General features: G+C 64.0%; 54 protein-coding genes and 1 pseudogene (2 of these 55 only partly in view). 33 read left to right on the forward strand and 22 right to left on the reverse strand.

The genetic code is table 11. From position 1 onward, the window contains the following. The 5 genes from AABE10_RS15015 to AABE10_RS15035 all read left to right on the forward strand — a co-directional run. Positions 1–75: the end of an alpha/beta hydrolase gene (locus AABE10_RS15015; protein ID WP_342934064.1), read on the forward strand. 705 nt of this gene lie to the left of the window's left edge; the window shows 75 of its 780 coding nt (coding positions 706–780); its start codon lies beyond the left edge, outside the window; the stop codon is at positions 73–75. A 313-nt stretch (positions 76–388) separates the two neighbouring features. After that, positions 389–1,387 carry a 2-keto-3-deoxygluconate permease gene (locus tag AABE10_RS15020; protein WP_342934065.1) on the forward strand — a complete coding sequence of 333 codons (999 nt, stop codon included), beginning with the start codon at positions 389–391 and terminating at the stop codon, positions 1,385–1,387. Then, the gene (locus tag AABE10_RS15025) at positions 1,384–2,652 is read left to right on the forward strand and encodes a four-carbon acid sugar kinase family protein (protein ID WP_342934066.1); all 1,269 of its coding nucleotides are present in this window, start codon (positions 1,384–1,386) and stop codon (positions 2,650–2,652) included. The genes AABE10_RS15020 and AABE10_RS15025 overlap by 4 nt, the downstream gene beginning before the upstream one ends. A gap of 50 nt (positions 2,653–2,702) precedes the next feature. Then, positions 2,703–3,701 carry a 4-hydroxythreonine-4-phosphate dehydrogenase PdxA gene (gene pdxA / locus AABE10_RS15030; protein ID WP_342934067.1) on the forward strand — a complete coding sequence of 333 codons (999 nt, stop codon included), beginning with the start codon at positions 2,703–2,705 and terminating at the stop codon, positions 3,699–3,701. A 99-nt stretch (positions 3,702–3,800) separates the two neighbouring features. Continuing rightward, positions 3,801–4,568, forward strand: coding sequence for a DeoR/GlpR family DNA-binding transcription regulator (locus AABE10_RS15035; RefSeq protein WP_342934068.1), 768 nt, complete (start codon positions 3,801–3,803; stop codon positions 4,566–4,568). Between the two features lie 54 nt (positions 4,569–4,622). Here the strand turns inward: AABE10_RS15035 and AABE10_RS15040 are convergent, their stop codons facing one another. After that, positions 4,623–5,408: an aldolase gene (locus tag AABE10_RS15040; RefSeq protein WP_342934069.1), complete on the reverse strand. Its 786-nt coding sequence runs from the start codon at positions 5,406–5,408 to the stop codon at positions 4,623–4,625. 41 nt (positions 5,409–5,449) lie between these two features. Next, complete coding sequence (locus AABE10_RS15045; protein ID WP_342934070.1) at positions 5,450–6,154, reverse strand: haloacid dehalogenase type II; 705 nt, start codon at positions 6,152–6,154, stop codon at positions 5,450–5,452. Between the two features lie 129 nt (positions 6,155–6,283). On the opposite strand from AABE10_RS15045, the gene AABE10_RS15050 reads away from it, so the two are divergent. The 3 genes from AABE10_RS15050 to AABE10_RS15060 all read left to right on the forward strand — a co-directional run bounded on the left by AABE10_RS15050 (position 6,284) and on the right by AABE10_RS15060 (position 8,881). Then, positions 6,284–7,132 (forward strand): LysR family transcriptional regulator, encoded by an 849-nt coding sequence (locus tag AABE10_RS15050; protein ID WP_342934071.1) that lies wholly within the window; start codon positions 6,284–6,286, stop codon positions 7,130–7,132. 88 nt (positions 7,133–7,220) lie between these two features. Beyond that, positions 7,221–8,195: a cysteine synthase A gene (locus AABE10_RS15055; protein WP_342934072.1), complete on the forward strand. Its 975-nt coding sequence runs from the start codon at positions 7,221–7,223 to the stop codon at positions 8,193–8,195. Positions 8,196–8,395: 200 nt separating this feature from the next. Beyond that, entirely contained in the window at positions 8,396–8,881 is a 486-nt protein-coding gene (locus tag AABE10_RS15060) for a YbaK/EbsC family protein (protein WP_342934073.1), read from the forward strand. A gap of 81 nt (positions 8,882–8,962) precedes the next feature. Here AABE10_RS15060 and AABE10_RS15065 read toward each other — a convergent pair whose 3' ends face one another. The 3 genes from AABE10_RS15065 to AABE10_RS15075 form a co-directional block, all read right to left on the reverse strand. Beyond that, positions 8,963–9,643 carry a hypothetical protein gene (locus tag AABE10_RS15065; RefSeq protein ID WP_342934074.1) on the reverse strand — a complete coding sequence of 227 codons (681 nt, stop codon included), beginning with the start codon at positions 9,641–9,643 and terminating at the stop codon, positions 8,963–8,965. A gap of 482 nt (positions 9,644–10,125) precedes the next feature. After that, a complete protein-coding gene (fnr, locus tag AABE10_RS15070) occupies positions 10,126–10,899 on the reverse strand; it encodes a fumarate/nitrate reduction transcriptional regulator Fnr (protein ID WP_428983320.1) in 774 nt (257 codons plus the stop codon). 17 nt (positions 10,900–10,916) lie between these two features. Continuing rightward, positions 10,917–11,321, reverse strand: coding sequence for a response regulator transcription factor (locus tag AABE10_RS15075; protein WP_342934075.1), 405 nt, complete (start codon positions 11,319–11,321; stop codon positions 10,917–10,919). Positions 11,322–11,596: 275 nt separating this feature from the next. On the opposite strand from AABE10_RS15075, the gene AABE10_RS15080 reads away from it, so the two are divergent. The 3 genes from AABE10_RS15080 (at position 11,597) to AABE10_RS15090 (ending at position 13,327) form a co-directional block, all read left to right on the forward strand. After that, positions 11,597–12,067: a universal stress protein gene (locus AABE10_RS15080; RefSeq protein WP_342934076.1), complete on the forward strand. Its 471-nt coding sequence runs from the start codon at positions 11,597–11,599 to the stop codon at positions 12,065–12,067. 174 nt (positions 12,068–12,241) lie between these two features. Then, positions 12,242–12,745, forward strand: a complete 504-nt coding sequence (locus AABE10_RS15085; RefSeq protein ID WP_342934077.1) for a flavodoxin family protein — start codon at positions 12,242–12,244, stop codon at positions 12,743–12,745. Positions 12,746–12,856: 111 nt separating this feature from the next. Continuing rightward, the gene (locus AABE10_RS15090; protein WP_342934078.1) at positions 12,857–13,327 is read left to right on the forward strand and encodes a universal stress protein; all 471 of its coding nucleotides are present in this window, start codon (positions 12,857–12,859) and stop codon (positions 13,325–13,327) included. A 109-nt stretch (positions 13,328–13,436) separates the two neighbouring features. Here the strand turns inward: AABE10_RS15090 and AABE10_RS15095 are convergent, their stop codons facing one another. After that, on the reverse strand, positions 13,437–14,396 hold the full coding sequence (locus AABE10_RS15095) for a universal stress protein (protein ID WP_342934079.1): 960 nt from the start codon (positions 14,394–14,396) through the stop codon (positions 13,437–13,439). Positions 14,397–14,480: 84 nt separating this feature from the next. Between AABE10_RS15095 and AABE10_RS15100 the strand changes: the two genes are divergently transcribed. From AABE10_RS15100 to AABE10_RS15115, 4 genes are all read left to right on the forward strand, one after another. After that, positions 14,481–14,801: a BON domain-containing protein gene (locus AABE10_RS15100; RefSeq protein WP_342934080.1), complete on the forward strand. Its 321-nt coding sequence runs from the start codon at positions 14,481–14,483 to the stop codon at positions 14,799–14,801. 189 nt (positions 14,802–14,990) lie between these two features. Continuing rightward, positions 14,991–15,737 (forward strand): glucose 1-dehydrogenase, encoded by a 747-nt coding sequence (locus AABE10_RS15105; protein ID WP_342934081.1) that lies wholly within the window; start codon positions 14,991–14,993, stop codon positions 15,735–15,737. 195 nt (positions 15,738–15,932) lie between these two features. Further along, positions 15,933–16,382: an ester cyclase gene (locus AABE10_RS15110; protein WP_342934082.1), complete on the forward strand. Its 450-nt coding sequence runs from the start codon at positions 15,933–15,935 to the stop codon at positions 16,380–16,382. Positions 16,383–16,556: 174 nt separating this feature from the next. Further along, entirely contained in the window at positions 16,557–16,745 is a 189-nt protein-coding gene (locus tag AABE10_RS15115; protein ID WP_342934083.1) for a hypothetical protein, read from the forward strand. Positions 16,746–16,811: 66 nt separating this feature from the next. On the opposite strand, the gene AABE10_RS15120 is transcribed toward AABE10_RS15115, so the two are convergent. Then, on the reverse strand, positions 16,812–16,964 hold the full coding sequence (locus AABE10_RS15120) for a hypothetical protein (protein WP_342934084.1): 153 nt from the start codon (positions 16,962–16,964) through the stop codon (positions 16,812–16,814). Between AABE10_RS15120 and AABE10_RS15125 the strand changes: the two genes are divergently transcribed. The 8 genes from AABE10_RS15125 to AABE10_RS15160 all read left to right on the forward strand — a co-directional run bounded on the left by AABE10_RS15125 (position 16,963) and on the right by AABE10_RS15160 (position 27,739). Continuing rightward, the gene (locus tag AABE10_RS15125) at positions 16,963–17,340 is read left to right on the forward strand and encodes a DUF2306 domain-containing protein (RefSeq protein ID WP_342934085.1); all 378 of its coding nucleotides are present in this window, start codon (positions 16,963–16,965) and stop codon (positions 17,338–17,340) included. The two genes, AABE10_RS15120 and AABE10_RS15125, sit on opposite strands and share 2 nt — an antisense overlap. Beyond that, positions 17,337–18,464, forward strand: a complete 1,128-nt coding sequence (locus tag AABE10_RS15130) for a sensor histidine kinase (protein WP_342934086.1) — start codon at positions 17,337–17,339, stop codon at positions 18,462–18,464. Before AABE10_RS15125 ends, AABE10_RS15130 begins: the two co-directional genes overlap by 4 nt. 4 nt (positions 18,465–18,468) lie before the next feature. Beyond that, on the forward strand, positions 18,469–19,377 hold the full coding sequence (locus AABE10_RS15135; protein WP_342934087.1) for a LytTR family DNA-binding domain-containing protein: 909 nt from the start codon (positions 18,469–18,471) through the stop codon (positions 19,375–19,377). A gap of 331 nt (positions 19,378–19,708) precedes the next feature. Further along, positions 19,709–21,808 carry a transketolase gene (gene tkt / locus AABE10_RS15140; RefSeq protein WP_342934088.1) on the forward strand — a complete coding sequence of 700 codons (2,100 nt, stop codon included), beginning with the start codon at positions 19,709–19,711 and terminating at the stop codon, positions 21,806–21,808. Positions 21,809–21,814: 6 nt separating this feature from the next. Next, entirely contained in the window at positions 21,815–22,795 is a 981-nt protein-coding gene (gene gnd / locus AABE10_RS15145; RefSeq protein ID WP_342934089.1) for a phosphogluconate dehydrogenase (NAD(+)-dependent, decarboxylating), read from the forward strand. A 241-nt stretch (positions 22,796–23,036) separates the two neighbouring features. Beyond that, positions 23,037–25,973 (forward strand): molybdopterin oxidoreductase family protein, encoded by a 2,937-nt coding sequence (locus tag AABE10_RS15150; RefSeq protein WP_342934090.1) that lies wholly within the window; start codon positions 23,037–23,039, stop codon positions 25,971–25,973. Between the two features lie 43 nt (positions 25,974–26,016). Next, a complete protein-coding gene (locus tag AABE10_RS15155; RefSeq protein WP_342934091.1) occupies positions 26,017–26,751 on the forward strand; it encodes a 4Fe-4S dicluster domain-containing protein in 735 nt (244 codons plus the stop codon). 28 nt (positions 26,752–26,779) lie between these two features. Next, positions 26,780–27,739 (forward strand): dimethyl sulfoxide reductase anchor subunit family protein, encoded by a 960-nt coding sequence (locus AABE10_RS15160; protein WP_342934092.1) that lies wholly within the window; start codon positions 26,780–26,782, stop codon positions 27,737–27,739. Between the two features lie 23 nt (positions 27,740–27,762). Here the strand turns inward: AABE10_RS15160 and AABE10_RS15165 are convergent, their stop codons facing one another. From AABE10_RS15165 to AABE10_RS15175, 3 genes are all read right to left on the reverse strand, one after another. Then, positions 27,763–28,818 (reverse strand): NAD(P)/FAD-dependent oxidoreductase, encoded by a 1,056-nt coding sequence (locus AABE10_RS15165; RefSeq protein WP_342934093.1) that lies wholly within the window; start codon positions 28,816–28,818, stop codon positions 27,763–27,765. A gap of 179 nt (positions 28,819–28,997) precedes the next feature. Further along, the gene (locus AABE10_RS15170; RefSeq protein WP_342934094.1) at positions 28,998–29,549 is read right to left on the reverse strand and encodes a thioredoxin family protein; all 552 of its coding nucleotides are present in this window, start codon (positions 29,547–29,549) and stop codon (positions 28,998–29,000) included. 88 nt (positions 29,550–29,637) lie between these two features. Next, the gene (locus AABE10_RS15175) at positions 29,638–32,379 is read right to left on the reverse strand and encodes an MGH1-like glycoside hydrolase domain-containing protein (protein WP_342934095.1); all 2,742 of its coding nucleotides are present in this window, start codon (positions 32,377–32,379) and stop codon (positions 29,638–29,640) included. A 220-nt stretch (positions 32,380–32,599) separates the two neighbouring features. On the opposite strand from AABE10_RS15175, the gene AABE10_RS15180 reads away from it, so the two are divergent. Further along, positions 32,600–33,544, forward strand: a complete 945-nt coding sequence (locus tag AABE10_RS15180; protein WP_342934096.1) for a pseudouridine-5'-phosphate glycosidase — start codon at positions 32,600–32,602, stop codon at positions 33,542–33,544. A 367-nt stretch (positions 33,545–33,911) separates the two neighbouring features. Beyond that, complete coding sequence (locus tag AABE10_RS15185; protein WP_342934097.1) at positions 33,912–35,645, forward strand: pyrrolo-quinoline quinone; 1,734 nt, start codon at positions 33,912–33,914, stop codon at positions 35,643–35,645. A 33-nt stretch (positions 35,646–35,678) separates the two neighbouring features. Here the strand turns inward: AABE10_RS15185 and AABE10_RS15190 are convergent, their stop codons facing one another. After that, positions 35,679–36,707, reverse strand: a complete 1,029-nt coding sequence (locus AABE10_RS15190; protein WP_342934098.1) for a LacI family DNA-binding transcriptional regulator — start codon at positions 36,705–36,707, stop codon at positions 35,679–35,681. A gap of 150 nt (positions 36,708–36,857) precedes the next feature. On the opposite strand from AABE10_RS15190, the gene AABE10_RS15195 reads away from it, so the two are divergent. From AABE10_RS15195 to AABE10_RS15205, 3 genes are all read left to right on the forward strand, one after another. Continuing rightward, complete coding sequence (locus tag AABE10_RS15195) at positions 36,858–37,400, forward strand: gluconokinase (RefSeq protein ID WP_342934099.1); 543 nt, start codon at positions 36,858–36,860, stop codon at positions 37,398–37,400. Between the two features lie 75 nt (positions 37,401–37,475). Then, positions 37,476–38,819, forward strand: a complete 1,344-nt coding sequence (locus AABE10_RS15200; protein WP_342934100.1) for an MFS transporter — start codon at positions 37,476–37,478, stop codon at positions 38,817–38,819. A gap of 111 nt (positions 38,820–38,930) precedes the next feature. Further along, entirely contained in the window at positions 38,931–40,160 is a 1,230-nt protein-coding gene (locus tag AABE10_RS15205; RefSeq protein WP_342934101.1) for a porin, read from the forward strand. 112 nt (positions 40,161–40,272) lie between these two features. Here the strand turns inward: AABE10_RS15205 and AABE10_RS15210 are convergent, their stop codons facing one another. Continuing rightward, entirely contained in the window at positions 40,273–43,005 is a 2,733-nt protein-coding gene (locus AABE10_RS15210; RefSeq protein WP_342934102.1) for a UPF0182 family protein, read from the reverse strand. A gap of 467 nt (positions 43,006–43,472) precedes the next feature. Between AABE10_RS15210 and AABE10_RS15215 the strand changes: the two genes are divergently transcribed. The 4 genes from AABE10_RS15215 to AABE10_RS15230 all read left to right on the forward strand — a co-directional run bounded on the left by AABE10_RS15215 (position 43,473) and on the right by AABE10_RS15230 (position 48,230). Further along, a complete protein-coding gene (locus AABE10_RS15215) occupies positions 43,473–44,738 on the forward strand; it encodes an ABC transporter substrate-binding protein (RefSeq protein ID WP_342934103.1) in 1,266 nt (421 codons plus the stop codon). A 143-nt stretch (positions 44,739–44,881) separates the two neighbouring features. Beyond that, on the forward strand, positions 44,882–45,757 hold the full coding sequence (locus tag AABE10_RS15220; RefSeq protein ID WP_342934104.1) for a branched-chain amino acid ABC transporter permease: 876 nt from the start codon (positions 44,882–44,884) through the stop codon (positions 45,755–45,757). A gap of 20 nt (positions 45,758–45,777) precedes the next feature. Next, a complete protein-coding gene (locus tag AABE10_RS15225) occupies positions 45,778–46,701 on the forward strand; it encodes a branched-chain amino acid ABC transporter permease (protein WP_090874049.1) in 924 nt (307 codons plus the stop codon). Further along, entirely contained in the window at positions 46,698–48,230 is a 1,533-nt protein-coding gene (locus AABE10_RS15230; protein WP_342934105.1) for an ATP-binding cassette domain-containing protein, read from the forward strand. The genes AABE10_RS15225 and AABE10_RS15230 overlap by 4 nt, the downstream gene beginning before the upstream one ends. A 34-nt stretch (positions 48,231–48,264) precedes the next feature. Here the strand turns inward: AABE10_RS15230 and AABE10_RS15235 are convergent, their stop codons facing one another. Then, positions 48,265–48,681 (reverse strand): sensor histidine kinase, encoded by a 417-nt coding sequence (locus AABE10_RS15235; protein ID WP_342934106.1) that lies wholly within the window; start codon positions 48,679–48,681, stop codon positions 48,265–48,267. Positions 48,682–48,967: 286 nt separating this feature from the next. On the opposite strand from AABE10_RS15235, the gene AABE10_RS15240 reads away from it, so the two are divergent. After that, positions 48,968–49,399: an Hsp20/alpha crystallin family protein gene (locus tag AABE10_RS15240; RefSeq protein ID WP_342934107.1), complete on the forward strand. Its 432-nt coding sequence runs from the start codon at positions 48,968–48,970 to the stop codon at positions 49,397–49,399. Positions 49,400–49,410: 11 nt separating this feature from the next. Here the strand turns inward: AABE10_RS15240 and AABE10_RS15245 are convergent, their stop codons facing one another. The 9 genes and pseudogenes from AABE10_RS15245 to AABE10_RS15285 form a co-directional block, all read right to left on the reverse strand. Beyond that, a complete protein-coding gene (locus tag AABE10_RS15245; protein WP_342934108.1) occupies positions 49,411–49,725 on the reverse strand; it encodes a hypothetical protein in 315 nt (104 codons plus the stop codon). 162 nt (positions 49,726–49,887) lie between these two features. Beyond that, on the reverse strand, positions 49,888–50,259 hold the full coding sequence (locus AABE10_RS15250; RefSeq protein WP_342934109.1) for a DUF3564 domain-containing protein: 372 nt from the start codon (positions 50,257–50,259) through the stop codon (positions 49,888–49,890). A gap of 47 nt (positions 50,260–50,306) precedes the next feature. Beyond that, on the reverse strand, positions 50,307–50,600 hold the full coding sequence (locus AABE10_RS15255) for a c-type cytochrome (protein ID WP_342934110.1): 294 nt from the start codon (positions 50,598–50,600) through the stop codon (positions 50,307–50,309). A 166-nt stretch (positions 50,601–50,766) separates the two neighbouring features. Further along, positions 50,767–51,798: an Acg family FMN-binding oxidoreductase gene (locus AABE10_RS15260; protein ID WP_342934111.1), complete on the reverse strand. Its 1,032-nt coding sequence runs from the start codon at positions 51,796–51,798 to the stop codon at positions 50,767–50,769. A 142-nt stretch (positions 51,799–51,940) separates the two neighbouring features. After that, on the reverse strand, positions 51,941–52,588 hold the full coding sequence (locus AABE10_RS15265; protein ID WP_342934112.1) for a response regulator transcription factor: 648 nt from the start codon (positions 52,586–52,588) through the stop codon (positions 51,941–51,943). Beyond that, positions 52,585–53,805 (reverse strand): annotated as a pseudogene (locus AABE10_RS15270) (PAS domain-containing sensor histidine kinase); the annotation flags it as partial. The gene AABE10_RS15265 and the pseudogene AABE10_RS15270, both read right to left, overlap by 4 nt. Before the next feature lie 470 nt (positions 53,806–54,275). Continuing rightward, positions 54,276–55,106, reverse strand: coding sequence for a universal stress protein (locus AABE10_RS15275; protein ID WP_342934113.1), 831 nt, complete (start codon positions 55,104–55,106; stop codon positions 54,276–54,278). Then, the gene (locus AABE10_RS15280) at positions 55,103–55,615 is read right to left on the reverse strand and encodes a universal stress protein (RefSeq protein WP_342934114.1); all 513 of its coding nucleotides are present in this window, start codon (positions 55,613–55,615) and stop codon (positions 55,103–55,105) included. Before AABE10_RS15280 ends, AABE10_RS15275 begins: the two co-directional genes overlap by 4 nt. A 30-nt stretch (positions 55,616–55,645) precedes the next feature. Beyond that, a protein-coding gene (locus AABE10_RS15285) for a universal stress protein (RefSeq protein WP_342934115.1) crosses the window boundary here: on the reverse strand, positions 55,646–56,119 show its 3' portion. Its footprint extends 366 nt past the window's final position; 474 of the gene's 840 nt are visible here — the last part of the coding sequence; the start codon falls outside the window, past its right edge; the stop codon is at positions 55,646–55,648.

A 56,119-nucleotide genomic window follows, 5' to 3' on the forward strand; every position in this document is an offset into this window, starting at 1 on the left:
AGCCATGTCGCGATGCTGAGCCAGCCGCAAGCGGTGGCGGACGCGATCATCGCCGCGGCGAGCAAGGCGCAGTGATGCGATTGCGTTAACGTCCGCGATTACGGAGCACGCGGTCGCTCCGACGACCCATACCGTTGAGTAGAGACAGGCGGCCCTGATGACGGGCCGCCTGTCTTTTCGCATTTTCGCCGCAATCCCGCTACTTCGAGCGCGCTCACACCTTCTTCCGCCACCACTCAAAATGATCGATTCGCTCAAATTGATTGACCGATTTGCGCAATCAGCCAGATCGGACTACACTGCAAACTGATCGTTTTGATCTAATGGTGAGTGTTTCAATCAAAATCGCGGCTTGGACGCGACAAATAAAGCCAGGAAGGAGACTCGCATGGTTCAGATTCCCATCAAGCGCTCGATCGAGCGCGTCCCCGGCGGCATGATGATCGTGCCGTTGCTCATCGGCTCGCTGGTGGCGACGTTCATGCCGGGCATGCCGAAATTCTTCGGTTCGTTCACCAGTGCGCTGTTTACGGGCGCGTTGCCGATTCTCGCCGTGTTCTACGTCTGCATGGGCGCGGGCATCGACGTCAAGGCCACGCCGTATCTGATGAAAAAGGGCGGCGCGCTGCTGGTCACGAAGGTGGGCGCGGCGGTGATCGTCGGCGTGATTCTGGGGCATATCATCGGCGAGCAGCCGGTTTCGGCGGGGCTCTTCGCGGGCATCTCGACGCTCGCGGTCGTCGCCGCGATGAACGACACGAACGGTGGCCTGTACATGGCGCTGATGGGTCAATACGGCCGCTCGGAAGACGTCGGCGCCTATACGCTGATGTCGCTCGAATCGGGCCCGTTCCTGACGATGGTGACGCTGGGCGTCGCGGGTCTGTCGGCGTTCCCGTGGCAGACGCTGGTCGGCAGCATTCTGCCGCTTGCGCTCGGCATGCTGCTCGGCAATCTGGATCGCGACATGCGCGACTTCCTCGCAAAGGCCGTGCCCGTGATGATCCCGTTCTTTGCGCTCGCGCTCGGCGCCGGTCTCGATCTGCACAAGGTGTGGCAAGCTGGACTGCTGGGTATCGGTCTCGGTATCGCCGTCGTGATCGTAACGGGCATTCCGCTGTATTTCGCCGACCGTCTGACGGGCGGCACGGGCGTCGCCGGAGTGGCGGCGGCCAATACGGCGGGCAATGCGGCTGCCGTGCCGGCGCTCGTCGCCGCGGCGAACCCCGTGTACAACGAAGCCGCGAAGAGCGCGACCTTGCTGGTTGCCGCGTGCGTCGTCGTGACGGCGATCCTGTCGCCGATCCTCACCTCGACGATTGCGAAGCGCTACCAGCAGCGCAACGAACGCGCACGCACGGAGAATCGCCAAGGGCTGGCACGATGAAGATCTTGATCATTGCGGACGACCTGTCGGGTGCCGCGGACTGCGCGATCGGATTCGCGAGCGCCGGCCATCGGACGGTCGTCACGCTCGACGCGCAGCGCACGCAGGCACATGATGGCGCGGACACGATCGCCGTCGATACCGACACGCGTCGTCTCGCGCCACGCGACGCGGCGGCGCGCACGTCGGCCGCCTATGCGGAAATGAGCGCGCGCGACCAGCGCCTCTACAAGAAAATCGACTCGACATTGCGCGGCAACTGGGCCGCCGAAGTCGCGGGTCTGCAAGCGCTCGCGGGCATGGCGATCGTCGCGCCCGCGTTTCCCGCGACGGGGCGCACGGTGCGCGACGGCTGCGTCTACGTGTACGGCGAACCGCTCGAAGAGACGGCCACGTGGAAGCTCGAACACGCGGGACTGCCCGCCGATATCGCCACGCAACTCGAAGCGGCCGGTCTGAGTACGGACCGGCTCGACGCCGAAGCGTTGCGCGACGAACCGGAGACGCTTGCCGTGCGCATCGGCGCGATGGCCGCGAACGGCGTGCAGGCGCTGATCGTCGATACGCAGAGCGAGCAGTCGCTGCGCGCGCTCGCCCAGTCGACACTGCACAGCGATGCGCCGTTCTTCTGGGTCGGCTCGGGCGGTCTCGCGCGCGAGATCGCCGCGCTGAATCCGCGTAACGGCGCAGCCGGCCGCAAGCCGGACGTTGCGCCGTTTCCCGGCGGGCCGATCCTGATTCTCGTCGGCAGCCTGTCGGCTGTCAGCGAGCGTCAGTGCGCGATGCTGCGCGAACGTGGCGGCGTCGAAGAACTGGTCGTGCCGCCCGCCGTGTTGCGAGAAGGCCAGAGCCATCGCGACTGGCGCGCGTTGCAGGAGCAGATTGGCGTGTCGTTGCAGGCGGGCGTCGATCTGCTGCTGCGAATCGGCCGCGACGATGCATTCGATCCCGCCGAAGGCGCGCGACTTTCGACGGCGCTCGCGGCGCTCGTCGAGCCGCACTTCACGAAGACGGGCGGCGTGATCGCGACGGGCGGCGAGACGGCGCGCGCGATGCTCACGGCCGCGCGTATCGGCAGTCTGCAATTGCTGGCCGAAGTCGAAGCGGGCGTCGCCGTCGGCCGGCCGCTTGGCGCCGCGCTTACGCATTGCCCCGGCGTCGTGACGAAGGCGGGTGCATTCGGCACCGATCACGCGTTGTACGCCGCATGGCTGACGCTGCGCAACGAAACCGAACCGACCGAACCGGACGTCGTCCCGCATTGACGTCCGTGCATGAACCAGAATCAAACCTTGAAGCCTGACGAGATCACATCATGAGCAACTATCTTCCTGTAATCGGCATCACGATGGGCGATGCAGCCGGCGTTGGCGCGGAAGTCGTCGTCAAGAGCCTCGCGCATTCGTCCGTCTACGCGCAATGCCGTCCGCTCGTGATCGGCGATGCGAAGCGCCTCGAACGCGCGAATCAGATCGTCGGCGGCGAGATGAAGATTCGCCGCATCGGCGATGCATCGGAAGCGCGCTACGAGCAGGGCACGATCGACTGCATCGACCTTGGCCTGATCCCCGACGACCTGCCGTTCGGTCAGTTGTCGGCGCTGGCCGGCGACGCTGCGTATCAGTACATCAAGCGCGCCGTCGAGCTCGCGGAAGCGGGCAAGATCGATGCGATCTGCACCGCGCCGCTCAACAAGGAAGCGCTGCATGCAGGCGGCCACAAATTTCCGGGTCACACGGAAATGCTCGCGCACCTGACGGGTGTCGAAGAGGTGTCGATGATGCTCGTCGCGCCGCAACTGCGCGTGATTCACGTGACGACGCATATCGGCATCATCGACGCGATCCGCAAGATCGAGCCGGGTCTCGTGCAGCGGACCATCGCGCGCGGCCACGCGACGCTCGTGAAGGCGGGCATCGAGAAGCCGCGCATCGGTGTGTGCGGGATCAATCCGCATGCGGGCGAAAACGGCCTGTTCGGCTACGGCGAAGAAGAAGAGAAGATCATTCCCGCGATCAAGGTGCTGCAGGAGCGCGGCCTCGATGTGACGGGCCCGCTGCCCGCCGACACGCTGTTCTTCCGCGCGGGCCGTGGCGACTTCGATCTGGTGGTGGCGATGTATCACGATCAGGGGCATGGTCCCGTGAAGGTGCTCGGCCTCGAAGCGGGCGTGAACGTGACGGTTGGGCTCGAAGTGATCCGCACGTCCGTCGATCACGGCACGGCATTCGACATCGCGGGCAAGGGCATCGTCGATGAAGGCAGCATGCTCGAAGCGCTGCGTCAGGGCGCGGAACTGGCGACCCGGCGTTAAGCGAATCGAAGCAAAGCGATGTGCGGTACGCATGGCCTCGATGCCGTGTGCGTGCATCGCTGGTGTAAGATCGAGACCCTTTCTCACGCTGCTGCCGATGTGAAAAAAACGACTGACCGTCATCAGGCAATTCTTGAGTTCGTTCGTACGCGCGATGCCAACGTCGAGGAGTTGTGCGCTGCGCTCGGTGTATCGGAAGCGACGATCCGGCGCGATCTGACTGCACTCGCGAAACAGCGGCGGCTCGTGCGCACGTATGGCGGCGCGACGGCGCTGGTCGGCGTGCATGAGCCGGAAGCGTCGCTCGAAGAACGCAAGGCCGCGCAGAGCGAGCAGAAGGAAGCGATTGCGCAAGCGGCGGCCGCGCATGTCCGCGAGGGCGACACGGTGCTGCTCGACGGTGGAACGACGTGTGCGGCGCTCGCGCGCCATCTGTGCGCGCGAGAAAACCTGCACGTGGTGACGAACAATCTGCTCGCGGTGACGTCGCTTGCGAATGCGCCGGGCGTGCGGCTCACGCTGATCGGCGGCGAGTTGCGCGGATCGAGCATGAGCACGCTCGGGCCGCTGGCCGAACTGATCCTGAGCCGCTTGACCGTCGATCGCGCGTTTCTCGGCGCGGACGGCGTCGTCGCGGGTTTCGGCCTGTGCGAGACGACGGCTCAGCAGGCTTACCTGAAAGAGTGCATCGTGGCGCGCGCAGCCGAGATCATCGTGCTCGCCGATTCGGCGAAGCTAGGGCGCGCGCGTCAGCAGCATTGGACGCCGATTCAGCGCGACTGGCGGCTCATTACTTCTGCGACGGCGACCGACGAACTGTTGGCGCCGTTTCGCGCGCTGCCCGAAGTGACCGTAGAAGTGGCGTGAACGCGATGCCCGCGACGGGCATACGAAAGCAGAACACGCCGCCATCGTAGGCCGTCACGACTCGAACGGGTTCCCCGCCTCGCGCAAGCGACGCATTCCGCTGTCGAGATGCGCACGCGCGCTTTCCTTGTCGCCCAGCCTCATCTGCTCGTACGTGCGTTGCGCCACGTCGTGCGGCACGGGCTTGAGCGGGCGGTTGCTGTGCATCGCCTTGAGCTGTACTTCGGCGGCTCGCTCCAGATAGTACAGATCGTCCCACGCTTCGGCGATGCTTGCGCCCGCCACCATCACGCCGTGGTTCTTCAGGAAGAGAATGTCCGCGTCGCCCATTGCTCGCGCGATGCGATCGCCTTCCGAATTGTCGAGCGCGAGGCCGTTGTACTGCTCGTCGACGGCCGTGCGGCCATAGAACTTCAGCGCCGTCTGTCCGAGCCATAACAGCGGCGGGCCTTCGATCAGGCACAGCGCGGTCGCGTTCGGCATATGCGTGTGAAACGCGGCCTTTACGCGCGGCAGCGCGCGATGCAAACGCGCGTGGATGAAGAAGGCAGTCGCTTCGGGCTGGCCATCGCCGTCGATCACGTTGCCGTCGAAATCGCAGATCAGAAGCCGCGACGCCGTGATCTCCGAAAACGCAAAGCCGTATGGGTTGACGAAGAAGAGGTCGTCGTGCCCCGGCACGACTGCCGAAAAGTGATTGCAGACTCCTTCTTCGAAGCCGTACTGCGCAGCCAGCTGAAAGCAGGCCGCGAGTTCGACGCGAGCGGCGCGCACGGCGTCCGAGTCGAGCGTCGCGCGGCGCGAGGCAGCCGTGACCTTGACGTTGAGCGTATGAGCCATGAAGAACGATCCCCTTGCCGTTGATGTTCACGAGCCGATATTCACCAGCCAAGCGATGCGAAGAGCGGCGGCACGCGGTTGAGCGTCGGCACGATTGCGTCGGGCGTGTAGTCGGGCAAGAGCTTGCGCCCTGTGCCTCGATCGATCCACACACAACGAAAGCCGATATCGCGCGCGGCCGCATGATCCAGATGCGGGCTTGCGCAGATATGCACCGCATCTTCGTGAGATACGCCGAGCTGTTCGTGAGCATAGTCGAAAAGCCGGCGGTCCGGTTTGTACGCGCCCGCTTGCTGCGCGGTGATCACGCGATCGATATGGCCGCCGAGTTGCGCGACGTTGCCGGCGATCACGTCATCGTCGGTATTCGAGACGATGCATAGACGATAGCCCTTTTCCTTCAACGCGCGCAACGACTCGACCACTTCGGGAAACGGCGGCATCGCGGAGATGTGGTCGGTTAGCGTGCCGATATCTTTGCTGTCCACACGCAGCGCGAATTCGCCAAGCGCGATACGCAGTGCTTCACCCGCGATTTCACGAAAGTTGCGATGAGGCGGCGTCTGTTCGAGCGCGTGTTCGTGCCGGTCATAGACGGCGATCAGTTCGCGCGGATCGATCGCCGTCGCGCTCTTGCTGGCAAGTATTTCCGCGACGGCCGCCTGCAAGCCTTCGTCCCATTGAATCAGTGTGCCGTAACAGTCGAAGGTCAGCCACGAAGGGCGACGCGTATTGTCGAGCGACATGATTCGTTCCTTTGCTGAAGCGTCGAAATGAATAAAAGTGGTGAACAACAGGCTAAGCCGCGCGACCGTTATTGGGAAATTAAATTAAAATGTCACTGTCAGTGGAAACATAAATATGAGGCGCCCGCCATGCTCGATCTCGATCTGTTGAACACGCTCGTTTGCGTCGTCGACGAGGGCAGCTTCACGCGAGCCGGCGAACGCGTGCATCGCACGCAATCGACTGTCAGCCAGCAGGTGCGGCGTCTCGAAGAGATGGTGGGCCGCACGCTGCTGCTGAGAGACCGCACGGGCAACCAGGTCACGGCAACGGAACACGGCGAACTGCTCGCGCAATACGCGCGGCGTCTGATCGCGCTGTCGCAGGAAGCACAGGACGCGCTCGCGAGCGACGCGTGGCGCACGCCGATCCGCATCGGCGTGCCGGAAGACTTCGACGCGAAGCGCATGGCGTCGATTCTTTCCGGCTTCGTCAGGGAAAGGCCGGAAGCGCGGCTCGAAACGGTCGCAGGCATGAGCGCCGATCTGCATCGCAAGCTGTCGGGCGGCGAGATCGAAATTGCGCTCGTGAAGCGCGAGCCGGGAAGCGGCCAGTGTCTTGCATCATGGCCCGAGTCGCTGGTGTGGGTGCGCGGCCGCGAGATCGAAGTGCCCGACGAGGGCGGCGAGCCGATTCCGCTCGCGCTCTTTCCGCAAGGCTGCGTCTACCGGCTGCGCGCGATCCGCTGCCTCGATCAGGCGCAGCGCAGCTGGCGCGTGGCGTTCGGCAGTCACAGCCTGACGGGCATTCAGGCGGCGGTGGCCTCCGGCCTGGGCATCACCGTGCTGCCGACGACAGCCGTTCTTTCCGAGCACAGCGTGTGTTTCGACTTGCCGCGTCTGCCGCCGACGGAGCTTGCGTTGATCGGCGCGGGCGGCACGATGAATGCTACGCAGTCCGCGTTGGTGGACTTCCTGCGCGAAGCGGTGACGATCTAGCCGCTAGCGGCGAAACGACCTCGCGAGCGCTTCGCCTATTCTTTCCGTATGGCAGGTCACGCTGCCGACGACTAGAAAGGGGACGCTCATGGCTGTACGGCAAGGTTTCGTCGGATGCATCGGCAATACGCCGCTCATCAGGCTCGCGGCGCTCAGCAAGGAGACCGGCTGCGAAATTCTCGGCAAGGCCGAATTTCTCAATCCGGGCGGTTCCGTGAAGGACCGCGCCGCGCTCTACATCATCCAGGACGCCGAGCGGCGCGGCGCGCTCAAGCCCGGCGGCACGGTCGTCGAAGGGACGGCGGGCAATACGGGCATCGGCCTCGCGCATATCTGCGCGGCGCGGGGCTATCGCTGCGTGATTGTGATTCCCGATACGCAATCGCCCGCGAAAATGGAGCTTTTGCGCGTGCTCGGCGCGGAAGTGCGGCCCGTGCCCGCAGCGCCGTATAAAGACCCGAACAACTATCAAAAGATCGCCGGACGTCTCGCGCAGGAAATGGACAACGCGATCTGGGCCAACCAGTTCGACAACGTCGTGAACCGGCAGGCGCACTACGAGACGACGGGCCCGGAAGTCTGGCGCGATACGGCAGGCAAAGTCGATGCGTTCGTCTGCTCGACGGGCACGGGCGGGACGCTCGCCGGCGTGAGCCGCTTCCTGAAGGAAAAGAGCCCAGGCGTGCGGATCGTGCTCGCCGATCCGCACGGCAGCGCGCTCTACAGCTTCGTGAAGACGGGGGACATCAAGGTGGAAGGCAACTCGATCACGGAGGGCATCGGCTCGTCGCGCGTCACGGCGAATCTCGAAGGCACGGCAATCGACGATGCCTGCCGCATCGACGATTCGTCGTGCGTGACGATGGTGTACCGGTTGCTGCGCGAGGAAGGGCTGTATGTCGGCGGATCGACGGGCATCAACGTTGCGGCGGCCGTATCGCTCGCGCGGCAGATGGGGCCGGGTCATACGATCGTGACGCTGCTGTGCGATCGCGGCGAGCTGTATCGAAGCCGGCTGTTCAATCTCGAATGGCTGAAGGAGAAAGGGCTGACGCCTGGCTGAGCGCGTCTGCGCTGCGAGATGACGCGATGCGCGGGCGATGCGATGCGACGCACTGCGCTGCGGGCATCGGATCGCGGCGGACGGGCATGCGGTTCTGCGTAACACCGACACCAATCTGCTTTTCACCCGCGAGCGAACTATCCTGAAGGGATGCAGCCGAACTATTTCCCTCTCTCCGTTTGTTCGAAAGGAGGTACGCCATGTCAATGTCTGCAACGCTCGAGGACTGCCTGCGCAACAAGGGCTCGCGGTACGAGATTCTGCGCCATCCGTACAGCCATTCCAGCATGGAAACGGCGGCGGCCGCCCACATTCCCGGCGATCGTCTCGCGAAGACCGTGCTGTTCGAAGACGAGCAAGGCTATATCGCCGCCGTGTTGCCGTCGACCTACGCGGTGAGGCTATCCGAGCTCTGGTCGAAAACGGGGCGCCGCCTTTCGCTCGCCAAGGAAGTTGATCTGCGCGAGCTGTTCAAGGACTGCGAATACGGCGCGCTGCCGCCCGTATGCGCCGCCTATGGCATGAAAACCTATCTCGACGACAGCCTGGCCCGTCAGCCGGACGTCTACTTCGAGGCGGGCAATCACGAGGAACTGGTGCACATGGACACCGAGCAGTTCCTCGCGCTGATGGACAGCGCGGAGCGCGCGCATTTCGGACGCCGGATGCACGGGATGACTGTGTGAGCGCGAGCCCCTCGGGGCCGATGCATGTCCATTCGCCGATCAGCGGCTGGCGATGCGCCCAGCCGCTGATCGCCTTGCTTTTCAACGCCAGCCATACCCGTAATAGCGCGGCCGATAAACGGGCCACGTCGCCGCGTACTGCGCGGGCATGACCTGCTGCACGACAGGCGGACTCACATAGACGGGCTGATAGACGGGTACGTACTGCACGGGCGGGGGCGGCTGATAAGGCTGAAAGACGACGGTGCCGGGCTCTTCGACAGGCTCGTCGTAGGCGGGCGCCTGAGCGTACATCGGCGCGGGCCGGTAGCGCGGCCGCGGTGCGGGCGCGTACTGCACGGGCGCTGCTTCGTCGTCGTACGCCGGCTGGGTTTGCAGCGGCTGCTGCGCCACGCGCGGCTGACTGACGCGCCTCACCTGGGCGGCGTCGTCGCCGGGCGCACCGGGCGGCAATGGCGGAGGTTGCTGCACCGATGCCTTCGGCGATTGCTTCAGCTGTTCCTTCAGCGACGCATACGTCTCGGCGTCTTCCTTGGCGCGGGCGTTGTAGCCGTTGTGATAGGCATCGCTCAGATCCTTCAGGCGCGCCTTGTTTTCGTCATCGGCGGTCATCTGCTCTTCGCCCGGATCGAGCGATGCAGTGCTGACGCCGCCATTGTCATAAGCCGACTTCGGTCCATCGGCCCATGCGGTAGCGCACAGCAGGGCCGGTACCAGGGCCGCGGTCAACGCCGTGGACCCGAGCAATGTCCTGATTCTCATGGTTGTTACCTCGCCTGTGGTCGTACACGGCAAACGCAAGTCAATGCCAATGTCCCGTTATGCTCCCCGATCGCATTCCGCTTCCCTGCGGAAACATCCCGAAACGCTTCATGCCGCGCCTTCGTAGTTGCAGTATCAGGGCTTCCACCAGGCGCCGCATCGGGCCTGGCTTCATCCAGACGGTCAGCATGATGTGACTTAACTTGCCAGCATTCGCGCGCCCGAGATGCGCTATAGCACACATAGCGCTTCAGATAACCGGCTATCGAAAGCGAGGCGGGCGTGAGCGCGAAATGCCGTACGGACGCGCCGCGTTGCGCGGTGCGGAGCGCGAAAGGAAGGATGAATGGATGGAGTTTGCCGCGCGTTCGGCATGGCCATGTCTTCGACAGTCGAGCCATGCCGGCGCGCTCGCGCAATCAGTCAATGCGGCGAGAGGACGTCGCCGCGAGCGTCAGCGATACACAGAACCGGGCAGGCGATCAAACGCGCGCGAGCGCCTCGGCATCGACGATGCGGATGGTCTTGCCGTTCGCGTTGACGAGCCGTTCGCGCTGGAACTTCGAGAACATGCGGCTCACGGTTTCGAGCTTCATCCCCAGATAGCAGCCGATTTCTTCGCGCGTCATGCGCAGATGAAATTCGGCAGCCGAGAATCCGCGCGCCTTGAAGCGCCGCGACAGATTGAGAAGAAACGTCGCGACGCGCTGTTCGGCCGTCATGGTGCCGAGCAGCATCATCTGGCTCGATTCGCGCACGATCTCGCCGCTCATCATCTGATAGATGTGATGCTGCATCGACTTCATCTCGTGGCAGAGCACTTCGAGTTGCGCGAACGGGATGATGCAGACGACGCTATCCTCGAGCGCGATCGCATCGCAGTTGTGATGACCCGCGCAGACACCGTCGAGACCCAGCGATTCGCCTGCGATCTGGAAGCCCGTCACATGCTCGCGGCCATCGCGATGCATGACGACCGTCTTGAACGAGCCGGCGCGCACCGCGTAGATGCTCTGGAACGCATCGCCGGAGCGGTAGAGCGTTTCGCCGCGCTTGACGGAACGGGTCGAGCAGATGATCGAATCGAGCCTGGCCAGATCGTCGACGGTCAACTCGGGCGGCATGCAGATGGTCCGCATCGAACAGGCGGAGCAACGGGGCGCGCGCACCGGCGCCGGCTGCACGGCCCGGATCGGCACGACTTTGGGGATGCGCGTCATCGGGTGGTCGGATACTTGAGCGGTTGCGGCATGCATGTTCGGCTCCTGTTCGTTCACGAGCGCGCGCGGCGCGACTGTGCAATGGCCTCAATGGCGCGGCAGGCTGCATCGAATTCGGCTGTCTTGTCGAAGAAGAGGTCAGCGCCTGCCGCCGCGCACGCATCGCGAAATGCGCGCGCAGTGTGGTTCGTCAAAACGATCTTGATGATGGAGGGTCGCGCGCGGGAGAGCGCTTCGATAAGCGCGAGGCTGCTTCCCCCAGCGAGGCGCACGTCCATCACGACGACATCCGCGTGCGACTCCAGGATGCCTTCCAGCGCTTCGTCCGCATCTTCCCCTTCGCCCGCGATCTCGACGCAGGCAATCGCGCCGAGCAGGCGCGCCAGGCGTCGCCTGACTTCGATCGCGTCGTCGACGAGATAGACCTTCGATACGGTGGTTGATGTGGCGGCATCCATGACGATCAGTATCGATGGTCTTATCTCGAAAAAGTATCGGCGGCGCTTTAACCGCACCTAGGAGGTCCGGCAGACGTTATAGGAATATTCCTACAAGCGGTATGACGTGCCCGCTGCGCTGAATCGCGAGTCCACGCCGTCGCGGTGAGCGTATGCTGGTCTGGATGGCGTTGACCTGTATCAATCGGGAATTCCGTCGCCGAAGGACACTGTCCTCGCACGTGGGCGACATTGCCTATGTCGGGCAAGGCGTGCGCATTTCGGGGAGATTCATCATGTATCAACGGATACTGGTTGCGATCGATGGCAGCCCGAGCGCACAACGCGCGCTGGGCGAAGCCGTCAAGCTCGCGAAACTGTCGAACGGCACGATCGAGGCGCTGTGCGTGCTGGATCGCGGCAAATGGCCCGCTGAAGCGAATCCGCTCAACGCCGAACCCGGTCCGTCCGGGCTCGCGAACGACGCGGCCGCCGCTGCGCTCGCCGTCGCGGAGCAGATGTTCGAGGAAGCGGGCGTGCGCGGCAGTGTGCGCGCCATCGATGCGTATGCGGAAAACGTGTCCGCCGTGCTCGCGCGCGTCGCGGACGAATGCGAAGCCGACCTCATCGTGATGGGCACGCATGGGCGGCGCGGCGTGCAGCGTTTTCTGCTGGGCAGCGTGGCGGAATCGCTGGTCCGCTCGACGGATATACCCGTGCTGATCGTGCGCCACGATTCCTCCGGGCATTCGCTGTCTGAAGCCTGAAGCGGGCGGGTCGGCGGGCAGTCAGGCACAGCGACACCGCAGCAACGCCACCGCGCGTGCGCGGTTGATCTGGATCACGAATGCATCGGGCGACGCGCTTAAGCTGAATGCAGATGGCGCCTCGGAATGCGCCTGAACGGAGAACCCGCCATGTCCGCGCAATGCAGAATTCTCGTGGCCTATTACTCTCGCAGCGGCACGACGCAGCGCATCGCAGAGTTGCTTGCCTCCGAGCTCGGCGCCGACCTCGAGGCGATACGCGAGCCGGGCGAGCTTGCGGCGCGTGCGGGGGCGCGCGGCTACGCGCGCTCGCTGATCGATGCGCTGTGCCGCCGGCAGGTCAAAGTGATGCCGCGCATACACGATCTGTCTGCATACGATGCCGTCATCGTCGGCTCCCCCGTGTGGGCGAGCCATGCTTCCGCGCCCGCGCTCGCGTGGCTCACGCAACATGGCGCGGCGATCCGGCATCTCGCGCTGTTCTGCTCGCTGGGCGGGAGCGGCAGCGAATCCGCGCTGGAGCAGATGGCGAAGGCGGCGGGCAAATCACCGCTAGCCACTTGCGCGATCACAGCGCGCGATTTGCAGCGGCGCATCGATGGCACGAAGCGGCAAGGGTTCGCGCAGAAGATCAGGCACAGGCTGGCGAAACTGCATGAGGCCGAATGGATGGCTTAGGCCGCGCATGTCGACGCGCGCTGAGTGAGCGATCGGCGCTGTGGGTCGCGTCATGTTTGATCAACAGGTAGTTTCGTTTCAACGTCCACGAGCACATCAAGGAGGTTCGCCATGTACAAGAAAATTCTGGTTGCCGTTGACGGCAGTCACACATCGAAACAGGCGCTGCAGGAAGCGGTGAAAATGGCGTCGCTGACGCATGGCACCGTGCATGCCGCCTATGTCGTCGATACGACGCCGCTCTTCAGTTACGCCGGCTATTACGATCCCGTCGCGTTGACGGAGGCGTTGCGCAAGGACGGCGCCGCCGCGCTCGACGGCGCGAGGACGGCGTGCAAGCAGTCGGATGTCGAATGCGCGGTCGAACTGATCGAGACGGAACGCCTGAGCGACGACGTCTCACAGACGCTGCAACGTTGCGCCGAGCGTATCGGCGCCGATCTCGTGGTGCTCGGGACGCATGGCCGCAGAGGCGTCAAGCGGATCGTGCTGGGCAGCGTCGCCGAACGCTTCGTGCGATTCTCGCAGTGTCCCGTGCTGCTGGTTCGCGGCAGCGAAGAGGAAGCCGAAGCCGACGCGTGAAAGCGCTCGCGACGGACGTGATCGCGCGAGCCTGATCGTCGAAGAGCGCCGAAGAGCGCCGAAGAGCGTTGACGAGCGCCGAAGATAGCCGCGCCCGCGCGTTTCCGGCTTAAGGCGCCTGTTCCACCTCGCGCGCGCGGGCGAGCAGAACGGGCGTATCGGCGAGCCGCAGCGTGCGAGCCGCGACGCTGCCCATAAACCAGCGCGCGAGGCCACGCCGACCATGCGTGCCGACGACGAGCAGATCCGCGTTCCAGCGCTGCGCATCGCGCACGATCGCATGCGGCACATCATCGTTGGCGCGGTTGGTCTCGATCAGCGCCGTCCTGGCCGACCATCGATGTTCGGCGAAGACGCGCGCGGCCAGTTCCAGCACCGTTTGCCCTTCTTCGAGAAAGGCGTTTTCGAGCATGTCGACGGGCGCGTAATCGAACAGGTGTACCGCGCGGTCGAGCACGTAGACTGCGCGCAGTTCCGTATCCGCCGCGGCAAGCTGAAGGCCCATGCGCAATGCGATAAGCGAATGCACGCTGCCGTCCAGCGCGAAGACGATTCGCCCGGGACGCCTGTTGGTCGGCACGCGGCTGTTCTCGGGGACGAGCAGCAGCGAGCAATCGGTGCGCTTCGTGACGGGCTCCGACACCGTTCCTTCGACCCAGCGCAACAACCCATGATGATGCCGCGCGCCCATCACGACGAGATCCGCTCGCCAGCGCAACGCGACGTCGAGCAGCGCTTGAACCGTATCGCCATTGCGCTTCGATAACTCGACGAGCTCGCTTTCCGGCTGCGCGTCTGAAAACATCGCTTCGATTTCATGCAGCGCAGTGCGCGCGTCCTGAAGCAGTTCGTCGCGTGCGGCGGCCAGAACATTACGCGCCGTCGCGCCGAGCGGAAACAAGGTATGCGGACTTTGGACGACCGACACGAGCGCGATTTGCGCTTCACCAGCGAACAGCGCATGCGCGTACCTGGCCGCGCGCACGGACGCTTCGGTGCCGTCGACGGCCACCAGCACGCGCTGAAACGCGCGGCCCGGCATGGGATTCGAAGCAACGGGATCGGTCATGACACTCTCCGCGATGGCAAACGCAATACACGCCGATTGTGCTACCGATCCGCGTCGCCGGGTTGATCCTCTAGGCGCGTGTACGTGCTTCGTGATGGCAAGCTCATCGGCATCGTGAGCCGCGCAAATCTGATCCGCGCGCTCGCGAGCGCACCGGTGCCGGCGCAGACGGGGTCCGCGAGCAGCGACTGCGAACTCGCCGACGCAGTCGTCGCCGCGTTGCGCGACAAGCGGTGGGCGCTGTCGAAGGAAAACGTGATCGTCAAGAATGGCGTCGCGCATCTGTGGGGCGTGATCCAGTCGGAAGACGAGGAGCGGGCGATCCGCATCGCCGCGCTCGAGGTCGAAGGCGTGAAGGAAGCGCGAGCGCATCTGAGCGATCCGACCGTCATGCCATTGAAGTGACGGGTACGGCGTCTCATGGCTTCGCCATGACGCGCTTTGCCGATTGTTCGGCGAATCCTGCCAGTCAATTCGTCTCGAGCCGCTTTATCGCGGGAGATGACGTGTTTAGATTTGCTCCATCGCCGGGACGGACGGTTATCGAAACCGTTTGTCCTGTCCCTAGGTATGCACAACTTGAAGGAAGACGATATGAGCAGGCTCGCAGGTAAGGTCGCGGTGGTCACGGGCGCATCGAAAGGTATCGGAGCGGGTATCGCCAAAGCGCTGGCAGCAGAGGGCGCTTCCGTGGTCGTGAATTACGCAAGCAGCAAGGCGGCCGCCGATGCCGTCGTCGCCAGCATCACGGCGGCAAACGGCAAGGCAGTCGCGGTTCGCGGCGATGTGTCGAAAGCGGCGGACGCGAAAGGCATCATCGATGCCGCCGTCGAAACGTATGGACGACTCGATATCCTCGTCAACAATTCAGGCATTTACGAGTTCGCTCCCGTCGAAGAAATCACGGAAGAGCATTTCCACAAGCAGTTCAATACGAACGTGCTCGGCCTGTTGCTCACGACTCAGGCGGCCGTGAAGCATCTCGGCGAAGGCGCGAGCGTCATCAACGTGAGCTCGGTGGCGAGCAGTATCACGCCTCCCGAAACGGCTGTGTACAGCGGCACGAAAGGCGCCGTCGACGCTATCACGGGCGTGCTTGCGCGCGAACTGGGTCCGAAGAAGATTCGCGTCAACGCGATCAATCCCGGCTTCGTCGTCACCGAGGGAACACATGAGGCCGGCATCGTCGGCTCGGATTTCGAAGCGATGGCGCTCAGCCAGACGCCGCTCGGCCGTGCGGGCCAGCCTGACGACATCGCATCGATCGCCGTGTTTCTTGCCTCCGACGACGCGCGCTGGCTGACGGGTGAACACGTGGTCGCAAGCGGCGGCATGCGTTAAGCGCGATTGTCACGCATGGCCCGGCCTCGATCGCGATTGCGATCCGGCCGGGCGGCTGCATCAGCGAGCACCACAAAAAACGCAGCCGAATGTTGCAGCAAGAATCGGATGGTGGAGGAGTAGAGCGCTCGATATGTTCGTATCCAGGCGAAGCAATCCTGCTTCGCCGTGATCAAGCTCAGCAAGGAGTCGAACATGTCGAAGGAAGATGACAACAAGGCGATCGTAGGCCGCTGGTTCACCCGCTTCTGGGGCGAAGAATGCGATCTCAGCGTCGTCGACGAGCTCGCCGCGCCGGACATGCTGCTCAAGTATTCGCTGCACGAGCCGCGTCGTGGCCGCGAAGACATCAAGGCGTTCATGACCGGTTTCCGCAACGCGTTCCCGGACCTCAATTTCTGGGGTGCCGCGGATCTCATCGCTGAAGGCGACTTCGTCGTCGGTCGTTGGGAAGGCGGCGGCACGCATACGGGCCCCGCTTTCGGCGACTTCGTCGCGGGAACGTTGCCACAGGCGTCGGGCCGCAAGATGCACTTCACGGGCACGACGGTGCTGCGTCTGAAGGACGGCAAGATCGTCGAAGAAGTCGGCCTCGATGACGGCGTGACTGCGCTCACGCAACTGGGGCTCATCAAGACGGTTTGAGACCATTTGGGACCGTTCGAACGCGTATGGCCGGGCGCCGTCGATGCGGACTGACGGCGCGCGCCAACATAAATTCCGCTCGCGTGAAATGCTTCGATGAGACGGCAAGAAACGGAGTGTGTCTGTCCGTCCGTCGCGAGAAAGTTGGCATGCGTTCCTGACAGGAGTCGAATCATGCTGCCATTTCTCGCGCTTCATGCTCTCGCGGCTCAACGTGGCGATGGACTGCGCCCGGAGCTTCTTGCGTTGCTCGAACGTCACGCCAGAAGCGAGGCGAGTCTTCGCGCCAGCATCGAACCCGATGATGCCTCCGTGCGCAGCGAAGAGCCCGGCGATTGCGCCGCGAACGCCTCCGATACCTGACGCTGGCCAACGCACGATTCCAGACTCACGTTGATCGCTGCATCCGCGAACAGCGAATGCGGCAATTCACTTTCCCGCCAGATGCGCATCCCTCGCGCCATCCATCGCGCCATTCGCGACGCGATCCGCACGGTTCGTCGCATGCCTGTCGATAGCCATCCGCTCTGCGCGCAGACTGCCGTCATCGAGTTCGCTCATCCTGCCGGGGAGAGCCAGCATGCCTGTCATCATCGCCGTGCACGTCGCCACTGCTATCGTTTCTGTCATACTCGGAACAACCGTGCTTTTCGCCGAAAAGGGGACCGCGCGCCACAGGTGGCTCGGCCGACTGTGGGCGGCGGCGATGTTCGCGACCGCGCTCAGTTCGTTCGACATCCGCGAACTGAACCCCGGGCATTTTTCCTGGGTACATGGGCTGTCGCTGCTGACGTTCGTCAGTGTCGGGCGAGCGATCTGGGCGATACGGCAAGGCAATGTCCGCGGCCATCGGCTCGCGATGCGCGGATCGTTCATCGGTCTCGTCGCGGCGGGACTCGCCGCAGTGGCAACCCCGCATCGTCTGCTGAATGTCATCGTGACGGGATGGATCGCATGATTCCAGGCAGTAACGTCAAATTCCCCGGTGCGTGCGCCGACGCGCCCGCACCCGCGCCCGCGAAACAGCTGCTGGCCGAATATGCGCGCGAATCCGTGATCGTCGTGATCGGCAACGCGATGATTGCGGCCGGCCTGACTGTCGTCGGCATGGGGAAAGGCCTGGCGGAAAACCTCGTGTTCAGCGAGGCGATCGGGCTGTCGATCATGCTGCTGCTCCATGCCGCGCGCTTTCGTCTTCAGCGCAGGAACGCGCTCACCGCGCCGAAGCTCGCTGTGGCGATGGCCGTCTCGATCGTGGCGGGCGCCGCCATCGGGCGGGTGATCGCGAGCGCGCTGCTGGGGCTCGATATCGGCAAGGCATTTGGAACGAAAGAGATCGCGACGACGGGCTGGATCGCGCTCGTCGCGACGCTGCTCGTCACCTGGTATGGCTGGTCGCGTGCGCGCATCGCGGGGCTGAGCGAACAGGTCGCGCGCACCGCGTGGCTCCAGGAGGCTGCCGAAAAGACCGCGCTGCGTGCCCGCTTACAGGCGTTGCAGGCGCAGATCGAGCCGCACTTCCTCTTCAACACGCTCGCGACGCTCGACAGCCTGATCGTGTCCAATCCGCCGCGCGCACGCGAACTGCTCGGCAGTCTCAACCGGTTTTTGCGGGCGACGCTCGAAGCATCGCGCACCGAAAGCGAAACGCTTGCCGATCAGTTCGCGGTGCTCGATTCGATGCTGGCCGTCCACGCGATGCGGCTCGCTCCGCGGCTTGCGTATTCGCTCGATCTGCCTGCCGATTGCGCGAGCCTTTCCGTGCCGCCGATGCTCTTGCAACCGCTCGTCGAAAACGCGTTGAAGCATGGTATTCAGGTTGCGGTCGAGGGCGGCCGGATCGAAGTGCGGGCGAGGCGCGTCGAACCCTGCGTCGAACTCGCCGTGACCGATACGGGACCGGGCTTCGGCGCGACACCTGCTACGCAGGGCACGGGTATCGGACTCGCGAACGTGCGCGACCGGCTTGCTGCGCTGTATGGCGAACGCGCTTCGCTGACGCTTATCGAAAACGTACCGCACGGCATCGTTGCGCGCGTGCTGCTTCCGCTCGACGATGCAGAACGACGCGCGAGGGTTTGAATCGATGAAGACGCGCCAGCCACGTACAGCCGCATCGAACGAAGACGACGAACGCCATTTGCCGCAGACGCGCCGCGCGCCGACTGCATTGATCGCCGAAGACGAGCCGCCCATTGCCGCTGCACTGCAACGGGAACTGGCGGCGGCGTGGCCTGCGTTGCGAATCGTCGCGACAGTCGATAACGGCCGCGATGCAATCGAGCGCATCGGCGCATTGCAACCGGACATCGCGTTTCTCGACATTTCGATGCCGGGCGCGACGGGACTCGACGTCGCGCGTTCATGTGCGAATCTCGCGTCGCCTCCGCAGATCGTGTTCGTGACGGCCTACGATCAATACGCGCTGGACGCCTTCGATGCCGCCGCCATCGACTATCTGCTGAAGCCCGTCGATGCGTCGCGGCTTGCGCGCACGGTCGAGCGTCTGCGTGCGCCGCTTGCTCGCTCGCCGATGGACGCGGCGCCCGCCTCCGACGTGCACGCGGACCTGCAACGCGTGCTCGGCCAGCTCGAGCAGATCACGCGCAGTGTCCGGCGCGACACCGGCTCGCAGGACGGCGCGCGGAGTGCGCGAACGCCGCAAAGCGCGCCGCTGCGCTATCTGCGCGCATCGAGTGGAAGCGACATCAGGATCGTGCCGGTGGAAGAGGTGTTGTACTTCGAAGCCGCCGACAAATACGTCGTGGTTACGACGCGCACGGGCGAACTGCTGATCCGCACGAGCCTCAAGGAACTGTGCGCGCAACTCGACCCGGCGCGTTTCTGGCAGGTACATCGGAGCACGGTAGTCAACGTCGATCAGGTGGAAAGCGCGAGCGTCAACACATTGGGGAAAATGTCGCTGAAGCTGCGCGGTTACGCTCGCGCAGTCGCGGTGAGCAAGCAATATGCGCATCTGTTCCGGCAGATGTGACAGCGCCTGACGCCACCCATTGAAGCGCCGGCCCGGTTCATGCTGGGAACGCGCGATTGCACCGTCAAATGAGGCGTCCTCACGCACATCGGACAGTCGTGCGGCATCCGGCGTAAGCTGGTTGCAAAGTCCCCCGCGCATCCGCTCGCGATTGCATCGGCGACGAAAGCGAATCGAAATCCTGCCCGCCGCGCCTCCCGTCATCGACCTCCGTCGCGCGCGGCGCTCACCTGCAGCGCCGCGCGCGAGGCACTACACTTGCTCAATTGACCTGGTTGCCCGCTGCGGCACCTGTCGTGCCACAGCACACTCTGCAAAGGAGTCGTCGCTCATGTCACAAGTCACACCGAAGTCCACGACCGATCTCGACCGCCTTGCGATCGACACGATCCGCACGCTATCGATGGACGCCGTGCAGAAGGCCAATTCCGGCCACCCCGGCACGCCGATGGCGCTCGCGCCCGTCGCATTCCATCTCTGGCAGAACCATCTTCGCTACGATCCCGACGCGCCGTTGTGGCCCAACCGCGACCGCTTCGTGCTGTCGGTGGGGCATGCGTCGATGCTGCTGTATTCGCTGCTGCATCTCGCGGGCGTGAAGGCCGTCGACGAAGACGGCAAGCCGATGGACAAGCCCGCCGTCTCGATCGACGACATCAAGCAGTTTCGCCAGCTCGACAGCGTGACGCCGGGCCACCCGGAGTACCGGATGACGACGGGCGTCGAGACGACGACGGGCCCGCTCGGCCAAGGGCTCGGCAACAGCGTCGGCATGGCGATGGCCGCGCGCTGGCACGAGGCGCACTTCAACAAGCCGGACGCGCCGCTCTTCGATTACCGCGTCTACGCGCTGTGCGGCGACGGCGACATGATGGAAGGCGTATCGCATGAAGCCGCTTCGCTCGCGGGGCATTTGCAGCTCTCGAACCTGATCTGGATTTACGACAGCAACCGCGTGACGATCGAAGGCCACACCGATCTCGCCTATAGCGACGACGTCGAATCGCGTTTTCGCGGCTATAACTGGCACACGCTGCATGTCGACGACGCCAATGATGCGAACGCGCTCGAAGCCGCGATCAACGAAGCGAAGGCCGTGACCGACCGGCCGACGCTGATCGTCGTGAAGAGCATCATCGGCTGGGGCGCGCCGAACAAGCAGGACACGGCGTCGGCGCACGGCGAGCCGCTCGGCGAAGAGGAAATCAAGCTGGCGAAGCGCGCATACGGCTGGCCCGAGGACGCTCAATTCCTCGTGCCCAACGGCGTGCGAGAGCACTTCGCGCAAGGCCTGGGTGCGCGCGGCAAGGCGGCGCACGACGTGTGGAAGCAGCGCTTCGACGAATACGCGAGAAAGTATCCGCAGCTTGCGAAGGAGTTCAATCAGATGCAGTCGTCCGCGCTGCCGGACGACTGGGACGCGGACATCCCCGTGTTCGATGCGGACGCAAAGGGCATGGCCACGCGCGAGTCGTCGGGCAAGGTGCTCAATGCGATTGCGCAGCGCGTTCCGTGGATCGTCGGCGGCGCGGCGGACCTCGCGCCGTCGACCAAGACCAACCTGAAGTTCGAAGGCGCGGGCAGCTTCGAGCACGACAACTACGGCGGGCGCAATCTGCACTTCGGCATCCGCGAGCACGGCATGGGTGCCGTGGCGAACGGTCTTGCGCTGTCGGGCTTGAGGCCGTTCGCGTCGACGTTCCTGATCTTCAGCGACTACATGAAGCCGCCGATCCGCCTGTCGGCGATCATGGAAGTGCCGGTGATCTATGTGTTCACGCACGATTCGATCGGCGTCGGCGAAGACGGCCCCACGCACCAGCCGATCGAACAGCTCGCGTCGCTGCGCGGCGTTCCCGGCTTGACGACGCTGCGTCCCGCCGACGCGAACGAAGTCGCCGAGGCCTGGCGCGTCGCGCTCTCGCATCCGCACGTGCCTGCGTGCATCGTCGTGACGCGCCAGCCGCTGCCGACTTTCGACCGCAAGAAGTATGCACCCGCCGAAGGCGTGCGCCGCGGCGCCTACGTGCTCGCCGACGTGCCGCCCGGCAAGAAGCCCGACGTGCTTCTGCTCGCGACGGGCAGCGAAGTGTCGCTATGCATCGACGCTTACGAGACGTTGAAAGGCGAGGGCATCAACGCGCGCGTGGTGTCGATGCCGTCGTGGGACGTGTTCGAGCAGCAGGACCACGCATACAAGGACTCAGTGCTGCCGCCCGACGTGCACGCACGCGTGGCCGTCGAGCAGGCCGCGACGCTCGGCTGGGACCGTTACGTCGGTCGTCTCGGCTCGCAGATCGTGATGCATACGTTCGGCGCGTCGGCGCCTCTCAAGGCGCTGAAGACGAAGTTCGGCTTCACGCCGGAGCGCGTCGTGGACGAAGCCAGGAAGCAGATCGCGCGCTGCAAGTCCGGCAACGTCAAGGAGTGACACATCATGCAGATCGGCATCGTGGGACTGGGCCGCATGGGCGGCAACATCGGCAGGCGGCTGATGCGCGGCGGCCATCAGTGCGTCGTCTATGACCACAATCCGCAAGCGACGGAAGCGCTCGCAAAGGAAGGCGCAACGGGCGCGCGCGATCTGGGCGATCTCGTCGCGAAGCTCGATGCGCCGCGCGTCGTGTGGCTGATGCTGCCCGCAGGCAAGATCACTGAGGACACGCTCGCGGACTTGCAGCGCATACTCACGGCCGACGATGTCGTGATCGACGGCGGCAACAGCTTCTACAAGGACGATATCCGCCGCGCCGCGCAGCTTCGCGAGAAGGGCGTGCATTACGTCGATGTGGGCACGTCGGGCGGCGTCTGGGGACTGGAGCGCGGCTATTGCATGATGATCGGCGGCGACGATGCGATCGTGCGGCGCATCGATCCGATCCTCTCCGTGCTGGCGCCGGGGCGCGGCGAGATTCCCGCCACGCCCCATCGCGACGGACGCGATTCGCGCGTCGAGAACGGCTACATGCATACGGGCCCCGTCGGCTCCGGGCACTTCGTGAAGATGGTGCACAACGGCATCGAGTACGGGCTGATGCAGGCGTATGCCGAAGGGTTTCACATCCTGAAGCACAAGGATCTGCCCGAGTTGCCTGAAGGCGAGCGCTACGCGCTCGATCTCGCCGATGTCGCCGAAGTGTGGCGGCGCGGCAGCGTGGTGTCGTCGTGGCTGCTCGATCTCACGGCGGGCGCGCTCGCGCAGGACGGCCGGCTAGAGGGCTTTTCGACGGAAGTCGCGGACAGCGGAGAAGGGCGCTGGACCATCCAGGCCGCGATCGAAGAAGCGGTGCCGGCGCAGGTGTTGTCGGCGGCACTCTATACGCGCTTCCGCTCGCGCGACGCCGAATCGTTCCCCGAACGCATGCTGTCCGCGATGCGATTCGGTTTTGGCGGGCACAAGGAATTCCCCGTCAAATGAGCAGCAGCGGCAGGTGAATGCGAAGCTGTGAAGAAAGATGTGAAGCGAAGCCCGCGACATCCGTCGCGGGCTTTTCTATCGGCTGCCGCGATGGTTTGGATTCGAAATCGCGATTTTTATTTCGCGCCACGCGCTCTTAGCATTGACAGTGTAGTGAATCCGGCAACGGGTACAGGGCTGTCATTGCGCGTGCGTCTGTGTGTTCGCGCCGTTGCCACCGGGCAATCACAGGGAGGCATCGATGGAGCACAAAGCTCGCACCCAGAACGAAAAGCTCGAAGTCAAGACGACGACCTGCTACATGTGCGCGTGCCGATGCGGTATCCGCGTGCATCTCCGCGATGGCGAGGTGCGCTACATCGACGGTAATCCGGAGCATCCGCTCAACCAGGGCGTGATCTGCGCGAAGGGCTCGTCGGGCATCATGAAGCAGTACTCGCCCGCGCGCCTCACGCAACCGCTGCTGCGCAAGCAGGACGCGCCACGCGGCAGCGCGCAGTTCGAGCCCGTCTCGTGGGACGTCGCGTTCGACATGCTCGAAAAGCGTCTCGCCCATCTGCGCGCGACGGACCCCAAAAAATTCGCGCTCTTCACCGGGCGCGATCAGATGCAGGCGCTGACGGGCCTGTTCGCGAAGCAGTTCGGCACGCCCAACTATGCGGCGCACGGCGGCTTCTGCTCGGCGAACATGGCGGCGGGCATGATCTACACGATGGGCGGCTCGTTCTGGGAGTTCGGCGGCCCCGATCTGGATCGCTCGAAGCTGTTCTTCATGATCGGCACGGCGGAAGACCATCACTCGAATCCGCTGAAGATCGCGATCTCGAAGTTCAAGCGCGCGGGCGGACGCTTCATTGCGATCAATCCGGTTCGCACCGGCTATGCGGCGATTGCCGACGAGTGGGTGCCCATCCGCCCCGGCACGGACGGCGCGCTCTTCATGGCGCTGATGCGTGAGCTGATCGAAAGCAATGCGTATGATCGCGAGTTCGTCGAGCGCTATACGAATGCAGGCGAACTGCTGGACATGCGCCCCGACAGCGACACGTATGGTCTTTTCGTGCGCGACGAAGCGGCTGACGTGAGCAATCCTCTTTTTCCGCAGAATCATATGTGGTGGGACGCCGCGAGCCAGCGCGCGGTGCTGCATCACGCGCCGGGCGTGCGGCCCGCGCTCGAAGGACGCTATACGCTCGCGGACGGCACGCCCGTCGCGCCGTCGTTCGAGCTGCTGCGCGAGCAGGTGGCCGATCGCACGCCGGAATGGGCGTCGGAGATCACGGGCATTCCCGCCGACACGATCCGCCGGCTTGCGCGAGAAATGGCCGATGTCGCGCGCGATCAAAAGATCACGCTGCCGATCCAATGGACCGATGCGTGGGGCGAAACGCACGACACCGTGACGGGCGCGCCGATCGCCTTTCACGCAATGCGCGGGCTTGCCGCGCACTCGAATGGCTTTCAGTCGATACGCGCATTGGCCGTGCTGATGTCGCTGCTCGGCACGATCGACCGGCCGGGCGGCTTCCGGCACAAGTCGCCGTATCCGCGCGCGGTGCCGCCATCGGCGAAATCGCCGAACAGTCCCGACGACGTGAAGCCGAATACGCCGCTCGCGAACGGTCCGCTCGGCTGGCCTGCCGCGCCCGAGGACCTGTTCATCGACGACAGCGGCGAACCCGTGCGCATCGACAAGGCGTTTTCCTGGGAATATCCGCTCGCCGTGCATGGGCTGATGCACAGCGTCATCACGAACGCGTGGCGCGGCGATCCGTATCCGATCGACACGCTGTTGATCTTCATGGCCAACATGGCGTGGAACTCGTCGATGAATACCGTCGAGGTCCGCAAGATGCTCGCGGACAAACACGATAACGGCGAGTACAAGATTCCGTTCATCGTCGTGTGCGATGCGTTCCAGTCGGAGATGACGGCATTCGCCGATCTGATCCTGCCCGATACGACGTACCTCGAACGCCACGACGCGATGTCGATGCTCGACCGGCCGATTTCCGAGTTCGACGGCCCGGTCGATTCCGTGCGCGTGCCCGTCGTGCCGCCGACGGGTGAATGCAAGCCGTTCCAGGAAGTGCTCGTGGAACTGGCGAGCCGCCTCAAGCTCCCCGCTTTCACGACGCCCGAAGGCAAGCGCAAGTATCGCGACTACCCGGAGTTCATCGTCAATCACCAGACGGCGCCCGGCTCGGGTGTGGGCTTTCTGATCGGCTGGCGCGGCAAGGACGGCGACAAGGCGCTCGTCGGCGAACCGAATCCGCGGCAGTGGGAAGAGTACGCGAAGCACAACTGCGTCTATCACTACACGCTGCCCGAGTCGATGCAGTACATGCGCAACTGCAACGGGCCATATCTGGACTTCGCGGTCGAGAAGGGTTTTCGCAAGTTCAATGAGCCGATCGTGATCGCGCTCTACTCGGATGTGATGCAGAAGTTCCGGCTCGCTGCGCAGGGCAAGACGAAGGGACGCCAGCCGCCCGATCATCTCCGCGCGCGCATCGAGCAGTATTTCGATCCGCTGCCGTTCTGGTATCCGCCGCTCGAACACGACACGACCGATCACGCGCAGTATCCGCTTGCGGCCGTCACGCAGCGGCCGATGGCGATGTATCACTCGTGGGACTCGCAGAATGCGTGGTTGCGTCAGATACATGGCGAGAACTATCTGTACATGAATCCGCGCACGGCAGCGGCGCAAGGCATCGACGACGGCGGCTGGATCTACGTCGAATCGCAATGGGGCAAGGTGCGCTGCCTTGCGCGCTACAGCGAAGCCGTCGAGCCGGGGACGGTGTGGACATGGAATGCGATCGGCAAGTCGGCGGGCGCGTGGAATCTCGGGCCCGACGCGAATGAATCGCAGCGCGGCTTTCTGCTGAACCATCTGATCGCCGATGAAATTCCCGTCAACAGCGCGAATCACCCACGCACGTCGAACTCCGATCCGATCACGGGTCAGGCCGCGTGGTACGACGTGCGCGTGCGCATCTATCCCGCCGAAGCGGACGCCGATCATACGCTGCCGCAGTTCGCGCCGATGCCTGCGCTGCCGGGCGTTGTCGGCGGGGCGGCGAGCGGCATGATTCATCGCATCGTGCAGACGTATTTCGCGGGACGCGGCGAGTTCGCCGCACGTCTGCGCAAGACGGCCGAACGTAATTGATGGAACTGAGCCGAACTGGGTGCAACTGCAACGGAGAGCATCGATGACACAGATGGCGCTCGTAATCGATCTGAACGTCTGCGTGGGCTGCCACGCATGCGTGACGAGCTGCAAGGAGTGGAACACGTCGGGCGAGGCGGGCAGTCTGTCCGATCATCGCCCTTACGACGCCGATCCGTCGGGCACGTTCTTCAACCGCGTGCAGACGTTCGAAGCCGGCGAGTTTCCGCTCGCCGACACCATTCATTTCCCGAAGTCGTGCCTGCACTGCGAGGATCCGCCGTGCGTACCCGTCTGTCCGACGGGGGCGAGCTACAAGCGCAAGGAAGACGGGCTCGTGCTGGTCGATTACGACCGCTGCATCGGCTGCAAGTACTGCGCGTGGGCGTGCCCTTACGGCGCGCGCGAAATCGACGAAGAGCGCAAGGAGATGACGAAGTGCACGCTCTGCGCAGACCGCATCTATAACGAAGCACTGCCCGAACGCGACCGCAAGCCCGCGTGCGTGCTCGCGTGCCCGACCTCGGCGCGGCTGTTCGGCGACATTCACGATCCGGAGTCCGTCGTATCGAAGGCGATTCGCGAGCGCGGCGGCTATCAGTTGATGCCCGAATGGGGCACGCGGCCGGCGAATCACTATCTGCCGCGCCAGACAGTGACGTCGTGCGGCAGCGGCGCGTGTTCGTGCAAGACATCCGACGGCGATGAAGCGGCGTCTGTCGAAACGCAGGTGGAACGCGGCGAGCTTCATCTCGCGTCGATTGCGACGCGCGTGTGAGTGAACGGATCGAAAACGGGAGAACGGGATGAATCCGGCATTTTCAGTGGTGTTCCTCACGACGCTGAGCGGCGCGGGCCAAGGGTTGCTGATCGCGCTCGTCGGCGTCGAGGCGGCGTCGCGGCTCGGTTTCGGTTTCGGCGATGCGGCTGCCGTGCCGCAGCTGTTCTATGTCGTCGGCGCCGCGCTTTCGTGCGTGCTCGGCGCGCTGGGGCTGCTCGCGTCGTTTTTCCATCTGGGCCATCCCGAGCGTGCGTGGCGCGCGATCGCGATGTGGCGCACGTCATGGCTGTCGAGAGAATGCCTTTGCTTGCCCGCGTTTCTCGCGTGTACATTTGCTTATGGTGTCGCGCATGCGTTCGCATCGCCTTATACGCTTTATGTCGGCGTAATCGCGGTGGTGGCTAGCGGGCTGCTGTTCGTCTGCACGGGGATGATCTATGCGTGCCTGCGCTTCCTGCAGGAATGGGCGACGCCACTGACGCTCGTCAATTTCGCGCTGCTGGGCTGCGCATCGGGCTTTACGCTTGCAACCGCGTGTGCCGCGTGGTTTGCTCCTGCGCTGATCGGGCCGCTCGCCGTGGGCGCGTGCGGGTTGACGGTTGCGGGATGCGCGTCGCGCGTCGCATCGTTGATGCGCAATGCGCGGCTCAGACCGAAATCGACGGTGCAAAGCGCAACGGGCATTCGCGGCGCGCGCGTCGAGCAGAAATCGCGCGGCTTCACGGCGGGCGCATTCAATCTGCGCGAGTTCTTCCATGGGAAGACACCGCAGACGTTGAAGCGCATCAAGTGGACGTTTTTGATCGCTGCGTTCGTCGTGCCGTTCTGTCTGATCGCGTCGGGTGGAAGCGTGCGCTCGATCGGGCTTTCGTTCGTGCTGCTCTGCGTGGCGTCGGTGATCCAGTACGCGGGGCTCGTGGCCGAGCGATGGTTCTTCTTCGCGGAAGCGCGGCATCCGCAGAATCTTTATTATCGGCAGGCGTGACCTACCTGGCCGCCTGTAAGCCTCTACACGTGGCTCGCCTGCACGCGTTCGGCGAGCTTGGCGTCGTAGCTCGAATGAACATGCACGCGCTTTTTGTCAGGGAACGCGTAGTTGTACGCCTTGCGAAGCGCGAGCGATGCCTCGTGGAATCCGGAGAGGATCAGCTTCTGTTTGTTCGGATAGCCCGCGATATCGCCCGCAGCGAAGATGCCGGGGCAGGAGCTTTCGTAGTTCGACGTATCGACGACGATGCGCCCCGCCTGTATGTCGATGCCCCACTTCGCGATCGGGCCGAGATCGGCGACGAGCCCATACAGCACGAGCAACTGGTCCGCATCGAGTTGCATCGAACTGCCGACCTGGCGAATCTCGATCGATTCGAGCGTGCCGCCGGGCGCATGCAACGCCGCAATCGATCCGACGATGAAATCCATTTCGCCCGCCTCGACCGACTGGCGCATTTTGGTCACGCTCGAATCCGTCGCGCTGAAGCCGTTGCGACGGTGCACGAGCGTCACGCGCTTCGCGACGGAACGCAGCGCCAGCGCCCAGTCGAGCGCCGAGTCGCCTCCGCCTGCAACCACCACGTTCTTGCCGGCGAAATCGCTTTGCTTGCGAACGCTGTAGTGCACGTGACGATTTTCGAGCGGTACCGCTTCATCGAGCGTCAATCGTTGCGGCACGAATGAGCCATTGCCGGCTGCGATCAGAATAGCGGCCGCGTCGAACGTCAGTCCCTTGTCCGTGCGTGCGCGCCAGCGTCCGTTGTCGAGGCGCTCGACTGATTCGATACACTGGCCGAGATGCATCGGCGGATCGAACGGACGGCATTGCTCGACAAGCCGATCGACGAGATCGCGCGCGGTGCAGATGGGTATCGCCGGGATGTCGTAGATCGGCTTGTCGGGATACAGTTCGATGCACTGTCCGCCTATACGTTCGATCGTATCCACGATGCGGCACGAGAGGCCGATCACGCCTGCCTCGAATGCAGCGAAGAGGCCCACAGGTCCCGCGCCGACGATCAGTACATCGGTGCTCAACGGTGCGTCGGCGGAGGCGTCTGCTTGCGATGTCATGCGTGCTCCTCATGCGTGTCGTCGGCCATTCATGCTTTCACGATACAGACGGGAGCACGCCTCGGCAATGAAGTCATCACGGCGGGAATGGATAAGCGCTTTTTGCCCTGCATGCTCTCGAAGAGCCGCTGACTGTGCGAGCGATCACCCATTCGATGCGCGACGCCGATGAAATCGCGCTACTCGATCTTCCACTTGATCGAGCAGCCGAACGCGGGATTCTGCGTGTCCGGGCCTGCGCCTGTCTGCGCGATCTGCTGCATCGCTTCGAACAGTTCGCGGCGCGCGCCCGCAACGGGCTCCTTGCGCGAAGCGTCGAGCCTGCCGCGATAGCGCAACATCAGATTGGCATCGAAGCCAAAGAACTCCGGCGTGCAGACGGCGTCATAGGCCCGCGCGACTTGCTGCGTCTCGTCGTACAGATATGGGAAAGGCAACTGCAACTGGGACGCGAGTTCGCCCATGCGCTCGAACGAATCTTCCGGATACGCGGCGCCGTCGTTCGAGTTGATACCCACGATGCCGATACCCAGTGCCGCCAGTTCGCGCGCTTCGCTTACGATGCGCGGCAAGACGGCCTTCACGTACGGACAATGGTTGCACATGAAGATCACGACGAGTCCCTTCGGGCCGCGCACGTCGTCGAGCGTGTATGTCTTGCCGTCCGTTGCGGGCAGCGAGAACGCGGGCGCGGCAACACCGAGTGCGCCTGCGGGAGATTCGGTAGCCATCGGTCACTCCTTGAATGATGAGGTCCAGTACATCTTCGTGCATTCTGCGCGAAGCCGCTTGCGGCAGTAGAGGCGCGCAGTCGAAAGGCTAACGCGCGATCACCGCCGCTATATCGTCGACGACGGTCGCAGCAACAGGTTCTTCATCGGGCGCCACGTGCGAGAGTTTCATCAGGCGCGGTTGCAGCAGCAGCGCGACGAGCCCGCTCCATCCCGTTTGGTGCGAAGCGCCGACGCCGCGTCCGTTGTCGCCGTGAAAGTACTCATGGAACAGGATGAGATCGCGCGATTGCGGATCGGCTTGCAGCATCGGATACGCCGCCATCACGGGCCGCGCGCCTTGTGCGTCTTTCAGAAACAGCGTCGCGATGCGGCGCGCGAGATCGTCGGCGATCTCGCTCAGAGAAAAGTTGCGGCCCGAGCCCGTCGGATATTCGATTCGAAACTCATCGCCGTAGTAGCGATGAAACTCGTACAGCGATTCGATCAGCAGATAGTTGACGGGCATCCACACCGGGCCGCGCCAGTTCGAATTGCCGCCGAATACGCGCGAGTCCGATTCGCCCGGCTGGTACTGGATGCAGACGCTCACGCCGTCGCGATCGAAGACGTACGGCTCGTCGAGATGAAAGCGCGACAGCGCCCGCACGCCGTGATCGGAAAGAAACTCGGCTTCGTCGAGCGCGCGGCGCAGCAGCGCTTTCATTCGATGTCCGCGCAACAACGACAGCAGCGTCGTGTTGCCCTTGCCGGGTTCTGTCCAGCGCGATACGAGCTTCGCGAGATTCGGCCGGTGATCGAGAAACCATGCGAGCCGTTCGCGCAGTCCGGGCAAATGACCATGCACGCGCTCTTCGAGCACGTGAACGGCGAAGAGCGGAATCAGCCCGACGATCGAACGGATGCGCATCGGCACGCGCGTTCCGTCGGGAAGGTGCAGCACGTCATAGAAGAACTCGTCCTCGTTGTCCCATAGGCCCGTGTTGCATCCTTCGTTGCAACTGACGGCTTCCGCGATATACAGAAAGTGCTCGAAGAACTTCACCGCGATCTCGACGTATGCATCGTTCGCCATCGCGAGTTCGAGCCCGATCTGCATCAGATCGAGCGCATACGAGGCCATCCATGCCGTGCCGTCGGCCTGATCGATGCGGCCGCCCGTCGGCAGCGGCGAAGAGCGGTCGAAGATACCGATGTTGTCGAGCCCCAGAAAACCGCCCTGAAAGATGTTGCGGTCGTCGGCGTCCTTTCGGTTGACCCACCACGAGAAATTCAGCAATAGCTTGTGGAACATCACTTCGAGAAACGCGTGATCGCCGACGCCCGTCAACTCGCGATCGAGTTCATACACGCGCCACGTCGCCCACGCGTGGACGGGCGGATTCGCATCGCCGAACGCCCACTCGTATGCGGGCAACTGCCCGTTCGGATGCATGTAGCGCTCCTTCACGAGCAGCAGTAACTGCTTCTTCGCAAAGTCTGGGTCGATCATCGCGAACGCGGCGGCATGAAACGCGAGATCCCACGATGCGTACCACGGATACTCCCACTTGTCGGGCATCGACACGATGTCGCCGTTGCACATGTGCCGCCAGTCCGCATTGCGGCCGTTCCTGCGCGGTTTCGGCGGCGTTGGCTGACCGGGGTCGCCGTCGTGCCAGCGCGTCACGTCGAACTGATAGTACTGCTTGGTCCACAACATGCCCGCCAGCGCCTGACGCTGCACAAGCCGCGCATCGGCGTCGTCGATGTCGTGCTGAAGCGCCGCGTAGAACTCGTCGGCCTCCGCTTGCCGGCGCGCGAAGAGGGCGCCCATGTCGAGCGGCACGGTGTCGCGCGCGGCTTCGGGACGCCAGCGCAGATACAGCACCGAACGCTCGTGAGGCTCGAGCTGCAGACACACGTGCGCTGCTGCGCGCGTGCCCTTGTCGCGGCGGATCGCCTGTTCGTCGCCCGCGACGAGATAGTCGTTGAAGCCGTCCTTGAACGGTCCTGCGCCATCGATGCCGAAGATGCGGCGCACATTCGTTTCGTTTTCGCAGAAGAGCCATTCGATGGGCTGCTGCGCCGAAGCCGTGACGATCATCGTGCCCGTCGACGGGTTGTGCGCGACGACGCGCGCGCCTTCGTCCGCATCGGGCTGTAGCACGAGCGACGGCTTGCCGGATTTGCTGGACCACACCCATCGGTTGCGCGCCCAGAACTGCGGCAGCACATGAAGCGCCGCGCGCCGCGCTGCGCGATTCTCCACGGTCACGCGCATCACGATATCGTCGGGCGTGTGCTTCGCGTATTCGACGAACACGTCGAAGTAGCGGTTGTCGTCGAACACGCCGGTATCGAGGATTTCATATTCGGGCTGGTCGGCGCCGCGCCGCGCGTTTTCGTCGATCAGATCCTGATACGGGTACGCGTCGTGAGGGTACTTGTACAGCATCTTCATGTACGAATGCGTCGGTGTGCCGTCGAGATAGAAGTAAAGCTCCTTCACGTCCTCGCCGTGATTGCCCTGCGCGTTCGTCAATCCGAACAGGCGTTCCTTGATGATGGGATCGTGTCCGTTCCACATCGCAAGCGAGATGCACCAGTCGAGCGGATCGTTGCCGAATCCCGCGATGCCGTCCTCGCCCCAGCGGTACATGCGGCTGCGCGCATGATCGTGCGGAAAGTAGTCCCACGCGGTGCCGTATTCGCTGTAGTCCTCGCGGACCGTGCCCCATTGACGCTCGCTCAGATACGGTCCCCAACGGCGCCATCGGTCGAGGTCAGGGCCGTGTAGACGCGAGCCTTCCTTCGATTGCAGCAGATTGATTGCGCGTAGCGGTGGCATGGAACCTCCAGGCCCGAGACGGCCCTGCGATACGATCAGTGCGTGAACGTCTGTGCTTTTCCATCGCGAGCGGCGTATGGCGCAGGCGCTTTCAAAGGCGCGCAACAGACCGTCGCCGGATGGCATCCTTGATGATAGGCGTCCCGCGACTGCATGGCGAACCAACGGGCGGCTTCGTGCGGCATACTTGAGCGACGCTCCACAGTGCGGAAACGTCCACATGGCTGCTGACCTTGCACACTCCTGGCTGACTTTCAGCGCGCGTGTCGACGCCGCGCGGGCTGCGCGCCGCCCGCTCGTAGCGCTCGAATCGACGATCATCGCGCATGGCATGCCATACCCCGAGAACGTGCGCACGGCGCGCGAAGTGGAGGCCCTGATTCGCGAGCTGGGCGCCGAGCCCGCGACGATCGCCGTCCTGGGCGGACGAATCCGCATCGGCCTTTCAGACGACGAACTGGAACGGCTCGGCCACTCGGAGGGCGTGCACAAGGTCAGCCGCCGCGATCTGCCTGCCGTGCTCGCGAGCGGCGAAACGGGCGCGACGACGGTAGCGGGCACGATGATCTGCGCGGCGCTTGCGGGCATCGAGGTATTCGTGACGGGCGGCATCGGCGGCGTGCATCGCGCCGCATCCGAGACCTTCGACATTTCCGCCGATCTGCAAGAACTGGCGAAGACTTCGGTGGCGGTCGTGTGCGCCGGTGCGAAATCGATACTCGACATCGGACTCACGCTCGAATATCTGGAGACGCACGGCGTGCCCGTGCTCAGTTGCGAGCAGGACAATTTCGCGGCGTTCTACACGCGCGACAGCGGCTTTCGCGCGGACTACAGGCTCGACGATGCGCGCGAGCAGGCACGCTTCATCCGCACGAAGTGGGACTTGGGCCTGGCGGGCGGTGTCGTGTTGAGCACGCCCGTGCCGGAAGCGGCGGCGATGCCGTCCGCGGAGATCGACGCGATCACACGCCAGGCGCTCGCGGATGCCGCCGCGCAAGGCGTCAGCGGCAAGGCGGTGACGCCTTTTCTGCTCGCGCGCATCAAGGCGCTGACGGGCGGACGCAGCCTCGCGACGAACATCGCGCTCGTGAAGCACAACGCGGAAGTGGGAGCGAGACTTGCGTTGGCGCTGTCGCGCGCGGACCAGGGCGCGTCTGCATAATCACCGTTGTGCGATCGGGCTTCGTTTCGATCGTGCGAGCATGTCCGTGGGTTTTTGCTCGCGCGATGATTTTGCCCGCTGCGCAATGCCATCGCTCATCGGCTTCTTTCACCGCTATAGCCGCGAATCAAAACAGCGATAGGCGTGCATGACGGTTCGGGCACGCGCATTGCTCAGCAACGTCGGCGGATGCGTTGCGAACACGTTCGTACAGAACGCAGACCTGGGCCACGCCGGATCGACGATATGTCGAATGATGCGGCCGGCCTCCCTTAGTGGCCTTATATGGCGATTGCCGTCGCGCGGGCGGATAATCGTCGACAGCCCCGCATAGTCAGCGGGGCTTGCTTGATTGTGGGGTGGACACATGAAAGCTCACGGTCGCAATAGCCTGATTTGCGCGGTGCTGATCGCCGTACTGTATGTCGGTTGCAGCGGTGGTAGCGGTGGAGATAGCAACAGTGCCAGCACCGGCGGAGGTTCGGGATCGAGCCCAGGTTCAGGATCGGGATCGGGATCCGGATCGGCGCCAGGATCAGGATCGGGATCAGGTAGCGCGGGAAATCCGCCGGCGACTGCGGCTCCGACGGTGGACGTCGTCACCTATCACAACGACATCGCGCGCACCGGCCAGCAATTGCACGAAACGAAGCTCACGCCCGCGAACGTGAATTCGTCCTCCTTCGGCAAGATCAACAACTATCCCGTCGATGGCAAGGTCGACGCCGAGCCGCTCTATCTGTCCAACGTATCGATTGCGGGCGGCACGCACAACGTGCTGTATGTCGCGACGGAGAACGACAGCGTCTATGCGTTCGACGCCGATACGGGCGCCCAGCTATGGAAAGTCTCCGCGCTCGGCAATGGCGAAACGCCGAGCGATTCCCTCAATTGCTTTCAGATCTCGCCGATCATCGGCATTACGTCGACGCCCGTGATCGATCGCGCGCGCGGGCCGCACGGCGCGATCTATCTGGTGGCGATGTCGAAGGATGCGTCGGGCAACTATCATCAGCGCATTCACGCGCTCGACCTCACGACGGGCGCGGAACTGTTCGGCGGCCCGACGACGATCGGCGCATCGGTCCCCGGCAGCGGGCCGAACAGTTCGGGCGGTACGCTCACATTCGATCCGAAGCAGTACGCGGAACGTCAGTCGTTGCTGCTGCTGAACGGCAATGTCTACACGGGCTGGACGTCCCACTGCGATATCGCGCCGTATAACGGCTGGGTGATCTCCTATAGCGCGGATACGCTGCAACAGACGGGCGTGCTGAACCTCACGCCGAACGGCACAGGCGGCGCGATCTGGATGAGCGGCGCGGGCATGGCGTCGGACGGACAGTCGATCTATTTCCTCGACGCCAACGGCACGTTCGATACGACGCTCGACGCGAACGGGTTCCCGGTGAACGCCGACTTCGGCAACGCATTTATCAAGCTGGGTGTGGCCAATGGCCCAAAGGTCACGGACTATTTCGTCATGTCGAACACCGCGACGGAATCGCAAGCCGACGAGGACCTGGGTTCAGGCGGCGCGCTCGTGCTGCCGGATCTGACGGACGCAAGCGGCGTTGTCCGTCACTTCGCGCTCGGGGCGGGCAAGGACGCAATTATCTATGTGGTCAATCGCGATTCGATGGGCAAGTTCAACCCGAGCGCCAACAATCTTTTTCAGCAGATCAGCGGACAACTGACGGGCCCTGAGTTCGGCATGCCAGCGTATTTCAACAATACGGTTTACTTCGGTTCGATCGGCGACAGCATCAAGGCGTTCGGCGTGAGCGGCGCAGGGCTGACGACGACGCCGACCAGCCGCACGCCGACGAGCTTCGGCACGCCCGGCGCGACGCCGAGCATTTCCGCGAACGGCAACGCGGGCGGAATCGTGTGGGCGCTCGAAAACGGCGACATCGCGGTGCTGCATGCGTACGACGCGACGAATCTCGCCGTCGAGTTGTACAACAGCAATCAGGCCGCGAGCGCGCGCGATCAGTTCGGCGCGGGCAACAAGTTCATCACGCCGATGATCGCGAACGGCAAGGTGTATGTGGGCACGCCGAACAGCGTGGCCGTGTTCGGCTTGCTGGGCGGGGGCTAGGCGACGCTTGGGCGTTCGCGACGGCGATTGGCATCACGCGCTTTCGCGCACGACCAGTTCGAAGCCGAGATCGACGACGGGCGAGGCGACCGGCTCGTTGCCGATCATCGACAGCAGCAGGTTGGACGCGATGCGTCCCACTTCCACTCGCGGCGTGCGCACCGTGGTCAGGCGCGGCACGCAATCGGCGGCGCCCGCAAGATCGTTGAAGCCGACTATCGCCACACGGTCCGGAATCTGGATACCCTGGCGTCGCGCTTCGAACAGCGCGCCTTGCGCAAGGTCGTCGTTGCCGAAGAAGATGCCGTCGACGTCCGGCCGCCGTTGCAGCAACTGGCGGAACAGGTCGCATCCGAGCCCGATCGACGACGGCGACGGCGTCAGCACTTCGAGGTCGGGATCGTACAGGCCCTTGCGCTGCAGCGTCTCGCGAAAGCCCTCTCCGCGCTGCATCATCCGCGAGTCGAGCTGCGCGGCGGCAAACGCGTTATGACGGCAGCCGCGCGCAATCAGATGCTCCGCGACGGCTTCACCGGCGCGCGCCTGCGAGAAGCCGACGCAATGCACGCCCTCCGCCTCTTCGAGTTCCATGATGTGTACGCAAGGCACGCCGCTCGCGTCGATCAGACGGCGTGCGCTCTCGGTTCTGTCGAAGCCGGTCACGATCAGGCCGCTTGGCGGCGACGCGAGGTAATGGCGGATCAGGTCTTCTTCGGCGTTGCGCGAGTAGTGCGAATTGCCGATCAGGATTTCGTAGCCGCGCGGACGCAACACCGTATGGATCGACTCGAGCACGTCGACGAACACTGCGTTCGACAGCGACGGAATCACGACGGCGACGGCATCGCTGCGCGACGACGCGAGCGCGCGGGCGGCGGGGTTGGTGACGTAGTTCAGTTCGGACGCGGCGGCTTTGACCCGTTCCACATAATCGGGTCCGACCGAACCCAGGCCGCGCAGCACGCGCGATGCCGTAATCGTGCTGACGCCAGCAAGCCGGGCGACCGCTTCGAGGGTCGGCCGGCCCGTGCTTCGGGTTTTCCTGAGTGTCGATGTCGCCATGATCGATTTAGGATAGCGCTGTCTTGCATCCCGCGCAACAGCGTTCAACCGGTGGCGACGAGCCGCCGGGCAACGCAAGCGCAACGGTCGCAGGACATCATTTTTGTCTGTACGAGATAGCGCTATCTCGAAAGCTGAAAGGAGTCGCATATGATCGGACACGTTTCATCGCTCGTTGTCATGGGTGTCGCCGGGTGCGGCAAAAGCAGCGTCGCGCAGGCGCTTGCGGCCAGCCTCGGCGGGGTGCTGATCGAAGGCGATGCGTTCCATCCGCAAGCGAACGTCGACAAGATGAAGCGCGGCATTCCGCTCACCGACGACGATCGCGCGGGCTGGCTCGACCGCCTCGCGGAAGAACTCGAACGCGTCGCGAGCCGTGGGGAGCGTGCCGTGCTCGCGTGCTCGGCGCTGAAGGAGCGCTATCGCAACCGGCTGCGCAACGCGACGTCTTCGCTGGGCTTCGTGTTTCTCGATCTGCCGCAGCGCGAAGCCTTGCGGCGCGTGGCGCAGCGCGACAGCCACTTCATGCCCGCGTCGCTCGTCGAAAGCCAGTTCGCCACGCTCGAGCGTCCCGTTGCCGAGCCATTGACGCTGACGCTCGACGGCACGCGTTCGCTTCCCAGTCTCGTCACCGAGGCCGTCGCGTGGTGCGGCAGTTCGCGACTGCAGCCTGCCATTATGCGGGCCGCGTGAGATAGCGCTGTCTCTATTTTCTGCTCTGCGGGCCGTCCCAAAAGGCCAAAACGATAACTTTTCAAGGAGACCATGATGGCAATCGCATCAGGGCAACGCGTTCCCAACCGGCGCTGGGTCATCGGCCTGTTGCTGGGCATCGGCGTGCTCATCAATTACTTCGACCGGATCAACCTGTCGGTGGCGGCGCCGCAGATGAAAGAGGCGTTCAATCTGTCGCCGGCCGATATGGGCCTGCTGTTCAGCGCGTTCTTCTGGCCGTATGCATTGCTGCAAGTTCCGGCGGGGCTTTTTCTCGACCGCTACGGCGTGACGCGCGTCGGCCGTTGGGGCGCGTTCCTGTGGGGCGTGGCGTCGGCCATCACCGTTTTCGCGAGCGGATTCGGCGGCGTGTTCGCGGCGCGCGCGGTGCTCGGCGTCGCGGAAGCGCCCGGCTTTCCCGTCAGTTCGAAGGCGACCGGCTACTGGTTTCCACGCAAGGAACGCGCGCTGGCGACAGCCATCTTCGATGCCGCGGCCAAGTTCTCGAATGTGATCGGCGTGCCGCTGGTCGCCGTCGTCGTCGTGAACGCGGGCTGGCGGTGGGGATTCGGCGTCACGGCGCTGTTGAGCCTCGCGTATTTCGTCGCGTTCCTCGTCATCTATCGCGATCCGAGCAAGGACAGCAAGCTCTCTCCCGCCGAGCTCGACTACATCCAGAAGGGTGGCGCGACGCCCGAAGGCACGTCGGGCGCAAGCGTGTTCGGCATGCTCGGCTACCTGCTGACCAAGACCAAGGTCTGGGGCCTGACGATCGGTTTTGCTGCCTACGGCTACTCGTTCTATCTGTTCCTGACGTGGCTGCCGGGCTATCTCGTCCAGACGATGCACATGAGCATTCTCAAGTCGGCTGGCTTCGCGGCGATTCCGTGGGCCGTGGCGACGGTGACGGATCTGGTCGTCGGCGGCTGGCTGATCGACCATCTGATCGCGCGCGGCAAGGACGAGACGCGCGTGCGCAAGGCGGTGCTGGTGACGGGGATGCTGTTCGGCCTCGCCGTCTTCGGCGCGACGCAGACGACGAATCCCGGATGGGCGATTTTGTGGATCTCGATTGCTCTCGGCGGTCTCGCGGCGGCTGCGCCCGTCGGCTGGTCGCTTCCGTCGCTGATTGCACCGAAGGGCGGCGTCGGCACCGTCGGCGGCATCATGAACTTCGCCAATAACCTGATGGGCGTCGCCGCGCCGATCGTAACCGGCTTCATCGTCGGCGCGACGAACTCCTTCACCAACGCGTTCCTCGTGGCGGGCGTCATCCTGGCCGTCGGCATCGTGTCGTTCGTGTTTGTGATGGGGCGCATCGAAGCGATTCCTGAGCCGGACGATTCCGACGAAGCAACGGGCCGCACCGTGACGAAAACCTCGACGCCGGCGAGCTGAGACGCGCAACACAGTGGCGCGAAATTACATCGGTTTGAAAGCCTGATCGACTGGCAGGCGCAGAACAACGAATCAATAACAGCCTCGATGAGGCATCAGGAGAAAAACGCAATGAAAAAGAACCGTCAACGGCGCCTCGCAGGTCTGGCGGCAGTCGCTTCCGTTGCTACGGCGGCGGCTGCACCCGCGTTCGCGCAAAGCAGCGTGACGCTGTACGGCATCGTCGATAACGGCATCGGCTATCAGTCGAGTTCGACGACGCTCGGCTCGACGTCGGGCGGTCACTCGGCGTTCAAGATGATCACGGGCGTGTGGGCGGGCAGCCGCTTCGGTCTGAAGGGCGCGGAAGACCTGGGCGGCGGTACGAAGGCGATCTTCACGCTGGAAGAGGGCTTCAGCGCGAACAGCGGCGCGATGTCGACGACCAACCTGATGTTCAGCCGCCAGGCCTTCGTCGGCGTGACGAATGCCACGTATGGCACGCTGACGGCGGGCCGCCAGTATGCGTCGTACTACCAGCTGCTGGCGCCGTATAGCCCGACGACGTGGCTCACCGGCTTCTACGGCGCGCACCCCGGCGACGTGGATGGCCTCGACACGATCTATCGCGCGAACAACACGCTGCTGTATATGTCGCCGCAACTGTATGGCTTCAAGTTCAGCGGCTCGTACTCGTTGGCCGGCGTGCCGGGCAGCGTGAACCAGGGCTCGACGTGGAGCACGGCAATCCAGTATTCGCAGGGGCCTGTCGGCGTTGCAGTCGGCTTCTCGCGGATCAACAACTCGACGGTCGGCGGCGGCGCATTCGGCGCCGATTCGACGACGTCGAATGCGGGCGCGCAGACGGGTGTTTCGGCTGTGACCAACGGCTATCGCACGGCGCAGGCGCAGCAGCGCTTCGCAGTCGGCGCGGGCTACACGTTCAACAGCCAGTTCGACATCACGGCGACGTACACGAACGTGCAGTACATTCCTGGCGCCGGCTCGGCGTTCCACAGCGAGGCGATCTGGAACACGGGCGGCGTTGTGCTGCACTGGAAGCCGACGGCCGCATGGGATTTCGCGACGGGTTACAGCTACACACGCGCGACGAAGGCCAACGGCATCACGAGCACCGCACAGTACCAGCAGTTCAACCTGTCCGAGTACTACTCGCTGTCGAAGCGCACGGGACTGTATGCGTTGCAGGCCTATCAGCGCGCGAACGGCCAGACGCTCGGCAACAACGGCGCAGGCAACATCATCAACGCGACGGCGACGCTCGGCGACGGCTTCAACTCGACGCCTTCGTCATCGCGCAGCATGGTCGGCGTGGGCGTGGGAATGGTGCATCGGTTCTGATGCCGCTTGCCGTACCTGAAGCAAAACAGGGCGCCGCGCTAGCGGCGCTTTGCATTTCACGCACGCGTCATTCTTTGTCGGGAGCGGGGCGCATCCGAAAGCACACGCAACGTCAGCGATGCTCCGGCCGCCCGGCGCCGAGCGATTCGAGAAGCGGCCTGAGCGCGTCGAGTTCCGCGCCGAAGCCGCTCCAGTCTCCTGCTTTGAGCCGTTCGAGCGCGCGGTTATAGTGCGCGAGCGCTTCGCGGGCGCGTTCGTCCGCTGTGCCGGGAGGCTGCGCTGCCGTTGGCGCGGTTTGCTCGAAGAGCGCCGCGAGTGCTTTCGCGAGGGTCTCTTGCATCACGACACGGTCCCCGTATGCGGCGATGACCCGCTTCAGTTCGGGCAACTGCCCCGACGCTGCGCGCAGATAAAGCGGCGACACATAGAGTATCGAATTCTCGATCGGCACGACGACGAGGTGCCCGCGAATGACGCGCGAGCCCATCTGGTTCCACAGTGAAATCTGCTGCGAGATTTCGGTGTTCTGCTGGATGCGCGCCTCGATCTGGAATGGCCCATACACGAGCTTGTCCTTTGGGAACGTGTAGACGATGAGCTTGCCGTATTCGGGCGGATCGCAACGCGCCGCGAGCCACGCGATCATGTTTTCGCGCTGACTGGGCACCATCGGCAGCAGCAGGACGAACTCGGCGCGTGCCTCGCCGGGCAGCCGCATGATCATGTAGTACGGCGCCATCCGCGCGCCCTGGGCGTTGCCCGCATCGATGCCGCCCGGTTCGCGCGGGAATTGCCACAGATCCTCGCGGTTGTAGAAGACTTCCGGCGCTTCCATATGGTAGGTGCGGTAAAGCTGCGCCTGAATCAGAAACAGATCTTCCGGGTAGCGGATATGTTGCCGCAGGTCTTGCGGCATTGCATCGAGTGGCTTGAAAAGTGCGGGAAAGATGCGCTGCCAGGTTCGCAAGATGGGATCGGCGGGATCGCTGACATAGAAATCGACCGTGCCGTTATACGCGTCGACGACGACCTTGACCGCGTTGCGGATGTAGTTGGTGCCGTCGCCAGTGGCTGGCTGCGAGTACGGATACCAGTGGCTGACCGTGTACGCATCCAGTATCCAGAAGAGCCGGCCGCCGCTCACGACGATATAGGGATCGTGATCGAAACGCAGGAACGGCGCGATCGTGCGCACCCGGTCCAGAATGTTGCGATGGAAAAGAATCCGGCTTCTTTCCGTGATGTAGCTGGTCAGCAGAATGTTGGGATCGGCGAACTGCCACGCAAAGAGGAAGCGTCGCGCGCTGCTGCCGATGCCGACTCCGTCGCGCCCGCCATACGCCGCGTACACGTTGTCCTTCCCGTGAGGGAAATCGAATTCCGGCACGCTGCCTTGCACGATCACATAGTCCTGATCGCCTTGACCGAAATAGAGGCGCGGTTCGCGAACCGTCGGGCCGCCGTTGGCAACGGGCGGAATGTCCTGCAGATAGAGCGACGGCAAGCCTTCAGTCGATTTCTCGGTGACGGGCGACATCACGACGCCGTTGCCATGCGTGAACAGCAGGTGCAGGTTCACCCAGGTTTGCGCATTGGCCGGAAGCATCGACGTATCGAGTTCGCGCGCGGAGAGCATCACCTGTCTGTAGCCGGCGTCGAGCGCGTAGCGGTCGATGTCGACGGAAAGAAAACGGTAGTACGTCCTGATCTCCTGCAACTGCGCATAGGTATCCATCAACGGCTGCACATCCCACAGACGGATGTTGTCGATGGTTGCGCGATTGGCCTGTAGCTCGTTGAGATTCAATCCCTGTTCCGCGGCAAAAGGCCTGGCCGTGATGCGTGTGAGCGCGTAGGCCTGCCGGGTCAGCGCGATATTGTGTTTGATATAGGGCGTCTCGAGCCTGAGTTCGCTCGGCTTCACATAGAACCGTTGATAAAGCGCCGGATAGATCGCGGCGAACACGAACGAGCCGCCGAACACCAGCAGCGCCGATGCGATGGCGATGCAATAGCTGCGCCGGCGCATGTTGGCCCACGAAGCGATGGATGCGGCGGCGGCAAGGCCCATGAGCAGCCACAGCACGGGCAAGCCGACGTGGATGTCGGTATAGCCCGCGCCGACGACGACGCCGTTGTCGTCATAGAGCAGCAGAAACCGGTCGAGCCAATAAGACCCGGCCTTTACCGCGAAGAACAGCGCGAGCAGCGCCGAGCCATGCATGGCGGCGGCTCGCGAGAGGCCGCGCGGCGGCTGTTCGACTGCGATGTCGCCGCGCACGCCATAGATCACGCCTGCAACGATGGCGCTGCAAAACAGCACGCGCAGCAGCCAGTTCTTGAACGCCACATAGACGGGCAGCGAGAACACATAGAAGCCGATGTCATTGCCGAAGATGGGGTCGCGTTCGCCAAACGGCACCTGATGAAGGTAACGAAGCACGAGGTCCCAGTTCGACGCTTCGAAGGCTGCAAGCAGCAGCCCGAGCAGCGCGGCGGCGCCGGCGATGGCCCAGCGCCAGCCAATGCGCGGCATCACGCGGCCGGTGTGCTCGTCGATGATTTCCAGCGTGGCCGACGAGGGTTCGAAGCGCCTTGCATTACGATGCGCGAGCAACCCGGACAACGCGATCGCTGCCGCCGAGGCGACGAACACGGCGGCGAACAGAAGCACTCTGGCGTCGAGGACCGTCCAGAACACGCGGGCGTAGCCGATCGAAGCAAACCACATCCAGTCGACCAGAATCCGCGTGATGCGCCCGATGATGATCAGGCTGACGATGACGGCGGCAACGGTGATCGCGGTGCGTCGGATGCGCACGCGTGGAGTCACTTGCGAGGGCATCGTCCCTCCTTTGCCGGGCGCAGTGCGCGCGACCCGTGCACGACCAATGGTGCACGACCAATACGCGACACGCCCGGTCGGACAGTGGCTCGATGTTGACGACCGCACATTCCTGCGCGTCGCGCACGGTCCGATTGTAGACCGCCCGTCACACGGCCGCTGCGCGCGTCATGCGAGCGCATCGCGAAGCAGTGCAGCATGAGCGGCGTCATCTGTCCCGTTGTACCGGACATGCGCAACTGCTCTCGCGTTCCGGCAGAAATCTTGACAGTGCCGACCTGAATGCGCGCCGCGCTTTTTTCGCTTTGCACCATCGCAACGGCAGCGCCGCCCTAATCGTAACTACCGATGTAGTGCGTCGAAAGCCGATGGTACTGTTGTGCGCGCACCCTTAATAGCCGTAATCAATAGCTGCAATGTGTCTGGCAGATGTCGCTCCCCGATCGTAAAGCATTGGAGAAGAGAACATGTCCAAGAACAAGATGTGGCGGGAACTGTATCGCGTCGTCGCGACGGGTACGGTGGTAGCAGGGCTTGGCCTCGCGGCCACGGCGTATGCAGCAGGGGACCCGATCAAGATCGGGGTCATCAGCGAGGAGTCCGCGGTGGCGGGCGCTTCGATCAGCAAGTCCGCGCAACTCGCGGCGGACGAAATCAACGCCCACGGCGGCGTCGACGGCAGACCCATCCAGATCATCGCCTACGACGACCACTCGTCGGCCTCCGACGGCGTGCGCGCGTTCCAGCGCGCCGCGAATCAGGACAAGGTGGTGGCCGTGATCGGCAGCTACATCAGCGAGGTCGCGCTCGCGATGGAGCCCTGGTCCGCGCGTCTGAAGATGCCGTTCATCACGCCGGGCGCGGCGAGCAACGACATCTCGAAGCAGGTCCACAACGACTACGACCACTACAAGTACACGTTCCACGGCTGGATGACGTCGGCGTTCATCGCGCAGTCGATCTGCGATTTCTCGCACGACATACTGGTTGGCCAGTTCAAGATGAAGACGACGGTCGTGATGAGCGAGGACGCCGCGTGGACCAAACCGCTCGACGATCGCTACCTCGAATGCCTGCCGAAGGCGGGGCTTCAGGTGCTCGATCACATCCGCTTCAATCCCGACACCTCCGACTTCACGCCGATCTTCAACCAGATCGAGAGCAAGCACCCCGACACGATCACGACGGGCATCAGCCACGTCGGCGTGCAGCCCACCGTGCAATGGCACGACCAGCAGGTGCCGATTCCGATGACGGGACAAAGCTCGCAGGCCACGACCACGAGTTTCTGGAAGGACACCAACGGCGCGACGGAAGGGGTCATCACGGCATCGGCGGCGGCGCCCGGCGTCGCAATGACGCCGAAGACGGTGCCGTTCGTCGATGCGTATCAGAAGAAATTCGGCGTGTCGCCCGCGTATTGCGGCTTCACAAGCTATGACCTCGTCTACATCCTCGCGGATGCGATCAAGCGCAACAAGGGCTCGACCGATCCCGACAAGATGGTCGACGCGCTCGAGAAAACGGACTATGTCGGCACGATCGGCCGCTGGCAGTTCTACGGCAAGAACGACCAGTTCACTCATGCGCTGAAGTACGGGCCGGGCTATATCACGGGCATCAACCTGCAATGGCAGGACGGCAAGCAGGTCGCGATCTGGCCGAAGTCGGTGGCGAACGGGAAGGTCAAGTTCCCGGCCTTCGTCAAGGTGCAGCAGGCGTCCGCGAACTAGCCGCGCGACGCTCATGCAAGCTGCGGTGCTCCCGCACCGCAGCGACGGTTCACGCGTTCGACGACGCAAGCGCGATCCGTCCCGACAGATAGTGCATCCGTACCTCATCGACAATCAAAGTCATCGACAATCAAAGGCCGGGCATGCTGCCACTGCAGATTCTTATCGACGGCTTTGCAATCAGTTCGCTGTATGCGTTGGGCGCAATCGGCTTCACGCTGATCTTCGGCGTGTCCGGCGTGCTCAATCTCGCGCATGGCGGCGTGATGCTGGTGGCCGCGCTGATGGGCTGGATGCTCGCGGGCGAAGCGGGCCTCGGCACATATCTCGGTACGCTGCTCGGCGTGCTGGCGGGCATGGTCGCCGCGTACATCACGTATCTGATGGTCGTGCGGCCGATCCAGCGGTCGGGCGCGATTCCGCGCGAGGAGAAAGAGATCTTCGTGCTGACGGGCACGCTGCTGTGGGGCATCATGATCCAGCAGGGCATGGCGTGGCTCTTCACCGACAACCCCGTGACGATGCGCCCGCTCATCGGCGGCGTGGCGAACATCGCGGGCGTGCGCACGCCGTTCAACGAGATCATGATCGCCGTCGTGTGCTGGGTCGTGATCGGCCTGCTCTGGCTGTTCGTGAACCGCACGCGGATGGGCAAGGCGCTGCTCGCGGCGTCGATGAATCCGCGCGGCCTGACGCTGCTCGGCTTCGAACTGTCGCACATCTACCTGCTTGCATGGACCATCTACGGCGTGCTGGCGGGCATCGCGGGCGTGCTGCTCGCGTCGTTCCTCGGCGTGAGCACGAACAACACGGGACAACTGACGGCGAGCGCGTTTTCGATCGTCGTGCTCGGCGGACTCGGCAGCGTGTCGGGCTCGCTGATGGCCGCGTATGTCGTCGGCTATCTGGAGACGATCACCGCCTATCTCGTCGCGCCGACGCTGCGGCCGCTGCCCGCGCTGATTCTTCTGGTGCTCGTCGTGTACGTCAGACCGCAAGGCTTTCTCGGACGGCGCTAACCGCATAGATCCAGACCATCATGACCGCTCCTTTCCGTTCGCGCGCAGTGTGGGCCATCGTGCTCGTCGCCATCGCGGCGACGCTGCCCTGGTGGCTCTCGGGCTACATACTCGGCGTGCTCACCGTCGGGTTCTACTTCGGCGTGTTCGCGATGTCGTGGGACCTGCTGTTCGGCTTTGCAGGCGAAGTGAACTTCGGCCCGACGTTCCTGATCGGCCTGGGCGCCTACACGGCCGCGATCCTGGACGCGAAGTGGGGCGCGCCCATCGCAGTTTGCGTTGCTGCGGGCGGGCTCGTCGCGCTGATCGGCGGGCTGCTGCTCGCGGTGCCCGCGCTGCGTTTGCGCGGACCGTACTTCGGCCTCGTCACGCTGGTCGCGGTGCTCCTGCTGCAAAACTCGATTGTAATTTTCGCGGGCGTGACGGGCGGCGAGATCGGCATGATGGTGCCCGACGTGATGTCGGTGGACGCGTCGCATAACTACTGGATCGCGCTCGCCTTCCTGATCGTCTGCGCGATCATGCTATTCGGGCTGTCGCGCTCCGCGATCGGCCTGATTTTGCAGGCGAGCGGTCAGGACACGATCGGCGCGCAGGCGCTCGGCTTCAACGTGACCAAGCACAAGCTCGCGGCGTTCTGCATCAGCGCGGTGTTCTCCGGCGTCGCGGGCGCGATGCTCGTGTTCTACCAGGGCACCGCGTCCGTCAGCACGGTGGTAGATATCGGCATCGGCGTGCAGATCATCATCGCGGCCGTGCTCGGCGGGCGTCGCACGATACTCGGCGCGGTGCTCGGCTCGATCTTTCTGATCGTCGCGGGCGAATTCCTGCGTCCGCTCGGCCAGATCAACACCTTCGTGGTCGCCGCCGTCGCGCTCGCCGTGATTCTGTTCTTTCCGGACGGGCTGCTCGGCAATGTGCTGCGCGTGAGGGAGCGAGAATGAGCGATTCACCCCGTCTGGCCGTACGCGGGCTCACCAAGCGCTTTGGCGGGCTCGTCGCTGTGAAGGACATCGGCTTCGACATTCGGCCCGGCGAAATTCTCGGGCTGATCGGGCCGAACGGCTCGGGCAAGTCGACCGTGATGAAACTGATCATGGGCATCGAGCGGCCCAATGCGGGATCGGTGAAGGTCGACGGCGTGGAGATGGCGGGCTGGGCGCCGCACCGGATCGCGCGCGCGGGCGTCGGCATCGTGTTCCAGCACTCTCGGCCGCTGCATCGGCAGACGGTGCTGGAGCACATCAAGCTCGCGCTGCTGCCCGATTCGCTGATGAAGCTCGCCGCCGATCCGCACGTCAACCGGCGCGCGCGTGAGATCGCCGAGCGCGTCGGCCTCGGGGCCGTGATGCAGCGTCATCCGGCGACGCTGCCTTTCGCCGATCTGCGCCGCATGGAGATGGCGAAGGCGATTGCGCGCGATCCGAAAGTCGTGCTCGTCGACGAGCCGTTCGCCGGCCTGACGGCGGCGGAATCGGTGGCGTTTTCCGAGCTGATTCGCGGTTTTCGCGCCGAGGGGCGCGCGGTGCTGCTCGTCGATCACAACGTGAAGAGTCTCGCGGCGCTCGCCGACCGCGTGCTCGCGATGTACCTGGGCGAGTACGTCGCCGAGGGCACGGCCGACGAAGTCATGCAGAACGAAACCGTGCGCCGCGTCTATCTGGGCGGCAAGATCGAGACGCGCGAGAGGCCGCCCGGCGACATGAGCGCGAGGCCGCAGGTGCTTCAGGTCGATGACGTCGGCGTGCTGTACGGCAAGGCGCGCGCGCTGGACGGCGTGAGCCTTCATGTGCACGAGGGCGAGTTCGTGTCGGTCGTGGGGCTCAATGGCGCGGGCAAGACCACGCTCTTCAACGCGATTTCGGGGCTCGTGCCTTATCAGGGGACGATCCGTTTCGGCGCACAGGACCTCAAAGGAATGACCGGCGCGGCGATCGCGCGGGCGGGCGTCGTGCAATGCCCGGAAACGCGCGAGCTGTTCAGCGACATGACCGTGCGCGAGAACCTCGACCTGGGCGGCTACCATCTCGCCGATGCGGTACGCGCGGAACAGCTTGCATGGCTTTTCGACCTGTTCCCGATCCTCAAGTCGCGCCAGGGACAAACGGCGCGCACGCTGTCGGGCGGCGAGCAGCAGATGCTTGCGATCGCGCGTGCGCTGATGATGCAGCCGAAGCTGCTGATTCTCGACGAGCCGACGCTCGGCCTCGCGCCCGTGATTCTGGAGCAGTTGTCGCGTGCGATGGAAAAGCTCCAGAAGACGACGCCCATTACGGTGCTGCTCGGCGAACAGAACGTCACGTTCGCGCTGCCTCACGCGGACCGCGTGTATGTGCTCGAACATGCGCGCATCGTCTGGGAAGGCACGCCGTCGCGCTTCGAGCGCGAAATGGGCCGCGGCTTTCTCGAAGCGGTCCCGGCCGAAGCGCCGCAAATGGGCGCATGCGGGGCACGGATGAAGATGAGCGGATGAAGAGAAGCGGATGATTCTGACCCGCGCAGTTCGGCTATTCGAGCGCGTCGATGGGCGTTCGTATCGAGATGCGGAAGCCACTGCCCGGCGCGCTGAAGAACGAGACGCTGCCATGCAATTGCCGCACGCGCTCGCGGATGCCCAGCAGGCCAAACGAGTTCTTGCCGAGCGCGCCTTCGAGCGCCGCGCCGATTCCGTCGTCCTCGATTTCGAGCAAGAAGGTCTCTTCCGCGCAAGCCATGTCGATGCGCACCCGGCTCGCGCTCGCGTGCCGCGCGACGTTGGTCAGCGCTTCCTGCACGATCCGGAACAGCGTCGTCGACGCGAAATCGTTGAATACCGGTCCGTCCGATTCGCCTGATTCGCCTGGTTCCAGGCGTTCCAGGCGAACAGCCGCAACGACGCCATAGCGTTTCGTGAAGTTTTCCGCCAGCCAGTCGAGCGCCGCCATCAGGCGCGCCCAACGACCATCCGCGCGATGGTGACGCGTACTTCGCCTCGAGTGCGGAGACCTCAAAGCGCCTCGAAACAGCGCATTGGCCTCGTTGACGTGGATCAACCGTGCGATCGCGTGTCCGGCTACGCTGAGATGACGGACGCAACGCTCACCCTGTCGTCTCAGCAGTCCGGTGACGCGCATTCCGTTTGACCCGTCGGCGACACTCCCGTCGCGGACATGACGCGCCGACGTCTGCACACGTGCCGCACGCGGCATCGATCATTCTGGAGAACACGCCATGAGTAACCTGACTCGTTACGACCCGTTCACGGACCCGATCCCCGATCTGTTTCATGGTCTCTTTCGTCCGTTTCGCGGACTGTCGATCGCAGAAGGCCCCGATCTGTCTACGATCACGATCGACGTCACCGAGTCCGAGGCCGGCTACTCGGTGAAAGCGGAACTGCCGGGCGTCGAAAAAAATGATATCGACGTGCAGATCGACGGCCACACTGTCACGATCAACGCGAAAGTCGAGCGCAGCAAGGAGCAAAAGGACGGTGAACGGGTGATCCGGCGCGAACGCTATTCGGGCGCATTCAGCCGCTCGTTCACGCTGGCGAGCGCGGTCGACGAAAGCAAGGCGACGGCCGAATACAAGGACGGCGTGCTGTCGCTGACGCTGCCGAAGAAAGCATCGCCCGATCGCAAGCGCATCGAAATCGGCTGAAGGCCGCGCAGTCAAACCTGAGAGAACTGGGCCGCCGTCACGCTGGCCGAACGAAGCGTGGCGGTTGGCCCACTTTCCTGTGAGGAGCACTCATGCCATTGACGGGCAAAGTCGATGAAGACGGCTGGTCGGTGCGGGTCGAAACGAAGCCGGCACCCGACGGAAAATTTTGCAGCGACATCCACGTGTGCCATCGCACCGCCGACGGGAAGTTCGCGCACGTCTTCGCGAATCACGAGACGTTTTCCACCGCACGCGAAGCGATGCTCGCGGGCCTGCGCGAGGGAATGATCTGGATAGAACTCAAGCGTTCGCGGACTTTTCATGTCGAAGCGTCCGGGACGGATGGAGCGGACCTTCAATCATCGAAATAAAAAATCGAAGCAGCGCGGCGAGACAGGCGCGTGCCGTGACTGGAATGGAACGCGCGTCGCGATCGAATCACATCGGCCGGTCATGCGTATCCGGCCCATGCTGAAACGGCTTGCTCAAACCTCGTCGTTCGCGAACACGCCGTTCTCGGGTTCCGCATCCGTTTCGTCCACGCATTGCACATGCCATTGACCGACGACGGGCGCATGATGCGCGCGCCGATACCAGAGCGCGTGGCCGGATTCGCCTTCGAACGGACCTTCCGCCGACGCCAGATCGAGCCCCGACAGCTCGCAGAACGGATGCAGGCCCTCAGCGTCATAGACCCGCGTGCTGCCCTTCGACGAGACCAGCGTCCCCCATTGCGGAACATCGATTACGGCATGCCCCTCGCGCGACCATTTGCGCGTTTCACGGTCGAGCCAGAGAATCGCGTAGACGGCGGGATCGGGGCATTCGAATGTATCGAGGTGGATGGTGATTCTCATCGATGGCTCCTTTACGGGCGGGATTCAAAACTCTTGTAGCGCTCGCATCATTGGGACATGACCCATTCGATCAGCGTACGGGCGTCTTGCGCGGAAAGCGGGCCGCCGCGCTCGGCGGGCAGCGGCATCGCCATGTCGCCCCAGTGCGCGCGACCGCCCATCCGCAGCTTGTGTTCGAGCATGGCCGTCGCGTTGGGCACGCCGCGATAGCGGTCGGCGATCTGATGAAACGACGGTGCAAGGAACGGCGCATCCGACGTGTGGCAGAACATGCAATGCTGCTGATCGACCAGTTCTGTCGGTTCGTTGCGCTGTGCAAGCGCGGTTTGCGATGCCGCCATCGACACGCTGCACGCGCAGACGACCAACACGGATAAACGCGCACGCATCACGTTGAAGCCTCCTGGTTGGCTGACAGCTTCAATTTATCGCGCGACGCATCGATGCCCTTGAGCCAGGTCAACGGATGCCGTGAGAGCCCGACGGTGGCAAGCCGTCACGAGCGTGTCAAAACACCACGTCGGACAGGGGCCGTCTTGGTGCATGACCGATCCGCGGGCCGCGTCCGATGCGCAGGACGAGCTGCGGTGTCGCATCGACGCGCAGCAGCACTTTGAGCCGTTCCCGCAGCGCGTCCACTTCGACGGGCTGATTCAGATATGACGCGGTCAGCCCTTCCGCCGCCGCGACCAGCAGCATCCGCTCGAGCGCCTGTCCTGTCGCGAGCCACGCCTCCTTGTCGTCTCGCGACGTGGCGATGCCCACGATCAGCGGCGACCCTTCGACGAGATGGTGGTGACTCGCAGGCATGCCCGCGCCGACGTCGAATACGCGCACCACGGAGGTTACGAGTGGCACCCCATAGTCGAGCAGATCGCGCACGGCCGCGCCGTAGGCGGGCATGCCATCGTCGCGTCGCTGCGGGTGAATCCAGCTTGCAAGCTCGCGCCGAAAGCGTGGATCGGCGAACTGGTCATGGTCCGCTTCGGCGATCAGTTGCGCGATCGCCTCGCGTTCCGCCCGATCGTCCACGCAACTTGCAATCGCGCCTTCCGCGTCGCATGCGTCGATCAGCTTCTGCTGTACTTCTGCGGGCACCGGTTCGTCGACGAATGGCGCGCGTGTCGTGACGCGCGCCGTCAGCGCGTCGAAGAGACCGGGAAGCTGCGCATCGCAACGCCCATCGCGCGACACGCGCACGAGCGCAACGACGTCGGGATCCGATTCGGAAGGAAGCAGCGTGATCGCATACGCAAGCCCCAGCCGGCACAACGCGACGCGCAAGTTGAACAGCGCCGCGCCGCAACTGATGAGCAACTCGCGATCGAACGGATCGACGACGGGAAGCGCGCGCATGCGGTCGGCGCACACTTGCACGGTGTCGCCGTCGACGATGAAACGCCACGGCTGCGTGTTGTGATTCGACGGCGCAAGCACCGCGTATTGCAGCGCGAAGCGCAATTGCTGATCCAGAGGAGAGGATCGGTCGAAATGCCGCTCGTCGATCTTCGATGCGGAAAGTTGCGCAGCGTGCGTCATCTCGAAGCCTCCTCTGGAATTGCGACGGCAGAAATGCGGTGCTTCCAGCAATCGTGTCACTTCGAATCGCGACGCGCTTGAGGCAGGTCAACGTCCCCGATGGGGCCGTCGAGTGGAGATGAACGGGCGCTGTCGCGCGACGCTAGATGTCGTTTTCGTCGTCGAACAGCTTGTGGCGGATCGCGTAGCGCACGAGTCCGTTCTCGTTTGGCATCTGCATCTTTTCGAGCACACGCGTCTTGTGGGTGCTGACGGTCTTGACGCTCACGCACAGCTCGTTGGCAATTTCGGTGAGGCTCTGTCCCGCGACGATGCGCCGGAACACGTCGAACTCGCGGTCGGACAGCCGTTGATGAGGCAGCGCCTCAGCCGGCTCGTTGAGATTCTGCGCGAAGCGCTCGGCCATCGCGAGGCTCACATAGACGCCGCCCGACGCCACTTTCGTCACGGCGCCGACCAGTTCCGCGCTCGCGCTTTCCTTCGTCAGATAGCCAGATGCGCCCGCCTTGAAGGCGCGCACCGCGTATTGCTGCTCGGCGTGCATGGTCAGCACGAGGACACGCAGCGCCGGTATCTCGTCCTTGATCTGCTTGATGAGCTCGATGCCGTTTCGCCCCGGCATCGACAGATCGAGCACGAGCACCTGCGCCTGCGTCGAGCGCACCAGCGCGATCGTCGTGACGCTGTCCCAGGCTTCGCCCGCGACTTCGAATCCGCTGGCTTGCTGGAGGATATGGCGCAGCCCGTCGCGTACGAGCGTATGGTCATCGGCGAGTAATACTTTGATCATGAGTGAGTCTCTTCCTGTTGCACGGACTGCAAGGGAAAAGTGACGGTGATGGCGAAGCCTTCGTTTTGCGCCGTATCGATCTGCACCGAACCGCCCAGCATGTGCGCCCGCTCCCTCACGCCGATCAGCCCAAACGAGCGGTCCTGACGGTTGTCGGCTGCGGCTTTCCAGTCGGCGCCCCGGCCGTTGTCAGCGATCCGCAACATGCAGTGCGAGTCCGTCGTGTGCAGCGTGACTTCGACGGCGGTTGCATCCGCGTGACGGGCGACGTTGTTGAGCGCTTCCTGCACGATACGGAAGAGGGCCGTCGCGCCGTCCTTCGAAAACGCTGCATTTCCGGGCTCGATCTTGTGCGCGATGTCGATGCCATAGCGGTTCGTGAAATCGTTCGCGAGCCATTCTATCGCGGGCACGAGGCCCAGATCGTCGAGCATGACGGGCCGCAGATCGGCCGCGATCCGCCGCACCGACGCCACCGTCGAATCGATCATCCGGCGCATGCGGCGCAACTGGTCCGATACATTCGCGTCGAGCGAGCCGGCCTCGCTGCCGATGGACAAGACCTGTTCGAGCGCCGAGATGTCCATTTTCAACGCCGTCAATTGCTGTCCGAGATCGTCGTGCAGTTCGCGCGCGATCCGCGTCTTTTCCTCTTCCCGCACATTCTGCAAATTGGCCGATAGCTGGCGCAACTCTTCTCTCGACTGCTTCAGCGCGCTTTCCGATTTGACGCGTTCGGTAATGTCCCGCAGCATCACCGTGTAGAGCTTGCCCGAATCTTCTTCTATCTGCGAAATGGACGCTTCGAGCGGAAATTCCTCGCCGTTCGCGCGCAAGCCGTACAGCACGCGCTGCTGGCCCATCTTCCGCTCGGAGATGCCCGTTGCGCCGAACTTCGCGACGTGCTGCGCGTGCGCGCTGCGAAAACGCTGCGGAATGAAACGCGAGAGCGGCGTGCCGATCGCATCCATCGCGCTAACGCCGAAGACCCGTTCCGCAGTCGGATTGAAGATCACGATGTTCTGCGCGTCGTCGATCGTGATGATCGCCTCCATCGACGAGCGGATGATGCCCATCATTCTGGCTTCGTTGCGGCGCGCGTCGTCGGAGAGCGGCGAGGCCGTGGTGCGCGAGGCCGCGATCAGCCACACGAGGACGGCAAAAAGCGCCGAGGCCGCCATGCCGGCGACGAGCACGACAGTTGCCGCGCGGGCCGCGACGGCGGGGTTCGTCTCGACCCATTGCTGCATGACGAAATGCGAGACCGCGAGCGCAATGGCGGCCGCCACCGCGAAGGTGACGAGGCTCAGCGCGGCCGGCCCGACGAACCACGGCGTTCGGGAAGGCTCGCGCGATCCGGCAGCGCGGCTGGCATACGGTTCTTTTTTCATGTGAGCCTTCAGGCAGGAACGGGCGTTCGCGCGCAAAGCAGATTTCGCGGCCGCGATGCGGCAGACACCCGGCACGTATCGTAGTGCCGCCATTTTGCGCGATTTGGCAGGCTCAGCCAACGTTCGCGACGATTGGATCGCGGGAGCCGGGCTTCCCGCGGGTGAACCGCTCGAGAACCGCTGGTGAATTTTGCGGTTCGGTGTCGCGGTCGCGATCCGATGGAGCGGGCCGCGTGTTTCTTCTTCCGATGCAAGGGCAGCGCCGTTTATCCGTTGCGCTTGCCTGTCGACGCGCGTCAATGCGCCATCAGCACGGGCACGGTCATCGATTCGAGCATCGTCCGCGTGACGCCGCCAAACACGCGCTCGCGCGTGCGCGAGTGCCCGTATGCGCCCATCACGAGCAGATCGACGTGAAGGTCCGACACGCGATTGAGGAGCGTCGCGCCCGTGCCGACGCCGACGTGCTTCGGCGTCGTCGAAAACGACGCGCGTACTCCGTGCGCGTCGAGCCACGCGGCGACGTCGATGCCCTCGGGCACATACGCGTGCTGCCCGGCGAGCTGCACGATGTCGACGCCGACAAAACGCGCGCGTTTCAACAGAGGCAGCGCGTCGGTCATCGCGCGGGCGGCTTCGCGGCTGCCGTCCCAAGCGATCAGGATGTTCTCGCCAAGCGTGCGGACGGCACCCGCGTACGGGATCACGAGCGCCGGGCGGCCGGCGCCCAGCACGAGATTGCCGACAAAATTCCGTTCGATATACGCGGCGGGGTCCTTCGGATCTTCCTGGCCGAGCACCAGCAGATCGGCGTGGCGCGCGTGAAGCGTCGCCGCGTCGAGCGGCGGGCCCGACGGTGCCCGCCATTCGACGCTGCGTCCCGCCCGTTCCGCAGCGGCGAGAAAAGCGTCCCTGGCTTTTTGCTCGCGCTCGACGGCCTGCGCCTCGGCCCGGGCGAGGCGCAGGCTTTCGTCTTCGCTGAAGACCGGCCGGAATATGTCCTGGCACACGACATACAGTCCGATCAGATGTGCGTCCCAGCGCTGTGCGAGTTCCAGCGCAATCTCGACGCGCGCGCTGCTGCGACGGCTGTCGTCGATGTGAACGAGCAGGGTCTTGTAGTTCATGACAGTTCCTTTTCGGCAGAAGCGGGGACGGTGGAATCGGCGGATGCGCCGTTCGCGACGTTCATGCGGGCGGGAATCATCAGCACGGGGCAGGCGGCGCTGCGCAGCACGCGCTCGGCGACGCTGCCGAGCATCAGGCGCCGGAGACCACGGCGGCCGTGCGTGCCCATCACGATGACGTCGGCATGCCAGTCGGTTGCAATCGCGACGATCCGGTGCGCCACGTCTTCTCCCGGCGACACGACTTCGACGGTACGCGCCGTGCCCGTCACGCCGTTCTGGTTCATCCGGCTTTGCGCATCGGATGCGATGCGCTGGCCTTCGTCGACAAACGCATCGCGGACGATGGACGGATCGAAGCCGGGCACGTCGTACGCGATGACGGGCACGTCGATCACATAGAGCGGCATCAACTGCGCGCCGGAGTCGGCGGCGAGCTTCAGCGCGGCATCGAGTGCCAGGGAGGCGGTGTCGCTGCCGTCGAGCGCGACGAGTATGCGGTGGTACATGGTGATCCTTTCGACAGTGCGTTCAGGCGTTCAATGCGACAGCAGGACAGGGACGGTCATCGACTTGAGGATCGTGCGCGTGGCGCCGCCGAGCACGACTTCATGCAGGCGCGAATGCGCGTATGCGCCCATCGCGATCATGTCGCAGCCCGACTCGGCCGCTTGCGACAGCAGCACGTCGCCGATGGGCGTATCGCTGTCGGTCGTCATCTCGCGCACGTCGACTTTCACGCCATGACGCGCGACCGTCAGCGCGATGTCGGCACCGGGAATCCGGTAGCGCGGCGGTTCGGCGCGCGTGGCGTTGACCGTCAGCAGCGTCACGTCCGACGCCAGCGACAGGAACGGCATCGCGTCGTGTATCGCGCGCGTCGCTTCGCGGCTGCCGTCCCACGCGATCAATACGTGCTTGCCGGGCTTCCGGAACGAGCCTGCGGCCGGCACGATCAGAGCGGGCCGTCCCGCCGACAGCACGATGTGCTCGACGAACTGCTCGGAAATAAA

Source organism: Paraburkholderia diazotrophica (assembly GCF_038900755.1).
In the GTDB taxonomy this organism is placed as follows: Bacteria; Pseudomonadota; Gammaproteobacteria; order Burkholderiales; family Burkholderiaceae; genus Paraburkholderia; species Paraburkholderia diazotrophica_A.

What these genes read in the sequence shown, in the direction of transcription:
- AABE10_RS15020 (WP_342934065.1), top strand. Translation starts at nt 389, where the DNA reads ATGGTTCAGATTCCCATCAAGCGCTCGATCGAGCGCGTCCCCGGCGGC.
- AABE10_RS15025 (WP_342934066.1), top strand. Translation starts at nt 1,384, where the DNA reads ATGAAGATCTTGATCATTGCGGACGACCTGTCGGGTGCCGCGGACTGC.
- pdxA (WP_342934067.1), top strand. Translation starts at nt 2,703, where the DNA reads ATGAGCAACTATCTTCCTGTAATCGGCATCACGATGGGCGATGCAGCC.
- AABE10_RS15040 (WP_342934069.1), bottom strand. Translation starts at nt 5,408, where the DNA reads ATGGCTCATACGCTCAACGTCAAGGTCACGGCTGCCTCGCGCCGCGCG.
- AABE10_RS15045 (WP_342934070.1), bottom strand. Translation starts at nt 6,154, where the DNA reads ATGTCGCTCGACAATACGCGTCGCCCTTCGTGGCTGACCTTCGACTGT.
- AABE10_RS15050 (WP_342934071.1), top strand. Translation starts at nt 6,284, where the DNA reads ATGCTCGATCTCGATCTGTTGAACACGCTCGTTTGCGTCGTCGACGAG.
- AABE10_RS15055 (WP_342934072.1), top strand. Translation starts at nt 7,221, where the DNA reads ATGGCTGTACGGCAAGGTTTCGTCGGATGCATCGGCAATACGCCGCTC.
- AABE10_RS15060 (WP_342934073.1), top strand. Translation starts at nt 8,396, where the DNA reads ATGTCAATGTCTGCAACGCTCGAGGACTGCCTGCGCAACAAGGGCTCG.
- AABE10_RS15065 (WP_342934074.1), bottom strand. Translation starts at nt 9,643, where the DNA reads ATGAGAATCAGGACATTGCTCGGGTCCACGGCGTTGACCGCGGCCCTG.
- fnr (WP_428983320.1), bottom strand. Translation starts at nt 10,899, where the DNA reads ATGCATGCCGCAACCGCTCAAGTATCCGACCACCCGATGACGCGCATC.
- AABE10_RS15075 (WP_342934075.1), bottom strand. Translation starts at nt 11,321, where the DNA reads ATGGATGCCGCCACATCAACCACCGTATCGAAGGTCTATCTCGTCGAC.
- AABE10_RS15080 (WP_342934076.1), top strand. Translation starts at nt 11,597, where the DNA reads ATGTATCAACGGATACTGGTTGCGATCGATGGCAGCCCGAGCGCACAA.
- AABE10_RS15090 (WP_342934078.1), top strand. Translation starts at nt 12,857, where the DNA reads ATGTACAAGAAAATTCTGGTTGCCGTTGACGGCAGTCACACATCGAAA.
- AABE10_RS15095 (WP_342934079.1), bottom strand. Translation starts at nt 14,396, where the DNA reads ATGACCGATCCCGTTGCTTCGAATCCCATGCCGGGCCGCGCGTTTCAG.
- AABE10_RS15105 (WP_342934081.1), top strand. Translation starts at nt 14,991, where the DNA reads ATGAGCAGGCTCGCAGGTAAGGTCGCGGTGGTCACGGGCGCATCGAAA.
- AABE10_RS15110 (WP_342934082.1), top strand. Translation starts at nt 15,933, where the DNA reads ATGTCGAAGGAAGATGACAACAAGGCGATCGTAGGCCGCTGGTTCACC.
- AABE10_RS15115 (WP_342934083.1), top strand. Translation starts at nt 16,557, where the DNA reads ATGCTGCCATTTCTCGCGCTTCATGCTCTCGCGGCTCAACGTGGCGAT.
- AABE10_RS15125 (WP_342934085.1), top strand. Translation starts at nt 16,963, where the DNA reads ATGCCTGTCATCATCGCCGTGCACGTCGCCACTGCTATCGTTTCTGTC.
- AABE10_RS15120 (WP_342934084.1), bottom strand. Translation starts at nt 16,964, where the DNA reads ATGCTGGCTCTCCCCGGCAGGATGAGCGAACTCGATGACGGCAGTCTG.
- AABE10_RS15130 (WP_342934086.1), top strand. Translation starts at nt 17,337, where the DNA reads ATGATTCCAGGCAGTAACGTCAAATTCCCCGGTGCGTGCGCCGACGCG.
- AABE10_RS15135 (WP_342934087.1), top strand. Translation starts at nt 18,469, where the DNA reads ATGAAGACGCGCCAGCCACGTACAGCCGCATCGAACGAAGACGACGAA.
- tkt (WP_342934088.1), top strand. Translation starts at nt 19,709, where the DNA reads ATGTCACAAGTCACACCGAAGTCCACGACCGATCTCGACCGCCTTGCG.
- gnd (WP_342934089.1), top strand. Translation starts at nt 21,815, where the DNA reads ATGCAGATCGGCATCGTGGGACTGGGCCGCATGGGCGGCAACATCGGC.
- AABE10_RS15150 (WP_342934090.1), top strand. Translation starts at nt 23,037, where the DNA reads ATGGAGCACAAAGCTCGCACCCAGAACGAAAAGCTCGAAGTCAAGACG.
- AABE10_RS15155 (WP_342934091.1), top strand. Translation starts at nt 26,017, where the DNA reads ATGACACAGATGGCGCTCGTAATCGATCTGAACGTCTGCGTGGGCTGC.
- AABE10_RS15160 (WP_342934092.1), top strand. Translation starts at nt 26,780, where the DNA reads ATGAATCCGGCATTTTCAGTGGTGTTCCTCACGACGCTGAGCGGCGCG.
- AABE10_RS15165 (WP_342934093.1), bottom strand. Translation starts at nt 28,818, where the DNA reads ATGACATCGCAAGCAGACGCCTCCGCCGACGCACCGTTGAGCACCGAT.
- AABE10_RS15170 (WP_342934094.1), bottom strand. Translation starts at nt 29,549, where the DNA reads ATGGCTACCGAATCTCCCGCAGGCGCACTCGGTGTTGCCGCGCCCGCG.
- AABE10_RS15175 (WP_342934095.1), bottom strand. Translation starts at nt 32,379, where the DNA reads ATGCCACCGCTACGCGCAATCAATCTGCTGCAATCGAAGGAAGGCTCG.
- AABE10_RS15180 (WP_342934096.1), top strand. Translation starts at nt 32,600, where the DNA reads ATGGCTGCTGACCTTGCACACTCCTGGCTGACTTTCAGCGCGCGTGTC.
- AABE10_RS15185 (WP_342934097.1), top strand. Translation starts at nt 33,912, where the DNA reads ATGAAAGCTCACGGTCGCAATAGCCTGATTTGCGCGGTGCTGATCGCC.
- AABE10_RS15190 (WP_342934098.1), bottom strand. Translation starts at nt 36,707, where the DNA reads ATGGCGACATCGACACTCAGGAAAACCCGAAGCACGGGCCGGCCGACC.
- AABE10_RS15195 (WP_342934099.1), top strand. Translation starts at nt 36,858, where the DNA reads ATGATCGGACACGTTTCATCGCTCGTTGTCATGGGTGTCGCCGGGTGC.
- AABE10_RS15200 (WP_342934100.1), top strand. Translation starts at nt 37,476, where the DNA reads ATGGCAATCGCATCAGGGCAACGCGTTCCCAACCGGCGCTGGGTCATC.
- AABE10_RS15205 (WP_342934101.1), top strand. Translation starts at nt 38,931, where the DNA reads ATGAAAAAGAACCGTCAACGGCGCCTCGCAGGTCTGGCGGCAGTCGCT.
- AABE10_RS15210 (WP_342934102.1), bottom strand. Translation starts at nt 43,005, where the DNA reads ATGCCCTCGCAAGTGACTCCACGCGTGCGCATCCGACGCACCGCGATC.
- AABE10_RS15215 (WP_342934103.1), top strand. Translation starts at nt 43,473, where the DNA reads ATGTCCAAGAACAAGATGTGGCGGGAACTGTATCGCGTCGTCGCGACG.
- AABE10_RS15220 (WP_342934104.1), top strand. Translation starts at nt 44,882, where the DNA reads ATGCTGCCACTGCAGATTCTTATCGACGGCTTTGCAATCAGTTCGCTG.
- AABE10_RS15225 (WP_090874049.1), top strand. Translation starts at nt 45,778, where the DNA reads ATGACCGCTCCTTTCCGTTCGCGCGCAGTGTGGGCCATCGTGCTCGTC.
- AABE10_RS15230 (WP_342934105.1), top strand. Translation starts at nt 46,698, where the DNA reads ATGAGCGATTCACCCCGTCTGGCCGTACGCGGGCTCACCAAGCGCTTT.
- AABE10_RS15235 (WP_342934106.1), bottom strand. Translation starts at nt 48,681, where the DNA reads ATGGCGGCGCTCGACTGGCTGGCGGAAAACTTCACGAAACGCTATGGC.
- AABE10_RS15240 (WP_342934107.1), top strand. Translation starts at nt 48,968, where the DNA reads ATGAGTAACCTGACTCGTTACGACCCGTTCACGGACCCGATCCCCGAT.
- AABE10_RS15245 (WP_342934108.1), bottom strand. Translation starts at nt 49,725, where the DNA reads ATGAAAAGTCCGCGAACGCTTGAGTTCTATCCAGATCATTCCCTCGCG.
- AABE10_RS15250 (WP_342934109.1), bottom strand. Translation starts at nt 50,259, where the DNA reads ATGAGAATCACCATCCACCTCGATACATTCGAATGCCCCGATCCCGCC.
- AABE10_RS15255 (WP_342934110.1), bottom strand. Translation starts at nt 50,600, where the DNA reads ATGGCGGCATCGCAAACCGCGCTTGCACAGCGCAACGAACCGACAGAA.
- AABE10_RS15260 (WP_342934111.1), bottom strand. Translation starts at nt 51,798, where the DNA reads ATGACGCACGCTGCGCAACTTTCCGCATCGAAGATCGACGAGCGGCAT.
- AABE10_RS15265 (WP_342934112.1), bottom strand. Translation starts at nt 52,588, where the DNA reads ATGATCAAAGTATTACTCGCCGATGACCATACGCTCGTACGCGACGGG.
- AABE10_RS15275 (WP_342934113.1), bottom strand. Translation starts at nt 55,106, where the DNA reads ATGAACTACAAGACCCTGCTCGTTCACATCGACGACAGCCGTCGCAGC.
- AABE10_RS15280 (WP_342934114.1), bottom strand. Translation starts at nt 55,615, where the DNA reads ATGTACCACCGCATACTCGTCGCGCTCGACGGCAGCGACACCGCCTCC.